This is a genomic window from Providencia sp. wls1916 (assembly GCF_009706585.1).
Classification (GTDB): Bacteria; Pseudomonadota; Gammaproteobacteria; order Enterobacterales; family Enterobacteriaceae; genus Providencia; species Providencia lanzhouensis.
Window position 1 is genome coordinate 57,672 of record NZ_WLUL01000004.1, and the last position, 57,671, is coordinate 115,342.

The window sequence follows — 57,671 nt, forward strand, 5'->3', positions numbered from 1 at the left end:
TTTCGAGTGGGAAACTAAGACTAACAAAACTGAAAACAACAACGATAACAAAAACCGTTTAGCTTACGCTGGTCTGAAATTCAAAGATTTCGGTTCTATCGACTACGGCCGTAACTACGGTGTTATCTATGACACGAACGCATGGACCGACGTTTTCCCATTATGGGGCGGCGACACCATGGCTCAGTCTGATACTTTCATGACTTCACGTAACCGTAACCTAGCTACTTACCGTAACAACAATATGTTCGGTTATGTTGATGGCCTGAGCTTCGCGCTGCAATACCAAGGCAAAAACACTGATTCTAACAAATCAGGTGTTTCTGCACAGGACAAAAATGATGTTTGGTCTAACGGTTACAAAGACAACGGTGACGGTTACGGTTTCGCAACAGCTTACGACTTAGGTTGGGGCGTGACTCTGGGTGGTGGTTACTCTAACTCTGCTCGTACTGAAGCTCAAAAAGCTCTGACTTCTACTGCACGCGGCGAACGCGCTGAAGCATGGAACGTTGGTGCAAAATTTGACGCTAACAACGTATACTTAGCAGCTATGTACGGTCAAACTCTGAACACGACTCACTACGGTTCAGCTCACCGCATCGCTAACAAAACTGAAAACGTTGAATTAGTGGCTCAATACCTGTTCGATTTCGGTCTGAAACCATCTATCGGTTATAACCAATCTAAAGGTAAAGCTTTAGGTTTCACTAGCGATGCTGGTGACAAATACGATAACCAAGATTTAGTTAAATACATCTCTGTAGGTTCTTACTACTACTTCAACAAAAACATGTCTGCAGTTGTTGATTACAAAATCAACCTGCTGAAAGACAACGACTTCACTAACGAAGCTGGTCTGATGACTGACAACGTAGTTGGTTTAGGTTTAGTTTACCAATTCTAATTATCAGTTAACTGATAATCTGAAAACAGTAAATCATGTTTTTGAAAGCAGCGCTCCGGCGCTGCTTTTTTATTGCTCGCATTTTATTCCTCTATCATCGAATCGACTAACCCTCTTATTTGTTAATAATCCCACTAATTAGATTAACTCACTGGTCTATACTCAATTTTTGGTTAAATTTGATGTAATGGCTATCTAGCTCACAAGATCACACCAATTTTTAGTAAAACAATTGGCAAAAACCCTCTTCCAAGTTACTCTGATAGCTCGACATTTTCCGTTGTACCTCTTTTCAGCTAAACCACAGAGTTTTGGAATCGACAATATGTTTGAGAAAATCATTTCTGCCCCAGCTGACCCTATCCTCGGTCTTGCTGATAGTTTCCGTGCTGATCCTCGCGATAACAAAATCAACCTCGGTATCGGTGTCTACAAAGACGAATCAGGTAAAACCCCTGTTCTAGACACCGTCAAAAAAGCAGAGAAATTCCTGCTAGACAACGAGAATACCAAAAACTACCTCGCGATTAGCGGAATGCCGGAGTTTGGTCGTGTCACTCAAACGCTGCTGTTTGGTGCTAACCATGAAATCATCAGCTCACAACGTGCTCGTACGGCGCAAGCGCCAGGTGGTACAGGTGCCCTGCGTATCGCAGCCGATTTCATTGCTAAACAAACTAACGCAAAGCGTGTTTGGATCAGCAACCCAACGTGGCCTAACCATAAGAATATTTTCGAAGCAGCTGGTTTAGAAGTGCTGACTTACAATTACTACGATGCAGCCAACCACGGTATGGACTTTGCTGGCATGCTAAACAGCCTGTCATCTGCGGTTGCTGGTGATGTGATTGTTCTCCATGGCTGCTGCCATAACCCAACTGGTATTGACCCAACGCCAGAGCAATGGACTCAACTGGCTGCTCTGTGTGCTGAAAAAGGGTTATTACCTGTATTCGACTTCGCTTACCAAGGTTTTGCGAAAGGTTTAGATGAAGATGCAGAAGGCTTACGCATTTTCACCAAAAACAACCCAGAAATGATTGTTGCCAGCTCATTCTCGAAAAACTTCGGTCTGTACAATGAGCGTGTGGGTGCATGCACCATCATCGCCAAAGATAGCGATAACGCAGAGCGCGCATTTAGCCAAGCGAAAGCGGTTATTCGTGCTAACTACTCCAACCCACCAGCACACGGTGCGGCGGTGGTTACCACTATCCTGTCTGATGAAACATTAAAAGCTGAGTGGATCCAAGAACTGACCTCAATGCGCGAACGTATTAAACGTATGCGTCAACTGCTGGTTAAAACATTGGAAGAGAAAGGCGCTAAACAAGACTTTAGCTTCATCATCAACCAAAATGGGATGTTCTCCTTCAGTGGGCTAACTAAAGAGCAGGTAGAGCGTCTACGTAGCGAATTTGGTATCTACGCAGTAAGTTCTGGCCGCATCAACGTGGCTGGCTTAACACTGGAAAACATGGTTCCGCTGTGTGATGCTATTGTAAAAGTGCTTTAAGATTCAATTTGGAATCTGATGAATTGCAAAACACCCCTTAATGGGGTGTTTTTTTGTTTTTACATCAATAGGAATTACAGAACGTTAAGAAAATACTCCGTTGTCGACACCGCGCCCCAATGAGGCACTGGCGAATTCTTTTTAGATTGATTTTCCAAATTGCTTTCATGCTCAATCCGCTGCTCTGCAAGCAGTTGAACCAAACGATCAATCTTTAAATCCACATTCGGTTGTGAAAGTTTTGGATGATTATTCATGTGAATCACCTGCATCACATTAGCCATCGAACCTTGGTGATTATTATGGCGTAGTGTGACCGTTCTTCCGCTGTATGACTGATAGGTTGTCTCCACAATAGTAGGAGATACTTCCTGATAACGGATAGCATCTATCTTAAAGTCAATCAGAGCCACTTGATTACGCCCTTCAAAATCATGAATGGCCACATTTCCTTGCCCATGACCACTCACAATGTAGAGATCATCGCCTTTCTCGCCGGAAAGCTTGTCATTGCCAGTTAACGAAATCAGAACATCCCGCCCCATACCTTTTGCCAGTAAAGTATCATCACCTTCCCCACCATACAGAACGTTCTCACCATCAAAGCAAATCAGTTTATCATTCCCATTCCCACCCTTGATCACGCGCCCTTGGGAGGATTCATCAACAATTTCATCATCGCCATCTAACGTATCTATCAAAAAGTGTTCGCTAGGTGTTTTTATTAAGATGGCATCATTTCCTGTGGTTTGTTTCAATGGTTTAGCCATTCCCTTTAATGTTTCAGCTAATTCACTCACTGGCTTCCAGGTTGCTAATCGACCAGACTGTTTAGCTAAATCCTGTTGAGCGGATAAGTAGTCTACTAATGGTGTCATTCCATTTTTTGCCGAAGAGAAATATTCCGCATCTAATTGCTCATAGTGATGCACAGTAACACTAGCGTTGCTGCCATCGGTTGGCGGTTTGATTTTGACGATTTTTCCCGCTTGAGAAACATAAAGGTGATACTGTATTTCCCCTGAGGCATCCTTAATCACTTGTGGTTTAAAGTTAATTAGATGGATGTGGTTATCACCGAGATTGTCTTCTAAATAAACAGTACCAGAATGGTTTCCATCAATAACATAGTGGTCATTCCCCGCCTCCCCCATTAAGGTGTCATTTCCTTGACTTGACAACAATAAGTCATCGCCTTCACCACCACTCAAAAAATTGTCTCCGGCGCCACCATATAACACATTATTACCATCAATAGCTTTGATATTGTCATCCCCTTCACCACCTATCAGTATGTAACTGGCTAGGCTTCTATTGATAATAATGTCATCGCCATCTTTCCCATCAATGATATGCCGCTCAGACAGATAGCCTACTGGTAAAATAATTTCATCGGCACTGTCACTACTCTTAGAAACAGGTTTCAGTGGCATAAGGCTCTGAGTCTGCAAATCTAATGAAAACATATTGCTGTTTCTATCCTGAATCAAAATAACATCGGTCAATTTGTCATCAACATTGACGAAATTAATCGCTAATTGCCGCTGACCGAATTTATCCTTGCTATATAGCGTTAACCCCTCCATTGACAATGCATAACCATTATCGGTAGGCAGAAGTAAGATGACTTTATCATCTGCCGTAAATTGCCCATTAACCGATGCAAAATCAAAGGTGATTGTCGAACGCTCATCTTCCGCATGTACGATTTGATAGGTATCTATTCCGCGGCTGGTATGAATGTAACTTCCAGAACTAATCAGTGATAATAGATTGTTCTTATCATCCCCCTGATACACCAAATTCTCCGCTCGCCCAACTGGCGTAAACCATCCCCAACTTGGAGCTATATGATGGCGATTTTGGTTGATGGTAATGGCGTTTAACGTTTCATCAATTTTGACTGATTTACCATCCGAACTTGTGAGTTGGTCATTTTCTTGAATATAGCTAATATTGAAGAATTGAGTCGGCATCCCTTCATCTAACACTTTGATCTGGCTGGTCATCACAAAACCATCTTTCGTATGTAACCGATAAGTATGGTTGGCTTTTTGTTGACCTTGGCTCACCGTAGTCACGTTATTCAAGACAATCGTTACCGAACTCTCAACATTGCTGTAAGTAAAATCATCCACCTTGGAGCTAGGCAGCGAAATGACGAGATACAAGTTATTATCTTGAAGATAGACCTGTTTTATTTCATTCAGTGAATACGCTAGGCTAACAATGCTTTGAGATTGGCTGGACTCATCAATAACCACTTTTACGTGATACTGTTGATGGTTATGTTGGTAGATTGGGTTAAGCGTCGTTTTTGTTTTGACTGCTTTTAGTTTCCTATCCCAATAACGGTTCGTCAGATAAAGGTTATCCACATCCGTCGTCCAATCAAAACGTCGGATATGGTAACTATCATCGCCCTGACCGCCCACTGCCGTTCCTTGGGTTAAAATCAGTTTATCGTTACCACCTTCCCCAATAAGTAAATCTTTACCCAATCCACCATCAAGAATATTAGCCATATCATTGCCACGTAACTGGTCATTGCTATTTCCTTTGATGAGGATATTCTCGATACTTTGTAAATGGGCAACCGAAATAAATTGATGTGTAAACTGATGTTTATAGTGCAAACTATTTAACGCTAAATTGGCATGGACATCGTAATCTTCAGGTAAGCCATCGACCACGACAGTGTCTTGTCCTTGCTGACCATCTAGGTACTTTGTTGGTTTATTATCATCACGGGAACGAAGTGACGTTAAACTACTGTCCCGAATATAAAACAGGTCGTCTTTATTTCCCCCCGCAAAATATTTCTCCCCAGAAAGAACTTGGAAGGCATTTTTTTGTTCTTGATGGCCGATAAGCAAGTCATTGCCATTCCCTGTATTCCAACTCGTTCCTCGGCTATGCGGGTTCTTAAGATAAAGGCTAATACCTTTTTTATCATTAACTAAATGCTCACTTTCTAGTCGCTCATTTTCTTGCAATATCTGCTGCCCTAATACACCAAACTCCCTTTTTTTTGAATAGAAGCTCAACTGCTCAGGGTTCGATTTATCTAATTGATCTTTTAACGATAATGTAACGTCACCATTTGATATACGATGACGAGTTTGAAATTCATCAAGTAGTGGATTATTGTAGGCGGAATTTAAATAATAGCGTTCGTGGGTTGGCACACTCCCTGTACGCTTTTGGTCTATAACCTCTTTAGCTTTTTTACGCGTGCTAAAATTTTTCCTCAGATTCCATCCGTGATTAGCATAAAATTTTCTTAAATTTCGATACCATGTAGTATCTCTTATCACCTGATTTGCCAAAATAAAATCGACTTCCTCCGCAGTGAACGATGGTGCACCTTTTTGTGTATAACGTAATCCCCAAGTGTGCATACCATGATATTCATTTGCTAGAGTCCCATAAAAATGATTACCGTAGTCGTCAACTAAATAATATCGGGGTTCATTTTCATAAGTGGGTTTCTCTATAACCGTCAAATGATGATCAAAACCGGCTTGTAAAATACCGTTTTTAAACTGTGCAAGATCCATTTGCCACTCTTGTTCTTTAAATGCATTGATATATAACTGGGTACTCATTTCTTGTTGGCTACGTAACGTGGGCTCTAGTCCTAACGCCCCACGAATCCCTTCTTCTAATTCACGATCCCAATCAATATCAATCACTGCTTTAATATTTTCGACAGCACGAACACCGTTATAGATCCAGCCACCAACAAGTAAGATCCCCCCAACGACTAATCCCGCCACAGGGACAGTGGAAGCGCCTACGAGTACAGCAATAACCGTGACACCATTCACCACCGCACTAACAATCGAAAATGACGCATTAACAATTAAATCTTGGCGCTGCTTAGGATCAGTTACACTATCTAACTTAGAAAGATTATCGTAGGCTTGATAAGCATCGATACCCATCCCAACTAAATTGAAAATAACGACAACACCTGCCGCGACCCTTGCCCTAACTAAAGAAGTCGTACCTTTATTTGAAGCAACATTTAACATTAATGGCTGTATTATCATGTCGCCATAATTAAAAAAAGCAGAGCCACAAAGTAAATACAGCTGCTTCTCTAACTCTTTAGCTTGTTCAGCAGTGATATCTGGGTTATCCAATCTATTTAAAATTGAATAAGCCCCAATGAGGCTCTGGATAGCCCCGGCTCCCCCCATGCTTTGCCCAAAGCGATTAGCAATCCGGTGAAATAACGGTAATTGCATACCTACCTGCCGAAGTTTTTTTAATGTAGATGATGAAATAGCCTCTTGTTGAATATCTACATCATTTGCTAAATATTTAAATTGTTTTTTAAGCAGTCCAGACTCATTAAAGTTTGCATCACGTTTCACCAATTGATAAATATCCCCTGAACTTAATTGTTCATAAAATATCTTTATAAACGCAATATCATCTTTATTCCCGTCCATTAACGTAAAATACATCGCCAATTTTTCAGGTGAAAAGCGTATATTCTTATGCAGATTAGGTAATGCCATATCTCCATGAGAAATAGGCTTTCCATCTATTGTCGCGCCGAGATGCTGTAATTTAGAAAAGGCTATTTTTTCTCCATTTAATTCAACCCAACGATTTTGGGTCGAATTAAACTCCGCCTGTTCCATAATTAATGTTCGCTGATTTAACGGTTCAGATAGCGCCTCTTTCAATTCACTATCTTCAAGATTGATAAATTGAAGATCGGCTCTAAAATCGCCATCGCTAGTTAACTGAAATCCTGCCGAAGCTCCCCGAGAAATAGATTGTCCATCAGCAAGTTCTATCGTTTGATTAAAATAGTTTTTTAAATGTTGTTTAAATTGATGCTTTGCTGTCTGAAGAGAGGCATTTTCACTGGTAAATTGGATGCCTTGAGGGTCAAATAAACTAAATTCATAAACACCATTGCGTTTCACGTAAATAACGGTATAGCTGGTCATTTTCCCTTTCAAGAATACAATCCCATTTACCGAGTCAGCCTTAGTGGAAAATAGTGTTGAGATTGATTGATCAGCAATCGTGACCCCACTATTTTTAACTCGCGTATTTATATCCTGCTCATATTGCTGTATTTTATCCAGCAATACCTCTCCAGAGTCCGTTAAAATATCTTGTTGTTTAGCCCATTCAAGTTGTGCTTTTTGCTCTAAGAAATTTCTCGCGGCATAACTGTCTGTCAGATGATATTCAATGGCATATACGGCACCTAACGTTTGGTCGATAGATTGAGCCGGCTTATCTGAGCGAATTATTCCATGATTAATTAAACCGCTATGATATCCCGCCTCCATCTGGTTTTGATAATTCAATAACTGATTATATTGTTTCAAACGTTGAGTTTGGCTATTTTCATAAGCATCTAATGCCTCTGAAAATGAAAGCCCTTTCAGGGACGCGTTTTCCCCATCAAAATGACTATCACTAATCTGGCTAAGCCCCTCTAATTTATCACTAAAAAGCATAAATTTATTATGGTCAGTAACCAAATCTAATATTTTTCCTTTATCAATCCCATCACCTGCAGGAAATAGAGATTTAAGTAACTCAATTGAGTGGTCACTCAGATTATTTAATACCGACAAATCATTTTTAATGGCTAACAGCAACCTTTGCATTTTTATTGCTTGTCGCGGGTGAGACAATTGCAGGTCCGGCTCAGTACTCTCCGATAACCATGAACGTAGCTGAGTTTTATCTTTGTTCAGCGATTGGTTATATTCTGCATTGACGAACGGGTCGTGAAGTGCAATTTTGAATTTTCGTTGGTCAAAATTCCCGTGCTCATTCGTAAAATCGTCTGCTAAATAAGGATGGTCTGTCAAACGGATCGCGTTGAGATCCTGTTCTCCTAGTGCTACTTTTTCAAACAACGCTTGAATTTTTTGCCCTTTTGTTGTGGATGACGCTCCTCGCTCATGAGTAAATTTCGACAACACCTTAGTCTCGAACCCATGCTGTTTTAACGTCGCTTCAAGCTCAGAAGTAAAGCTGCGATGTTCCGCAGCCTCGGTGATCATCCCCTTACTCATGGAGTGATATAGAATATGGTCTGGTGCCGCGAATGGGTATTTTTGTTTAACCGCAACTAGTCCTGAAACCAAGTTTATATTTGATGTACGTAAGGTTTCACCATCACCTATCAGCAGCCAATCCACCTTTTTTTGGCTCTCTACTAATGAGGCAATCGAAGCCTCACCGTATTCAATAGTCCATTTTTTCGCCTCTGCATCCATTTGAAAAATCAGCGTATTATATGGATTTTTCGCTGCCCAACTTTCTGCAAGTTGGCGACCTTTTCCATCACCAGTAAGGCGGATAATGACCGTTAAATTTGAGTCTGTGACAGTCGATGTCGGGCTGGATAGTTTTTGTATACGTGTTTTATCAACCATTTTCCATAATGGGATAGACGTCATTCCTTCTTGATTTAGTTTTTTCGTAAAATCACGATAGAAATTATCGGGTAATTCCCCACCCATTTTTTTTAACTCACCGACAAATAATCGGTAAGCTTCAGGGTTATAAATCACTTTCTTCAAGAGATTGAGATCTAAATTTCGCGTCTCAGGATCCCTAAATGCAGAGAAATGGTCAGGTTCGGTATAGTCGTTTAATTGGCTTATGGATAATTCGCCACGGCGCACTTCATTGATAAAAAACAGTGTGCTCGATTGCCGATTGACACGAATTTGCTGTGTTTCAGGGTGATATTGATAAACAAACTTATAGCCATCGGTACTCGTGGATTCATTAGGATCACCCGTTGGCGCAATAAATTTTGTTCCTAGATAATCATTATTAATATTCCGATTATAAGCCGTTACTGGCATATGCATATTATGTTCGGCAAATAGGCTGACAGCTTTCATCGCAAAGTTTTCATTAACGCCTCCACGACTTAAATTACATCCTAGCATCACCAATTTATCGGGATTATGAGTATTTGATATTTGGCGCTTTAAATACCGCAGGCCATCAACATACTGCTGCGCAGATTTCCCTACATACGTTGTCGGCTGATGCTGGCCGTAATATTTACCGTGTCCCACCGTGATCCAACGTACTTTCCCTGTTTTTAGCCGTTCGACATCCCCTTGCAACACTTTGTATTGCTTGGTTTGTATATCAAATTGCACCACCATTGAATCATCGGGGTGTTTAGAAAATGCGTACGCCGTCGACCATGCAGAGATATCATCCCCTCCAAGCTGAATAATCACATTGTAATCATACTTCGTCGGCTTTACGGAACTGATCATTTCCGTATTTTGTTTTTTAGCCTCTTGATATCGCGACATAGGATCCTGCCACTGATCAATTGAGTCGGTTGTCGGAGATCGCTCCCCGGCGAGGAACTCAGAATGATTCTGCGTCATATGCTGAAGATAAATATCATCAAATCCTGTATCTAATTGAGCGACGGGTTTGCCGAGTTGTCGCTCCATTTCATTATCGTAGTGCTGACGCTGTTGGTGAATTGCCGCAACATCCACATTAAGCTCGAATTGATTGGCTAAGCTTTTTTTCCGCGCCAACTCAGCACGCCCTTCAATAAAGCTGCTTGATATTTTTTTTTGGGGATCAAAATATTGCTTAAGATCCCCTATACTCCATTTTTTATTTAATGGAACACGATAACCTTGGTTGATTAGTAGCTGCTGAAAATTTGATAGTTCTTTTACATTATAAATAATAATGGCGCCAAAGGCGTTCATCGGAAAATAGATGGATATCGCTTCGAAGAAACCTGTTAAGGCATTTCGTATCTTTAATTTTTTAGGTGGGAAAAACGTAATCGGAAAGTTTTCTTTCATGACACTTGCCGGGTTTGCATCATCCGCACCATGGTGAATTAACTCCATACCATCTGTGCGGCCAAGCTCCTTGTTTAGCTTATTTTTGATCTCTTTAATTCTGTTATTAGTGATGCCATTGTCCCTACCTTCATACTTATTATATTCCGCTTCATTGGTATATAACGCTTTCTGACGTGGAGTTAGCTCATCATAATTCACACTGGCTTTCCATTCTGCCCAAGTTGGCATTTCACTCACTTTGACATAGTGTTCCAGCTCTGAAATTGGGAAAATAATACTGAATAAATCATAATCTGCGGTCATGGCTTTCCCCGTTTTAGGGTCACCAACAACATAAAGTGGTTTAATTTCACCATTATCTTGATAATAGACTTGCCAAGTATCCACTCCATCTCGAGTTAATTTTTTCAATATAAAATGGAATTCACTTCCATCAAGAACAGAAGTAACCTGAATATCGCCATTTTTATTTATAGTCGTTGGTGATGAAATGGTTTTATATTGTTGGAGTTCGTTAATACGCTCAGATGTTATTTCCAATATCACCGAAACACCCTTGCCTTCCGCCAGCGAATCTTGGACATAACTATTATATTTTTTGCTTTCTGCCCGTCCTGATGATTTAGCAAATCTCTGTTCGACAGGTATAAATCCTGAGTGAGGTCCCCAATCTGCACTCTTTCCTTTTATCGCCAGCCCTTTACTACTATAGTGACCGGATTGCATCAATGAACTCGATTTCTCATCTACCGGACGAAAGCCAATAATAATATTCTCTCTATCTGCTACTAGTGAAAAAGCTTTTTGGTGCTCAATGGGTATCCCGATATTTTTATTTTTTTCCGGCGTTGATAATGGTTCAAGTTTTAAGTTGATATTCGCGTAATTATGACTACTGGCATGAAGACTTGGTGCGGAAGTTACTACATTTTTTAATTTAATCACATCAAAGTTACTGCTAACGGAATACACTTTGCTTTCGTTTTGAGAAATAACGATATCACCTGATATTTTAGATAACGTTTCCAGATTATCATTTATTCGTGTTTTCAATTCTGCCACATCGAGTATATCAGTGAAGATAAAATATTTTTTCCCATTTAAATCCGCTTTAATTTTAACAAATTCATTCTCTAAGAAAAATTCTTGATATATCAACTTATTTTTTTTATTGTTATCGAGATAAACAGTTTCTTTCCCTTCAGCTAAAAGCAAGCTTTCTGTCAGCTTAATATTCTCAATATTAAGATTTTTTAAAGGTGCTCTTTGAAATTCATTTTTATAAAATGATGAGTAACCGATACCAAAATCACCATTTTCCTTTCTTAAAAAACCGTAATAATCTGCCTGTTTATCAACAAAGTCGATAATAAATGCCTTGAAGCTTGCTTCGTCATAGTATTTAAAAACACCATAATTAGGATCAAAGAAATTGTAATCCCATGATTGCGTTTTCTGATTGTAATTTACTACCAATGCCATGGAATGATTTACAGCCTTAAATTCAAACAATAATATTTCTTGACTTTTATTCGTATGGCTAGAAATTTTATGAATAAATTCACTGAGGTTAATTTCGCTACGATAGCTCTCCCTACCGTTATAATTATGATTATCTAAATCTAATGAAACTCCGTTTTTCCTATTGTTTTCTTTTTGAATTTTATAGTTATCAAAATCAAGACTCTTTAAGATCATCTCTTGAGAAAAATTCGCATCGTTAATATCAAAGTTTTTCGCTATTTCATTTTTCCGGCTAGAAAATCGTTCATGAAACTGTTTGAACCAAGGGTCTTGGGCCAATGGATTATTACGTTTCTCAATCTGGCTAAATTCGATTTCCAACGCATCGTAAAATTGATGTAATTTTATTTTTTGAAGCTCTTTAAGATTATCTGCATACTGTTGCTTATTTTTATTTTTTTCACGATATTTTTTATATGATTCGATACCTTCATCAATCGAATGACTCATATATTCCAGAAAAGACTTCCCTTCAATTGGCGTAACATACCGATACGATAAATTTGCATGAATAACGGATGAATCAGTTTCGATTCTATGAGTATATATCACATCTTTTAAATACTCATTGAATAGTACACTTGCGTGCATTTTTAATGATTTAGCTCTGACTTTATCATAAGCATTTTTATATTCTGTTTTATCATCGATAATATTTATTAATTCATTTAACTTATTAAGATAATCGTTCCCTTGGCCTATTGAACTATAAGATAAGAACTCATTTGAAAACCCATAACAGTAGCCATCTGACATGGAATAATCCACACCATCCCATGTCACCATTTTTTTTAAGTGACTCAACCTACTTTGCGATTTTTCGCCTCTGAAAAAATTCGCGATTTTCCCTTTGTTATCAAACTCTTTTAAATTAATTAATAACGTTTCTTGTGAAAATCTCAACTCAATATTTGGCTTTGGCATTTATACCTCATTGTTAAAATCAATATATTCTTTAAATTAATAAATAAGCAACTGATTACCTATTTATTAAAAAATACCAAAGATAATTAACAGAATAAAACCGAAGAAATATAATTAGGATATAGTTTATTTTTTTATAAATGAGTTTTAAATTTTTATACAAAAAAGCCCCAATTAAGAGGCTTTTATAGGAGGTTTTTATTCAAACATCATTACCAAACCGGTAATTCATCTTGTAAGAAAGGATTAGAAATACGCTCATGCCCTAATGTGGACATAGGACCATGCCCTGGAATAAAGTGATAATCATCACCAAGAGGCAGCAATTTATTTTTAATCGATGCGATAAGGTCTTGATGATTACCACGCGGGAAATCACTGCGCCCGACACCACCTTTAAATAACACATCGCCCATGGAGATGAGTTTGTCAGCATGGTTCACAAAAACAATGTGACCGGGTGTATGGCCAGGGCAATGCAGCACATCAAATTGAATATTTCCACACGTGATGCTATCCCCCTCTTCTAACCAATGATCTGGTGTGAAATCAGGGCAATCACCAATATAAAACATCGCATTTTGCTCAGCGAGATTTTCAATCCAGAAAGCATCCTCTTTCTGCGGACCATAAATCGGTACACCGAAATGTTTTGCAAGGGGGGCTGAGGCGCCAATATGGTCAGAATGACCGTGGGTAAGTAAGATTTTTGCTAATGTTAATCCGCGGCTTTCAATGGCGGCAATCAGCTTTTCAGCCTCACCACCAGGATCAACAATCACTGCATTCATTGAGGTTTCATCCCAGATAACCTGACAGTTTTGCATAAACGGGGTTACTGGGATAATAGTATATTTCATCGAACAATCACTCCATAATCTGTGTCACCTATGCACAGATTACCATGTTCTCACTGGACCTGTATCGATATGAATGAAATTGCTTTTCGGATAATAGCCCACACCGCCAGCACTCATTTTTAATGCCGCTTTACGGATGTTACTTAGCTGCAAGCCTTCAATATGGAAATCCATCGCTTGCCCACGGGTATGGTAGCTTTGTTTAGCCACACCAGAGCTCTTACGACGCAATGCATTATTCGTTTCTAATGAACGGTAACCTGAAATCAGCTGAACTGGCTTATTGGTTCCCATCATCATTTGCAGTAAATAAATTTGGTCAAATAATTTAGGATCAATGGTTTTCACTTTATCGCAGCGATAATCACGGAAAAGGTGATTTAAGCGAGCTAATTCAGATTTATTATAACGGCGACCATCGAAAAATTCGGTCTTTAAAAACTCACCTGTATTTAAGTTTTGAAAACGTAAAATTCTTGGGCGAGGTGTACTCATTGCAGCAAGTACATGATTAGGTAATAGTCCCAGACCGATTGCGGCAGCACCAATTCCCAACCACTTTCTGCGGTTTTGATCAATCATATCCATAGGTGATAACTCAGGTGTTAATTATTCAGTAAATATACATTTCAACTTTATCAGTCTAGCAAAGGATATTTAGCTTTAATGTATAATTATGTAAAGAATTGCGTAAATTAAGGAAAATCCATCACTTTTATGCAAAAAGGTGAGCGAAATCACTTATAACATGCCGATTAAGACGACTTTAATTCCTTACTGCGTATGATATGTAAACACAATGCATTCAATATATAAATATATTAAAACGGAATTGTTAGGAAGATTTAGGAATTAATGCAGGAAATAGCATCGAGGAGCCTAAGCCCCTCGAGTAATAGTCACTATTTTAAAATTACTTTGATTGCAGGCAGATATTTTTCTGCATTACCAATACTGCCATCATATTGATAAATATCAGCCCGGTATTGCGGTTGGTCATCTTTATCAACCCACGCAGTTTGATAGTAAAGGTACACAGGAATACGGTCAGGAATATTCACATAACGTGTTGAACCTTCTTTTAATGCCCCATCAATGCGAGTCTGAGCCCAACCTGCGTCACCTAATAATATCGTCGCTAGCTCACTAGCCTTATTTACACGAACACAGCCTGAACTAATTGCTCTGGCATTTTTATTAAACAAACTATGGTTCGGTGTATCATGCAAATAAATCGCATCTGAGCTTGGCATATTAAACTTATAACGCCCTAAAGAGTTACTTGAGCCTGGTGCTTGACGAATGCGATAAGGGAAATTCGCTGGAGTAATATTTTCCCAGTCGATTGTATAAGGGTCGATTTCATAAGCATCTTGCCCCCAACCTGAATAAACCGTATAGCCTTTGCGGCTAAAGTAGCTTGGATCCATTTTACCTTTCGGCGCAATATCCTTGCGCGCCAAACTGGTTGGCACACTCCAAGGTGGGTTAATCACCACATTATTCAGTGCGCTGCTCATAATTGGCGTTTTACGATCTGCACGCCCAACAATCACTTTCGAATCCAAAATGATGTCGTTATTCAGATAAAAATCCAATGTGTACGCAGGAATATTCACCAAGATTCCTGTACCACTACTTTCCGGCACAATCCGTAAACGCTGAATATTCAGTGCCATCAGCCCCGCTTTTTGTTTTGGCTGCATATTGAGCCAAACACGCGTGCCTTTACCAATCACACCGTCAGCTTCTAAACCATATTGAAGCTGAAATTTTTTCACTGCATCCACTAAGTCATCACTATACACACGGGCATTGGCGGTGACTTTATTGATCTCTTCTGGCGGTGCGGATGCATCAACGGCTTCACCAACCGCAGAGGCTTCCAATAATCCATCTCGCACTAAAATCTCACGGAGCGTAATGACATCATCACTGGCTTGACCCGGTTTTAATGCCTTTGTACTTGTAATTTCTAACGTATCTTCCGGCAATGCGAGCTGTTTTAGCATCTCTTTGCGCATCGGCTGATACATCGCGTGTTTCGGTGCTTGAGCCTTCACCCACTCACCCAGGCGATGTTCAGATTCAGCCTCTAACCACGGTTTCATTTGTGCTGCAGTTGGTGCGATAATTTTATAAGGACGGCTGGTGTATAACCAATATTGTCCCGTTGACTCAACAGAAGAAAGATATTGTAAATACCCCAACATAGCGTCGGATAAAATAGCATCACGCCCCATTTCGCTCAGCTGGCTATTTTCCAATGAAACTAACCATTCGCTAAATTGAGGTTGGAAACCCGCTAAGGCAAGCTCCGCTAATTGCTGTTGAAACTAGCTAATTGCCGTTTCATCTTGCCATAACAATTGCATTTGCCTGTCTGCATAAATTTTTGCCAACTGGTCCGCAAACACCAATTTTGTTTCTACAGGCAAAGATGCGTTAAGCTTTTCCAAGCTCTCTTTTGCCGTGACTTTACTCACCTCTTCAGCAACAACTGATTGAGGTTGTTGAATTTCCATACTGTTTTGCTGCGTATTTTCTGCTGCGGAAAATGCAGGGAACTGCATCGCCATCAGCCCACATAATACTGAGATCTGCAGAGCTTTCACTCTTCTCTTTGCCATACATCCACCTTAAAGTTACTACATGGATAACATTATTTTTTTATTATAGTGACACTATTTGATTATATTTAACTCTGAGAAGAATGTTATAGGAATTGACTAATTTTGTCTTTATTGATGAAAAAAGTTATTGAGGTAGGCTATCTGAAATGAGCACTATTTATAAAAACAGCATGAGAAATAGAATTGTTTGCATTTTCCACCAAAACTAAACGATATAACATATCAAATATTGACGTCTTTTATTCTCTCAATAGAATTAATTTAATATAAGTTATATTAAATCGCTGGAATATATCATCAATAAATAAACACTATTTTGTTAGTTAAAGGCGAATAATCACCTTTAACTAACTTTTTATCGAATATTAATATTCGGAATTGATAACAACTTCCTCACCAAAGCGACCTGCTTTTGGCAACGGTTGGTAAGAGGAGTTTGAAGCGCGGAGAATACGAATCCCACGAATATCTAACTCATGAGCCGCAGCAATATCCGCATCAGCATCACCATAATAGATAGTTAATTTATGGTCACGCATCCAGCTTACTTTATTATTTTTACCGGGTTCATCACCAGCGAAAATGACTGAATTCATTTTATCTGCAGGAATTCTTAAGCCTTCTTGCACATATTGAGTCACAGTTTCAGTTTTAGTCTGTGTACGACCTGTAATAAAGTAAACTTTATCACCGCGTTCCAAGTGCATTTTAACTAAATCGATGCCCACTTGTTTTGGCATACTGAATTTATCCCACTCATTATTCATTTTTTCCCAGAATTGAGGGTTTTTCAGGTAGCTAAAATCATTTGGGGAGAATTCAAGTTTTCCACGGTAAAAACCTGGGCTTGAGAATAAAACGGTGTCATCAATATCAAAACCCACCGCCATTGGTGCTTTACCTTCTAAACTCTGTTTAATTTGCTCAACAGAGACCCAATGAACCGGTTGTTGTGCCGCTAATTCCGCAACTGTCACTCCAGTACTGACTGTTTCTGGCATTGGAATTTTGGCTTGAGATGTTGCCGTAAAACTCAGCGCTAATACAATTGCACTTAGCGTTAGTGTGATTTTCTTCATGTTCGATCCTTATAATAGTTTTATTTCGTGATTAACTACTCACGGACTGCAATGATAAAAGTTTTCATTACATAAAAATGAGATTCAAATCTCATTGCGGTCATCTATTAATGATTTAAAGGGAAATGAAGATAATAAAAATAAAGAAATTAAAAATGCAAAGATAATAAAAAACCGACACAGTTTCCTATGTCGGTTTTATTATCTACAAAAAATCAATTATTGAGGTAATGCTTGTGGAGCCGGATTATCCTGACCAAAACCTTTTAACCCAACAACGTGAACGTGTTCCGTATTACCAGTCACTTTACGCACCAGTTTATAGGTGGTTCCTTTCTCTGGGCTAATGTTTTCCGGCGCAGCGATAATAAGCTGCATTTCCAGTCTGTCACATAACTCAAATAACGTGGCGATAGACTTCGCATCCAAACGCGCCGCTTCATCCAAGAACAGTAAGCGACATGGAATGATATCTTTCGCACGCAGTCGGCGGGCTTCTTCTTCCCAGCTCTGGACGACCATTACTAAGATAGACATCCCCGTACCGATCGCTTCACCCGTTGATAACGCCCCACTTTCTGCTTTTAACCAACCATCAGAGCCGCGGTTAACTTCAACTTCTAACTCTAAGTAGTTACGGTAATCTAACAGCTCTTCACCAATGGTTTGCGGCAGGCGTTGCCCCATATCCATCTGTGGGTTCAGGCGTTGATACAGTTTCGCCATCGCTTCAGAGAAGGTTAAACGTTGGCTAGTAAACAGGTCTTGGTGCAATTCGCTCTCTTCGGATAGCACGCTCAACAATAAGGCATGGCTTTCACGAATATTCACATTCAATCTAACCCCTTTAACCTGACCAAATGCCACCGCTTGTAGGCCTTGGTTCAGCATACGAATACGGTTTTGCTCACGCTGGATAGTTTTACGAATGATATTCGCCACACTCTTCGAGCTAATTGCCAGTTTTTGCTCACGGGCAGTTAACTCTTCGGTCAGACGCGCTAACTCAATTTCCATCTGTTCAATCGCATCGATTGGGTCATCAGTACGAATAATATCTTGGCGAATGCGCTCACGCAGATGTTGGTACACTGCGATAAAGAACTGAATTTTACGCTCAGGATGTTTAGGATCTTCAGACATGCGCAACACATCACGCAGATGTTCGTTATCCGCCACCGCTAAACGCAGCGCTCCTAACGCTTTATCCGACATCGAACGTAAACTATCACCATCGGTATAAGCCAATTCGCGACGATGCAGACGACGCTCAACGCCATTATCTTTCACCAAGCGCATCACCGCACACCAGCCCGCTTTCGCCATCACGACTTGCTCACGGATTTGGTAATAATCTTTTTCCAGCTTACGCAGACGTTTTTGCAGGTTATCCATTTCCGCTTCACATAACGTCAGTTGTTTTTCTAACTGGTTGATGCGGCTACGGTTTGCCATAACAGATTGATGTAATTCATCACGGCGAATGCTGGCACGCTCTTGTGCATCTGGGTCCGCTTTCACGCCCATTTCTTGCATTTCTGCTTCAAGTTCTTTCAACATTTCTTGCTTGGTGTCGAATGAACTGCGTAGCGATGCCAAAACTTGATGATATTGCGTGCTTTGTGCTTGTTGCTGGCGTAATAGCTCACGGGCACGAGTTCTATCGGCTTCCGCATGCTCTAAACGCTGGCGCAATTTTTCATTCAAGTCCGCATTTTCGTTGACCATCCCCGTCGAATCACTGTAGCTAAAGTGCGCGCGACGCTGTGCCACTTCCACCAAGGCAAAGGCTTGTTGCTTCGCATTTTGCTGGGTATGTTTCGCCAATTCATAATCTTTACGCAGTTGATCATGTTGCTCAGGATCACTGAGTAATACCGTCACAATCGGCTCTAACTTCGCCAGATTGTTACCGTGCTTATTGATGAAATGTGCCGCGTCTTCAGCTTCTGAAAGCTCCTCTCGGATCTCTTCAACACGATCCACCAGCGTTTCATCCATCAACAAATTCACTTGCGGCAATAAACGGTTTAATGCCAGTAGGTTTTCTTTGCCTTGAGCGAACTGTTGGCGTTGTTGCTGGGTCTGTTCTTCAAATTGGTTCAGTCCACGCTCTAATTCAGTACGTTTTTGATTTAATGTACGAATTTCAGCTTCAGGATCCGCTTCAAACGCCACTGAAATATGCTGACCGATAAAACGGCTAAATGCTTGGTGAGCACGCTGAATTTTTTGCACGTCAAACGACAAGGTCGCATAACGCTCAGCCAATTCATCACGCTCAGCACTCAGTGACTCTAAATGACTTTCACGGGCAGCACGACCAAATAGCGGTAACTCTGGGTAGCGAGAATAGCGCCATTGACGCTCCGATGAACGGACTAATACAGCATTTTCAAACTCTTGGGCATCAAAAACGCTGTCATCAAATGAAGATGGATCCCCTTCGATAAAGTACACATCATCAGGGCAATCTTGTAAATTTTCTAGCTGCTCGCGAACCACAGCCAAATCTTGTACCACAATACCGTGACGCGCTGGGCCGTACAATGCAGAGAAATACGCCGCATCTTCAATGGTAATATCATCGTAGATTTCAGATAACAGTACGCCATTAAAGCGCTCTGCCAGTGCCAGCATGCGACCATCTTCGGCACCACTTGGCTGGCTTAAACGTTCGATTTGCTTATCAAGGTCACGGCGCTGCGCTGCAACTTCATCACGTTCAACCGTAATTTCCCTTTCTTGCTCAAGAAGTTGCTGCATAAATTCAGTCACTTCAGTGCTATTTTCGAAAGTTTCACCCGATTGTTCATTGAGTTGAGTCAGTGCTTCTTGCGCCATAATCCACGCAGGCGCTTTAGCGGAAAGCTGGCTGATACGCTGGCGAATTTGCTCCAACTCTTGGCGCATTTGCATGCGTTTTTCGCCGCTCTCATTAACACCAGTACTTAACTCTTCTTGCAGAATTTCTAACTCTGCCATCAAGGTATCAAGCTCATCCGGCTCAACACTTTGGCCATAACGTTTACAGAATTCGCTCAGTAATTTTTCTGCATTACGCTGGCTGTCTAAACGCTGTTGCAGTTCAGATAATTGCATACGCAGCGGCTGAACACGCTCTGCTAAATGTTGTTGCGATGACCAGTCGCGCAGTAATGAACGCGCTTGCGTGTATGCATCCCCACGGCTCACATCACCTAACATGGTTTTCACCAGTTGATACGCTTGCTCAAACTGGCTATGCGCCGCATCCGCAACGCTCATTTTTTGTTCTAATGCGAGTAAGGCTTCTGTGGCTTGCTGCTCTTTGGCTTCAAAGGTTTCCAGCCATTCATCGATGTTTTCAATGGTAAGATCAGGTAGCTGGCAGAGTTCGCGAGCACGGTTTAAGGCATGAAGTGCTTGTTGATATTGAATCGCACGAGTTTGCTGTACATCAAGCGCTTGCTGGTAATCTGCCAGCTGGTTTTTCAGCTCATCCACTTCAATTTCAGCCGCTTGAGCACGGGCATCAAGTTCTTCGTGTTTCTCTGTGGCTTCTGCGACGACTTCGCCCTGTTCTTCAAGACGATAAGTGAGCTCTTCAATATCAGCTTGGTAGCGGTCAATTTTTTCTTGATGACGTAACGCCGCTTGCACCAGATTTAAGTGGTCACTTGCCGCTTGGTAGTCCGCTTCGATTTCCGTTGATGCTTCGTTTTGTTCATTTAATTCACGCGCCATTTCCACACTACGAACTTGCTCAACGCGTAGTTGTTTACGGTTGCTATACAGTTCGTTTCGGGCAGCTAAAGCAGCATCTAGGTGAATTCGACGCTCATTTGAGTGGCGCATATAGTCCGCAGATACATAGTCTGTGGCTTCGCTGATCAAATGTTTGAATAAATCACGGTCAGATTGTGTTACGCGGATGGCTTCCAGTGTTAAACGGTTTTCACGTAATGCCGCTTCCATATCTTGGAATGCTTTACGTACACCGCTGTTTTCCGGTAATAAATAATCACGTAATGAACGAGTGATTGCACTGGAAATCCCGCCATATAAGGAAGCTTCAATCAAACGGTAATATTTACTACGATCGCCCGCTGAACGCAGGCGTTTTGGCAGTACACCCAATTCAAATAATACTGAGTGGTAGTCCGTGATCGAATTAAATTGCTTAAATTGGATGCCTTCTTGTTTTTCTACGCGCTCTTTCAGGTCATTCAACGGAATAACCTTAGCTTGGCGCCCTTCAAACACTTCCGTTAATACTTCCGTTGGCACAGTGGCTAATGGCACGCCTTGGATCATAAACGGTTTGATATCGACTTTTTTATCGCGTCCTGCTACTTGCTGTAAGCGAACACCGACCATAACTCGTTGATGTTTAGAGTTTAACACATCCAGTACGGCATAACAGACACCAGGACGCAGCTTTCCGTGTAGACCTTTATCACGGGAACCCGAGGTGGCTCCTGCTTCTGTGGTATTACGGAAATGCAGTAATGTTAAGTCAGGGATCATGGCGGTAATAAAGGCCGCCATGGTGGTGGATTTACCCGCACCATTTCCCCCAGACAGGGTGGTAACTAATTCATCAAGGTCAAAAGTACGAGCAAAAAAGCCGTTCCAGTTCACCAGCGTCAGTGAGCGAAATTTTCCGCGTTCAATCATTCTTGTTCATCCTCTTCACTGTCAGCCAGATCTTGACTCTCATCCGTTTCGTCTTCATCACTGTCTCTTAGCGACAATTCCCCTTCAAGAGAGACCGCTTCACCATCACGGATCATGCGTAATTGTGCTTCTTGAGGATTATCGCCACTACGTACATCCGCTCCAAAGCGGAATACAGACTCATTAATAATAAATTTGCTGGAGTCATTTTGCAGGAAATAGACCATACCTAAACGGCGTAAACGGTTTAAGGAGGTTCTCAGTTTTTCCTGTAATTTTTGTTTATCAAGGTCTGAACCTGTGGAGCGTTGGTTAACAAATTTCAGTAATTTGCTTTCGTCGGCCAGCGACAATAATTCTTCAAACAGCTCTTGAGAGGTAAAGACCCCTTGGTTGGTTAGACGCTCAGGACTCAAATAGAGGTAGCACAGAATTTTACCCACCATCATGTCCAGTTCAGACAAAACAGAACGGGGAATTAAAGTGCTTGAGCGAGGACGCAAATAGAAAAAGCCTTCTGGCGCCCGGATCAGTTCAACATTATAACGAGCATAAAATTGCTCTAACGATTCCTGAAAATCCATTAAAAATGCATGATTATCAAGATCATCAATACTAATATGGCGACCAGCACGCAGTTGGCTGTCCAGCTCAGGAAAAATAGGGTTAGCTAGTGCTTGAGCCAGTTTAACTGGCATAAATTGTTCAATATTTGTCGATGACATGTGCCTGTACCTTGGCTCCGTGATCATTAATAGCGCGCCATTCTGCCGGTAATCCCGCCAGATCAGCCTCTGCGATACCTAGTTTTACAGCCTGATCGATAATAATACGCGCAACATCAAAATGGCGTTTCTGCGGGTATTGCGTCAGATAACTCTGTAATACGTGACTGACATCCAGCGGTTTGTTATCCGTTTTATAGAACGCAAGTTGCGCTTCGATTAACGCCGCTAATTGGTCATTAAGTTCACTGAACTCTTCAAATTCCAGATCAGGTGGGAGTTCCCCCATCACTTCTTGATCATGAAGTGCCAGCTCCTCATCACGCATATCAAAAAGCCTATCCGCATTGGCATAGGTGAGTGCCCAAGGGCTATCGAGGTACTGCTGTACAGATTGACGTAAACGTTGAGAAAATATACGGTTTTTATCCATATCAATCGCTGTACGGATAAATTTGTGAACATGTCGGTCGTAACCAATCCATAAATCAATGGATTGCTGCCCCCAGCTCACAATACGGTCTAGCTTGTTTTGCAAATCAAAGATTAGTCGGTCGACCATTTCCGAGAACTGCGGCGCATTCATATTCGCTTCTTGAATACGCAGTAAGTTTGCCTGTAGCTTATCGCCAGCTGCTTCTAACGTGTCTTGCAATTCTCTTAATGTACCGGACGTTTCAGAAAGTAGCTGTTCACAGTTGGCAATCGCTGCCTGCCAGTCTTGGTTTAAAAGTGCAGCAATATCATCTTTAACGCTGTTTTGTTGCTCGTCCATAATTCGCTGTGACAGGTCAATACTGTCAAAAATTTCAGCGACTGAATATTTTAATGGCGCAAAAACATGGCGGTGCCAATAAAATTCATCACCACCTTCTTCGGCTGATTCCGCTGCACGTTGTAGCTCTCCCGCGACAATCGATAACTGCATCGACAATCTTAATGTCGAAAATTCGCGTTGACGAATATAGTAATCACTAATGCCAATGCCGAGTGGCGTTAGGCGATAAATCGCATTTCCTTCGACAATGTCGCTGGCAAAGCGGTTAAATATTTTTTGGCGAACCATGTCGTTGATGGCGTTGTTCGCTCTGACAGCCAGTGATTCGGTGGTTTGTTCGAAGCCTTTGCACACTTCTCGAAACGCATCCACCAGCTCCCCTTCACTCATTTCACCGTTCACCCGCTCACTGTTAAGTACTGCGACGGCCAGCAAAAATGCTAGGCGCTCTGCGGGTAGGGAAATCGCAAAATCATTTTTTCGTGCCCAAGACACGAGTTCAGGGACGGTCTGGGAAAAATCACTCATAAATCGTCCTTTTGGGTTTGTTTGCGTGCCATGACATGAATATATCGCCCCATGCTAATATAGGGTTCTTCACGACAATATTGTTGCTCAAGCGCCAATAACGCTGGAAAGTCTTTTTGTTGTAATTGTCTACTTTGCAAATAATCATGGAACACTCTGACGCCACTTTTGCCTAAAATATCCATACCACAACCAATAAGCCACTCATCAACCTGTTGAGGAAAAAGCGGGTTCTGTGGCGATAATGAACGTTTGCGACGACGCTGGATATGAGGAGTTGCGAGATGAAAATTACCTAAAATTGCATTACGCATCACCAAGCCATTTGCATTATAGAACATGACAGAAAATATACCTTCCGGCCTGATAATCTCTGCCAGTTGCTCTAATGCATATTTCTGGTCGCTAATCCATTCAAGTACCGCATGAAACAAGACAAAATCAACTGGTTCATCAAGGTGTTGAGCAATATCTTGAACAGCGCAGTGAACAAAGCTGATATTCTCGCTAATTCCTTGTTCATCAGCAAGCACCGATGCCCGTTCTAACATTTCTTCGGATAAATCGCAAAGAATAACCTGATGACCCATTGCAGCTAATTGACGAGAAAAATGACCTTCTCCGCCGCCCGCATCTAATATACGTAATGTTTGACCTTGAAAATGCGTTTCCAGTAACTGGGTCAGATCTTGCCAAACTACCGCTTCGCGAATTTTTCCTTTTGTCGTTCCATAAATATTTTTTGCAAATTTATCGACAATATCATCAAAGTTGCGGTCTGCCATCTGCGTTCCAATTACCTATCATGAGTTATTTACAGCATATCAAAACCAAGAATTATAACAGATAATCTAGCTGTTTTTGCATAGTACTTTATTTTGTATCCGATTTATTTTACATGGCATTTTATTGCTGATGCAGCTACATTTGACCCTATTCGCTTACATTATCTTCATAACAGGCTTTCTATGTTATTTCTGCTTAAAAAATACCTTGGTTCACTATTAATGCCTCTGCCCTTATTATTGATTATTGGGGGAATTGGACTGATTTTATTATGGTTTACCCGCTGGCAAAAAAGTGGAAAATCCTTGGTGACATTAAGCCTTGTTATCATCTCGCTATTAGGGCTACAACCCATTTCTGATCGGCTACTGGCGCCCGTTGAAGGCCCTTATGATAAACGTTATGAGCTTATCACCACGAATCCACCTAAAGAGATAAAATATATTGTGGTTTTGGGCGGCGGGTTTACCTATAACCCAGACTGGAGTCCTAGCTCGAATTTGCTCAGTAACAGCTTGCCTCGAGTCACTGAAGGGGTACGTCTTTATCTGCAGCATCCCGGCAGCAAATTGATTTTTACTGGCGGTAAAGCCAGTAGCCCAATCAGTAGCGCCGAAGTCGCATCCATGGTTGCTCAATCTTTAGGAGTTCCAGCGACAGATACAATCCCGCTAACCGAACCGAAAGATACGCAAGAAGAAGCCTATGAAGTGGAAAAAATTATTGGTAAGCAGCCGTTCTTGTTAGTGACTTCAGCGAACCATTTACCCCGTGCGTTGAAGATGTTTACGAGTCGTGGAATGCAGCCTTATCCAGCCCCAGCCAATCAATTGGTGATCACCAGCGATTTGAATCCTTGGGAGCGCTACATTCCTTCCGCATTTTATTTTAGCCACAGTGAACGAGCATGGTATGAGCTCATTGGTTCAATTTGGTGGCACTTAAAACCCGATAATACCCAGCCACTCGAAGATAATCAGGCGGAGTAAATACAAAGGGGAAACTTATTCAGTTTCCCCTTGTTTTATCAGACCATTATTCACACTAGAAATTATGGCTGAAATTCTTGTCTTACCAATTCGAGATCTTCTGGTGTATCCACCCCTGCGCCCGGTGCCTTTTCAGCAACCGCCACATGAATTTTCTCACCATACCAAAGCACGCGAAGCTGCTCTAGCATCTCGATTTTCTCTAATGGGCTAGCATCCCACGCGATATAACGACGAATAAAGCCAGCGCGATAAGCGTAGATACCAATGTGGCGCAAGAAAGTATCACCGATGGTCTCTTTACTCTTTGCAAATTGGTCTCTATCCCACGGAATTGTCGCTCGAGAAAAATAAAGCGCGTAACCGTCTTTATCCATCACAACCTTCACCGCATTCGGATTAAAGGCTTCTTGCGCACAATGAATAGGGACAGCGAGTGTTCCCATATTTGCCTGACTACCTTGCAAATTATGAGCGACTTGGCGAATAATTTCTGGTGGGATCAGCGGTTCATCACCCTGCACATTGACAATAATTTCGTCATCGGAAAAGCCGTAAGTGTCAATCACTTCAGCCAAACGTTCCGTGCCAGATTGATGATCGGGATTGGTCATACAAGCTTCCCCACCAGCTGCGATGACCGCTGCAGCGACATCGGGGTGGTCAGTTGCAATAATGACTCGACTGGCGCCTGATTTAATCGCTTGCTCCATGACACGAACAACCATCGGTTTACCGTGAATATCTGCTAAAGGCTTACCCGGTAATCGTGTTGAAGCGTAACGCGCAGGAATAATGACGGTAAACATAGGATTACAGTCCTTCGTCTAAAGCAACTTTACGCGCTTCGTTCTCAAGTAAAACGGGGATACCATCACGAACAGGAAAAGCGAGATGATCAAATTTGCAGATTAATTCGAGGTTTTCTTTGTTGTAACTTAGTTTGCCGTGACAGGATGGGCAAGCAACAATTTCAAGTAAACGGTGATCCATGTTTTCTCCCAAATGGATTTAAACTCACTTGGCGTCAGGATATCACATGCAGGTATCACCGTTAACTCTATTCTTGCTTATTAAGATCTCCTGCTAAGAGTGAGAGGATAGTGCAGGAGAAATATTTCTGTTAAGAATTCAATTAGTAAGCGATAACGTCTCTTGCCGTTATGCCATCTGAATTACGAGTAACAGAGAACTCGACGTTTTGACCTTCAGATAAAGATTTTATTTTTTTATTCGCAATTGACTTGGTTGTTACGAAAATATCATCGCCACCATTACGAGGTGAAATAAAGCCGTAACCTTCTTTTGCGTCAAACCATTTAACTTGGCCCATATGTAATTGAAAATTCATATTAAAACTCCTTCTTGTTCCGAGAACAATTTTTATATTTGTATCATTACTCTCTACACGTTATTCCATTTATTTTGCTGAACTATTTATTTCGATCAGTTCATTCTGACCTATCTATTCAATTCAATCTATTAACAATAATTAAGAGTAATTAACTTAACCAATTTATGCATCAAATGTTTATGCATATCTTATAACGACCCAAGTGTAGGTTTCAGGCACCACACATTTACCGTGAACTTAACAGTCTATTTTGACATTATGATGACAACACGAAATAGTAGAGTAAGTAGTGTCTTGCGAGGATAAGTGACTAACTCAAGAACGGGTCGTAAAATTAAAGCTAGCAAATAATCCACTTATTAATGTATTGCAACTTGGTACATAATAAGTAGATCTGCATCACATTGCAGGTATTATTATCTGAAATTAATCCTAAAAGCAAGCTGTTTTATTTCAGATAAGTGATTTTATTTCACTTAAGATTCGTTTTTCGCCTATTTCATCAAAATGCGCTTTCACAGGAAGATACCACCAATTGGTCTGTGCGAAGGAATGGCATTTAACAGCATCCTTTTCAGTCATCAGTAAATTTTGATTTGTTTCAGCTAAAGGAGCAAGTTGCTGCTGGCTATAAGCTTGATGATCAGAAAACGCATGAGTATTAATGAGTGTTAATCCCTTGCTTTCTAAAGAAGAGAAAAAACGAGGTGGATGACCTATTCCAGCCATCGCAACCACATTGTTAAGCTCAGTGATCGAGATTTTTTCGCCTGTAACGAGGTTCACTGCCATATCCCCTTCTAGGGACATCAGTGTTTCATTCGAGTTAGGAACACCGCCATTTACAATCATGGCGTTCACTGTCTTTAATCGCCCTGCACGTTCACGCATTGGTCCCGCGGGTAACCACCAGCCATTACCAAAACGACGCTGCCCATCAATGACAACGATTTCATAGTCACGTTGCAATGCATAATGCTGTAAACCGTCGTCTGTAACAATAATATCTAATTGAAAATTATCGAGTAATGCTTTAATGGCATCACTACGTTTTGGAGCCACCGCAACAGGCGCATGAGTACGATGATAAATCAAAACTGGCTCATCACCTGCGGCTGCCGTCGTTGTCGTTTGGTCTAACACTAGTGGATAATGGTCAGATTGACCTCCATATCCACGAGAAACAACCCCAACACGAACATCTTGTTTCATGAGCGATTCAACTAGCCAAATAACCACAGGGGTTTTTCCATTTCCCCCTGCCGTTAAATTTCCCACGACCACAACAGGTACAGGGGCTTTCCATGAGCGAAATAATCCGGTTTTATAGCCAATATGACGTACTAACGTTATCACTCCATACAGAAATGATAATGGAAGCAACAAAATATAAAGCCATGATTTACCGGACCAAATTCGCTCAATCATTCTTAAATTGGATCCTATGTAATTGCGCGTATGCCCCATTTTTCGCTAATAGCGTTGAGTGGTCACCACGTTCAATGATATGACCATCTTGTACAACCAAGATTTGATCCGCATTTTCAATAGTGGATAAACGGTGAGCAATGACTAATGAAGTTCTATTCTTCTGTAATTCATCTAATGCAGCTTGAATTGCACGCTCTGATTCAGTATCCAGAGCGGATGTTGCTTCATCTAGAATCAAAATTGGTGCATCACGTAATAATGCACGAGCAATTGCAATACGCTGGCGTTGACCACCGGAAAGCATCACACCATTTTCACCAATCATCGTATCTAAGCCATTATCCAGCTTTTGGATAAAGTCCATGGCATAAGCCATTTCAGCGGCTTTTTCAATTTCTGCTCGGCTATATCGCCCATCTGTCGCATAGGCAATATTATTCGCAACAGTATCGTTGAATAAATATACATGCTGGGAAACCAGAGCCACTTGGCTACGCAATGACTCTAAGGTGTAATCACGAATATCATGCCCATCAATACGGATACTGCCCTTATCGATATCATAGAAGCGAGTAATTAAGTTAGCGATGGTCGATTTACCTGAACCCGAGCGTCCCACTAAAGCAACGGATTTGCCTGCAGGTAGCGTAAAAGAAACATCCTCTAGTGCAGGGTGCTCTTTGGTTTGATAAGTAAACGTGACTGAGTCGAACTCAATATCACCTTTCACTTGAGTCAGAACTTTCGTTCCTTCATCTTTTTCTTTTTCAGTATCTAAAATCGCAAATAACGTTTGGCAAGCTGCCATTCCACGCTGGAATTGCGCATTAACGTTAGTTAGAGACTTAAGTGGGCGCATTAACGCAAACATGGACGAGAAAACAACACCTATCGTACCTGGTGATAATTGCTCTTTAATTTCAGGGAAGCTTGCTGCGTACAAAACAAACGCTAATGCAAAAGAGGCAATCATCTGAACAATAGGGTCAGAAATAGCTGAGGCGCTAACCATCTTCATATTTTGACGGCGCATATTATTGCTGACTTTATCAAAACGTTCAGTTTCGACTTTCTGCCCACCAAAAATGAGGACTTCTTTATGCCCTTTAAGCATCTGCTCAGCGCTAGTCGTCACATGTCCCATACCCGTTTGCATGTTTTTGCTAATTTTACGAAAACGCTTAGAAACTACTCGGATGGTGATAGAGACGACAGGGGCAATAGCAATCAAAATCAACGACAATTGCCAGCTGTTATAAAACATAATACCAAATAACGCGATGATATAAGTTCCTTCGCGAATAATGGTAATGAGGGCACCGGAAGCCGAAGATGCAACCTGCTCTGAATCATAGGTAATACGCGATAATAAAGTCCCTGTGGATTGCTGGTCAAAATAGCTCACCGGCATTCCCATCATATGACCAAATAATTTGCGGCGCATACTCATCACTACTTTTCCTGACACCCAAGAAACGCAGTATGTAGAGACGAAACTTGAAGATCCACGCACGATCATCAAGCCCAAAATTGCCAACGGTAACCACTTCAATGTGTTGTTATCCGCTTTACCAAAACCGTCATCTAATAATGGTTTCAATAAAGAAATCATAAACGCATCACCTGCGGCGTTGATGATAAGAGCAATTGCTGCAACAACTAATCCAATTTTAAAAGGCGCAATGGTTGGCCATAGGCGCTTAAATGTTTGCTTTGTCGATAGGTCTTGATCATTCATGCTTTTATTACCAGACTTAATGTAAGCGCACTATTCTACAAGGGAAATTGGCGATCACCAAACCACAGATGATACCAACGTGGATTAATTTCTTTTCTGTAACGCAAAATTTCCATTTTTTCTTTTTTAAAACATATTGTTACCTGCCCCTCCTCCGCCGTATTTAGCCACTGAATATTCTTTTTAGCATAGCGCAAATAGACTTTATCTGATGGAATTTTCCATGGGCTATATCTCGCAGAGGAAACTAATGCCAACGTTGGCTGTACTTTTCGTATAAATAACGGTGTAGAAGATGTATTACTCCCATGATGAGGAACAAATAAAATATCCGCTTTGAGCTGCCCATCATTTTGTAATACTAACTTTTTTTCACCTTGTTTTTCCAAATCACCCGTAAGCAATAGTCGCCGATGCCCATCACTAACCTGAATGACACAAGAGTCATTATTGTGTGATATCTCAGCTAATTTCTCGGGCCACAATACTTCGAACCTTAACATTCCCCATTGCCAACGTTGTCCTTGATAACAAGGAAGATGATTGAGCTGACCAAAACTGCTACGTAGATTTAACCATGGATATGCTTCAATTAAATCGGAGATACCACCAGTATGATCAAGGTGATTATGACTTAAGATTACGTTAATAGGCGTGATTTGATGATGCTTTAAGAAAGGGATAATTTGCCGTTTAGCGTTGCTTCCATCACGCCAGCGGTTTCCCGTATCATATAAAACCCCTTGTTGATTTTGCACCATAACCACAGCAAGCCCATGCCCAATATCCAACATGGTTAAGCACCAGTCATGCTCTTCGTGCTGGCTTTGGCTCTTAGTGAAAAATAATAAAAAACCAATGCAACTTAATAAACCAAGGTAATTTTTATACCAACCAAATAATATAATAAAAGCAAATACCCAACAAAAAAACACGGTGTAAATAGACATTGTGTTAATTTCAATCCAAAACCCGCTTAAATATGTCAGCGGCCTTAGCCCAAACTCAAGGATATTATCTATTAATCCGAAAGCAACATTATGCCAAGCGCTAAGAGGCAACAATAGCGTGCTAAAAATAACGGGTACTACTCCCCAAGTAATAAGAGGAACAAACCATAAGTTTGCAAATAAGCTCATGACATTAATGCCGTTAAACAGCAATACTTGAATAGGTATTAGTAAAATCAATAAACCAATTTGCAGATGAATTAGTGGCACTATTTTTCCCATGATTGGATGACAACTCAACGTAGACGAAATGGGAAAAACACGAAACCAATACAGAATAGCTAATACAGCAAAGCTTGATAACCAAAAGCTATCGGAAAGGATGGCAAGCGGATCAAACAATAAAATCCCAGCAATACTCCATAACGCCCATTGCCACGGAAAACAGAAAAATGGCTGCTTACGAACATAAATCCAAAGTAACAATGCAAATACAGCGCGAGTTGCTGGAATCGCAAAATTCGACAACCAAGCATAGAGTAAGGCAAATATAACGCCTGAAAATAATGGTAAATTCTCACCTATCCATTTAACGGGTAGAAAAAATTGCAATAAGCGAGCGCATAAGTAACCAATTAAATAGGCGATTCCAATATGCAATCCAGAGATTGCGATCAAGTGTGTCAATCCTGTTGATTGCAATAATTGTATATGTTCGACAGAAAGCCGTCCTCTTTCCCCAAACATTAACGCATAAATAATTCCATGATTTTGTCGTGTCGAAAGTATTTCACGGAACTGGTCAATAATTTTTTGCCGTAGAGAACATTGCTGACCAACTTGTACAGCTTGTTTGACTTTTAGTGTACCGATGACTCGTTGAGCAATGAAATGCCTTTGCAGATCAAATCCGCCCTCATTCAGAGAAGCATGAACTGGATTTAGCTTGCCAACAACCCTCCATTGCTGCCCTGCACATACTTTTTCATGATTATTTTGTTTTAAATTCAATGAAGCATAGAGCGGAGGAAAAATTCGTATTCCATCGACTCTGTCTATTCTCGCTCTCTTTTTAGCATCATCCTGATTGAGTGGGATGCTAACAATCGTAATATCCCATTGCCGATGAGCACTACTTAGAAAGTCGATTTTCTTTCGCACTTCAACACCATGCCAGCAAGCCCAAAGGAACCCCGCGCCCATTAATGCCAAAAATCGAATGCGCTTATTGCGCCAAATAATAACCAAAGTGACTAGCAGAATAATGCCGACCACTAAATAGTGACTAGAACTAGGAATATTTTGCAAGAAAAGTAGCGGTAACGTACCGATAATCAGTGCAATAGAGGCTTCTGTATAAGAGAGCGTATTTTGGTAATACTGGCTATAGTTTCCCATTGACCTTAAACCTACCTACGATTATTCCTGTGCAGATAAGTTAAAGGCATCCTCAGGGATTCAATAACCCTGTAAGTAAAAATTTAAAGCGTGATTCCAAAATGATGTGTAATGCAAAAGAATTAAAAAATTGAGCTGCGAAGCGCTTCGCAAAAATAGCCACAAATGATGGATTAATTAAGGTATTCGAGAAAAATATAGGGAAAATTGAAAGGGTAGATTGTAGAAATAAAAAAAAACAGCGCTATATCAATATAGGCGCTGTTTTATAGTAATAATTAAGATTTACAGTCGATTATTGGCCGTAAATATTTACACGGTCGCGTAACTCTTTACCTGGTTTAAAGTGGGGAACATATTTACCTTCCAGTTCCACTTTATCACCTGTTTTTGGGTTACGGCCAACACGTGGAGCACGGTAGTGAAGAGAAAAACTGCCGAATCCACGGACTTCAATACGCTCGCCTTCAGCTAACGTATCAGCCATATGCTCAAGTATTTCCTTTACAGCTTCCTCAACGGTTTTCGCTGAAAGATGAGACTGCTGGCTAGCCAGTCTTTCAATTAATTCAGACTTGGTCATAGTACCTCCCTAAACTACCGATACAAAGGGGTAACCGAAGTTACCCCCACTTAATTATTCGCCTTTAGCTGCTTTGAAAGCTTCAGCCATTGCATTGTTGCCAAATGCAGTATCTTCTTGCTTGTTCACAGCTGCGACAGCGTCTTTCTCATCAGCTTCGTCTTTAGCGCGAACAGACAGGTTGATTACACGGTTTTTACGGTCAACACCAGTGTATTTAGCTTCAACATCATCACCAACGTTCAGAACCAGAGTTGCATCTTCAACACGGTCACGTGAAGCTTCTGATGCACGCAGGTAACCTTCAACGCCCAGAGTCAGCTCTACAGTTGCACCTTTAGCATCAACTGCGATTACTTTACCAGTAACGATTGCGCCTTTCTTGGTTGCTGCCAGGTAGTTGTTGAATGGATCTTCAGCTAACTGTTTAACGCCCAGAGAGATACGCTCACGCTCTGCGTCGACTTGCAGAACAACAGCTGCGATTTCGTCGCCTTTTTTGTAGTCACGAACTGCTTCTTCGCCTGCAACGTTCCAGGAGATGTCAGACAGGTGAACCAGGCCATCGATGCCGCCGTCCAGACCAATGAAGATACCAAAGTCAGTGATTGACTTGATCTTACCTTCAACACGGTCGCCTTTGTTGTGAGTCTCAGCGAATTGCTGCCATGGGTTAGATTTGCATTGTTTCAGGCCTAAGGAGATACGACGACGTTCTTCATCGATATCCAGAACCATAACTTCAACAACATCACCAACGTTAACAACTTTAGATGGGTGGATGTTTTTGTTAGTCCAATCCATTTCTGAAACGTGAACCAGACCTTCAACGCCTTCTTCGATTTCTACGAAGCAACCGTAGTCAGTCAAGTTAGTAACGCGACCAGTCAGTTTAGTACCTTCTGGGTAACGTTTAGCGATTGCGACCCAAGGATCTTCGCCCAGTTGTTTCAGACCCAGAGAAACACGAGTGCGCTCACGGTCGAATTTCAGAACTTTAACATTGATTTCATCACCAACGTTGACGATTTCGCTTGGGTGCTTAACACGTTTCCAAGCCATGTCAGTGATGTGCAGCAGGCCGTCAACACCGCCCAGATCAACGAATGCACCGTAGTCAGTAAGGTTCTTAACGATACCTTTAACTTCCATGCCTTCTTGCAGGTTTTCCAGCAGTTGATCGCGCTCAGCGCTGCTTTCAGATTCAATTACAGCACGACGAGAAACAACAACGTTGTTGCGTTTCTGATCCAGCTTGATTACTTTGAACTCAAGCTCTTTGCCTTCCAAGTGCGTAGTATCACGAACTGGGCGTACATCTACCAGTGAACCTGGTAAGAAAGCACGAATGCCGTTCAGTTCTACAGTGAAACCACCTTTAACTTTACCGTTGATAACACCAGTTACAGTTTCAGCTTCTTCGTAAGCTTTTTCCAGCATCAGCCATGCTTCATGACGTTTAGCTTTCTCACGAGACAGAATAGTTTCACCGAAACCATCTTCTACTGCATCCAGAGCTACATCGATTTCGTCGCCAACTTGGATTTCCAGCTCACCCTGAGCATTTTTGAACTGTTCTACTGGGATAGCAGATTCTGATTTAAGACCTGCGTCTACCAGGACTACGTCTTTATCGATAGCAACTACTGTACCGCGTACAATAGAACCAGGACGAGTTTCAATATTCTGCAGGGATTCTTCAAAGAGTTGAGCAAAAGATTCAGTCATATTAATGATCTTCAAGTGTCTTATATTAACGTCCATCTAGCATCCCGCCAAATGGGGTTGTTTCACATACCCCACAACATTCCTTGTCGCAAGGTTTTAACCATGCTAGAAAATAACCAGCATGGAGGTAATTGCGTATATTATCTAATTATAAGCTAAAATAAAGCCTATTATCACGATAATTGTAGAATTTTTTTCGCGTAGGTGCGTGCTTTTTCAATAACTTCCTCAATAGACATACTTGTGGAATCCAGCACTAACGCATCTTTAGCGGCAATAAGAGGAGCAACCGGACGGTTACGATCCCGATAATCGCGCTCTTGAATTTCGGTCAAAAGTCGCTCAAAGTTAACATCAAACCCTTTCTCCTGCAACTGCTTCATCCGGCGATGAGCTCGCTCCTCGGCGGAGGCATCCAGAAAAATTTTCACTGGCGCATCAGGAAAAACCACCGTACCCATATCACGACCATCAGCGATTAAACCGGGCATCATTCTAAATGCTCGTTGGCGTCTTAACAGTGCTTCTCGCACACGTGGGAACGTGGCTGTTTGAGATGCGGTGTTCCCGACGGTTTCTTGCCTAATTTCATTAGACACATCTTCACCTTCGAGAATAACTTTTAAACGATTTTCTTCAGGTACAAAACGCACATCTAAATTTGCAGCTAAAGGCACTAAAGCATCTTCAGATTGAATATCGACGTGGTGATGCAGAGCCGCTAACGCTAATACGCGGTAAATCGCACCAGAGTCTAATAATTGCCATCCAAATTCATTTGCTAATGCTTGGCAAAGAGTACCTTTACCCGCTCCGCTTGGTCCATCAACGGTGATTACAGGGGCGATAGCCACCATAAAAAATCTCCTTTCCTGCAAATAGCTTCAGCTACCCGCAATTAAAATCTGTGGGAGTATTATACCTACTCATCGATATTGTGAAATACGCAGGTGAGTTTGTTACAAATAAAAATAGATGAAGGTAAGGAAAATGAAAGGAAAAAATTGGTTGATAACACATTGATGTTAATCAACCAATCCAATTCAGTTAGTGACTTAATCGTGCGAGTTGCTGGAAATAATCAGGGAAAGTTTTTGCTGTACAACCCGGATCTAGAATCGTCACAGGGGTATCGGAAAGCGCTACCAATGAAAAGCACATTGCAATACGATGGTCATTATAGGTTTCGATTTCAGCGTGTTTTATCTGGGCTGGTGGTACGACACGGATAAAATCATGCCCTTCTTCTACTTCCGCGCCCACTTTACGCAGTTCGGTCGCCATTGCATATAAGCGATCTGTTTCTTTTACTCGCCAGTTATAAATATTACGAATAACTGTCTCGCCCTTTGCAAATAGAGCGACCGTTCCGATAGTCATCGCTGCATCTGGAATAGCGTTCATATCCATATCAATGCCGTTCAGAGTGCCACGCTCACATTCAACGTAATCATCCCCCCAGCGGATAATTGCGCCCATTTTTTCCAAAACGTTAGCGAACTTAGTATCACCCTGTAAGCTATTACGGCCGATCCCAGTGACTCGGACTACGCCGCCTTTAATCGCTGCTGCGGCTAGGAAATAGGAAGCGGAAGACGCATCCCCCTCGACAAGGTACTCACCCGGGGATACATACTGCTGCTGACCTTTAATCACAAATTTTTGGTATTGATGATTTTCAACATCCACACCAAAGGTTTTCATTAATGCCAGCGTAATGTCGATATACGGCTTGGAAACCAAATCACCCGCAATAGTAATTACCGTGCCCTGAGAAGCTAAAGGCGCTGCCATTAGTAATGCGGTTAAAAATTGGCTAGAAACTGAGCCATCTACGGAAATATTCCCACCGATAAAGCCGCCGTTTAAGCGCATCGGAGGGTAATTTTCTTGTTCAAGATAATCAATATCAGCACCGCCTTCTCTTAAGGCATCAACTAAGTGACCGATTGGGCGCTCTTTCATTCTAGGCTCGCCTGTCAGCACAATATTATTTGCGCATAATGACAGTGCTGCTGTTAATGGACGCATCGCGGTGCCCGCATTACCTAAAAAGATCTCAAGCTCACCTTGATGAGATAAACAGCCATTTATCCCTTCAACTTGGCAACGAGTTTTATCTTCAGATAATTGATATTTAACACCTAGTAGGCTTAATGCATTCAGCATATGGCGAATATCATCACTGTCTAATAAGTTAGTCAGTACCGTGGTGCCTTTTGCCATGGCGGCTAATAGAAGTGCGCGGTTGGAGACACTTTTTGACCCCGGCAGATTAATGGTGCCATTAATTGAAGAAATTGGTTGTAATGTCAGGGATTGCATGAAAAGTGATTTCTCCGATGTGATTTGCTACTTTTTTATCGTTATTTAAATTAATAAGCCGACTCGTTCTTCCTGAGCAAATCGGCTTGACTACTAGTACATCATAAATTAGGCATGATGGCGTTCAAAATCAGCCATAAAGTCAACTAACGCCTGAACACCCGCCAGCGGCATTGCATTATAAATAGATGCGCGCATTCCGCCTGAAACCTTGTGGCCTTTTAGTGATAATAACCCTTGGTTTTTAGCATCTTCGATAAATGTTGCATCCAATGCAGGATTTTGCATTTGGAATGGTACGTTCATCCAAGAGCGGTTTTCTACCGCGACGCGGTTAATATAGAATTCACTGTCATCAATTGCGCTATACAGTAACTGTGATTTTTCATAGTTACGCTTTGCAATTTCCTGCAATCCGCCTTGCTCTTTTAACCATTTGAAAACCATACCCGCTAAATACCAAGCAAAAGTTGGCGGAGTATTGAACATGGATTCATATTGCGCAAGTACCGTGTAATCGAAAACAGATGGCGTTTGAGGTGAAGCTTTGCCTAGTAGGTCTTCACGAATGATAACCAGCGTTAAACCTGCTGGACCAATATTTTTCTGTGCACCGGCATAAATCACACCATAGCGACTTACATCGATAGGTTTAGATAAAATCGCAGATGAATAGTCAGCAACAATAATTTTGTCCGCAGGGAAATCAGGCTCTTCATGGATAGCTAAGCCACCAATGGTTTCATTCGGGCAATAATGAACATAGGCTGCATCTTTGCTTAATGGCCATTCGCTCATTGGTTTGATGCTGACAACACCATTATTTTCTTGAACGACATCAATAACATTCGGTGTGCAATATTTTTGAGCTTCTTTGGCTGCCGATTCAGACCAATAGCCACTGACAATGTAGTCAGCTGTCGTTTTATCTCCTAACAGGTTCATTGGCAGCGTGGCAAAGTGAGCACGAGCACCACCATGACAGAATAAAACTTTATAGTTATCAGGGATATTTAATAAATCGCGTAAATCTTGTTCTGCTTCTTTCGCAACTTCAATAAAATCCTTCCCGCGATGGCTCACTTCCATCACAGAAACCCCTAAACCTTTCCAGTTACAAAATTCTTGCTCTGCACGGCGCATGACTTCAATGGGTAACATTGCCGGCCCTGCGCTAAAATTATAAACCTGACTCATTGACCTTACCTACCTTCAATATTGTTAGTTAACATCACTCAGATACCTAAAGTTGTATCATTCCGTGCCACTAGCTGCAACGGTTATTACGTATCGATGACAAAAACAAAAGGTCAAATTTGAAGGGTAAAAAAAGAAAACAATTTTGTTAATAGCGTCACAGAATCAGCTACCGCAATTTTATGAAGTAATGTGTGCTAAAAAGGGGATAAAATCTCGAATCTGATTTATTTTGTAGTCGGGGATTTAATGATGAAAAGCGGGCGATTACCACCCGCTTTAAAGACAATAATTAGCTAATGACTTTACTGACGATTTCAATCGCTTCTTTCTCAATCAAGTGAAGATGTTCTTCACCACGGAAGCTTTCACAGTAAATTTTGTAGGCTTCTTCAGTACCTGATGGGCGAGCGGCAAACCAACCATAGTCAGTCATGATTTTTAACCCACCAATTGATGCACCGTTGCCCGGAGCCGCCGTTAAACGCTGAGTAATTTTATCACCCGCAAGTGTGTCTGCTGATACCATTTCTGGCGACAATTTGCTTAACTTAGCTTTCTGCTCGTGGGTCGCTTTCGCTTGGATACGACTGTAGATTGGTGCCCCAAATTTTTCAGCGAGTTTATTATAACGCTGCTGAGGGTTTTCCCCTGTTACTGCTGTAATTTCTGCAGCAAGCAGACATAAAATAATTCCGTCTTTATCCGTCGACCATGGCGTGCCATCAAATTTTAAAAATGAAGCACCAGCACTCTCTTCACCACCAAAACCAAGGCTGCCGTTAAATAAACCATCCACAAACCATTTAAAACCGACAGGCACTTCAATGAGTTCACGGCCAATATCATTAACAACACGGTCAATCATGGCGCTGGAAACTAACGTTTTACCTACAGCAACTTCTTTGCCCCATTGAGGGCGGTGCTGGAATAGATAATCAATAGCAACAGCAAGATAGTGGTTAGGATTCATTAACCCGCTTGGGGTAACAATACCGTGGCGATCATAATCCGGATCGTTCGCAAATGCTAAATCAAACTTTTCCTTCATGCCCAGCAAGCCTGCCATCGCCCAACGAGATGAACAGTCCATGCGGATCACACCATCGTGGTCTAATGGCATAAAGCGGAATGTTTGGTCTAGCTGGTCATTAACAATTTCAATATCTAATTGATAATACTCTGCAATTTTTTTCCAGTATTCAATACCGGAACCACCCAGAGGGTCGACACCGATTTTTAATCCTGATTTTTGGATAGCTTGCATATCCACAACTTCGCCGAGCGCACGAACATATGGCATCACCAGATCTTGTTCTGTTACAAAACCACTCGCCATTGCATCAGCAAAATCTAAGCACTTCACGCCATCAAGATCGGCTGCAAGTAACTGATTAGCATTCTGCTCAATAACCGATGTTAAATCTGTATCTGCAGGACCACCGTTAGCTGGATTGTATTTAATTCCGCCATCTTCTGGTGGATTATGGGATGGTGTAATTACGATGCCATCGGCAACATCTTGATGTGCATTGTTATAGCTTAAAATTGCGTGGGAGATAGCCGGAGTTGGGGTAAAACCGTTATCTTCTTGAACAATAACATGAACTTGGTTAGCTGCTAATACTTCAATCACCGACATAAAAGCCGCTTCTGACAAAGCATGGGTATCTTTACCCACATAACAAGGTCCTGTTACTCCTTGCTGCTTACGCAGATCCGCTATCGCTTGAGCGATTGCCAGAATGTGATTTTCATTAAAGTTGTTACGCAGCGAACTACCACGGTGCCCAGAAGTCCCAAACTTGACGGCCTGAGAAGACACATCGGGATCTGGCTGTTGGGTATAATATTGAGCCGTTAACTGAGCAACGTTAATCAAATCACTTTGAAATGGAAGCTGCCCTGCTCGTTCATGAATTGCCACTTGTTATCTCCCAAAGCACTGATGCTTAGCGTGAAACACCAGTGACTTCACAATGTTTAGATGACTATCAAGGTTAGATAGCATTACTAAGATTAGATAGTATTTACCAAAGTTAAATCGTATTGCCGACTTTTTCGATGACATTCGCTGGGAAGTTCATCTCTTGCATAATCGCATCAATCATACTGCGCTTGCGATTAGTGTTGGTATTGGTGATAACCCAATACGGCGTGCCCGGTATATGGCGAGGTTTTGATTGCTTGCCCGCAGCCAGTAGTGTTTGCTCATCACCAGCAAAATAAACACGGGTACGACCATGCATGGATTCTGTTGCGCTCTCAAAGCTTTTCGCATCTAAGCTATATAGCGTTGAAAGAATTAGCATAAAGCGATCAATTGCCTTATTTTTTTCTGCATAAGCATCAGATAATAATAATTCTCTGATAACTCTCACAGGGTTTTGAGCAACCACCTTGGTATTCATCACCGGCACATCTTGTGACGCTAACGGTGCTACACTCACTTCTTTTGCGGGTACTGGCTGCTGCGCGGATTTGAAATTTAGCATACGGCGTAAAATATCCGATGCACTTTCACCGATATGCTGTGTGTGACTTGCAATATAGCGGTAAAGCTCTTCATCAACTTCTATCGTTTTCATTTTTTCCCAGTACTTTCTTAATCTAAAATTCGCGCCAGATTATAAGCCAGATTTAAAAAAAACAAAACAATTAAAATTTCAATAACTTAAAACAAACAACGAGTTAAGTTTCATGGGATTTCAGTAGGTTACCTTGTTATGATTATACAGATTTGGTTTTTTGGCATCACCATGCCATGATAAGTCTTCAATCTGACAAACAACATCAATCGTAGTCCAAATATGACCGAATTACTCAATTATACAATCCATAAACCTGAAAATCCGATCACCGTCACCCCCGTCGTTTTGATCCATGGACTCTTTGGTGACCTGAATAATTTAGGTGTTTTAGGTCGTGACTTACAAAACTATTTCGATACTATTCAAATCGATGTACGCAATCATGGTGACTCATTTCGTTCTGACGAAATGGAATACCAACAAATGGCCGAAGATGTGATTTCACTCGTAAAATCCCTTGGTTACGACAATGCCATTCTTATTGGACATTCTATGGGTGGAAAAATTGCCATGGCTGCCAGTGAAATAGCACCTGATTTCATCGAAAAAATTGTGGCCATCGATATCGCACCTGTCGCTTACAACGTTCGCCGCCATGACGAAATTATTGCAGCGCTAGAAGCAACAACTCAAGCGCACGCTAAAACCCGTCAAGAGGCTAGCGGCATTATGCGCAAATTCATTCCCGAAGAAGGTGTCATTCAATTCTTACTAAAATCCTTTAAACAAGGTGAGTGGAAATTCAACCTTTCGGCAATCAAAGCTAACTATGAAAAGATCATCGGGTGGAAAACGGTGCCTGCATGGGATAAACCCGTGTTACTTATCCCCGGCGGAAACTCACCCTATGTTCAAGCCGAGTACCGCGACAGCATTGCAGCTCAGTTTCCTCAAGCCAAAGCTTGGGTGGTTGCTGATGCTGGGCACTGGGTTCATGCCGAAAAGCCGGAGCATGTACTACGAGCGATTCACCGATTTTTAGCTATTCACGACTAATCTATCCGCCTTGACTCCCACAATCCTGATATTGAATATTCAAATCTTCAATATCAGGATAAAAGACATCCACTAAATATATTCATATTCAAATAATAAGACGAACTTCAATACACTTGTAATTATGATGACTGTATTATCTACCTTGACTAAATAATTATATTTTTCAAATCGATATATACACAGACATTATTAAATATACAGGATGATGAATATACACAATGGAAAGTGTCAAAACACAATCAACATTATATTTTATTAGCGTTATTGCAAAACTTTCTGGCGAAATTGATTATGATGATTTCAAACAGAAAACAGAGAATATAAATCAAATTCAAGATTATATTAAAACAATAAAAGATAATTATCAGATTAAATGCAAGAACAAGCATCAGCGCGATAAAAGTATCACAAAACTACCATCCCCTACCATTCTTTATGATAACAATGGTCATGCTTTTCTGTTAGCTAATCATAATCAAGAACAAGTACTCATTCAGCGTTTTGGTCATCCTGCGCCTGAAATATGGAGCCATGAAGAGCTACAGAAAAATTGGAATGGGAATTGGCTTCACGTCAAAGTTAAACAAGGAAAATTCGATATTTCATGGTTCCAAACGGAATTTATGAAGTACCGTACAATCATCACTTGGGTATTAGTTTTCTCTTTTATTTTACAAATATTAGCGCTAGCCGCCCCCATTGTGATGCAGGTTATTATGGATAAGGTACTTATTCATAATAGTTTATCAACCTTGGATGTTTTAATTTTCGGTTTAATCGTCGCGGCGATTATTGAAGTCATCTTAAAAGGGCTGCGAGAATATATTTATAATCATACCGTCAATCGAATTGATATGACGTTAGGATTAAAGTTAGTTAATCACTTATTGCACCTGCCTATTTCATTTTTTAAAAATCGACAAATTGGTGCCATTGTTACTCGAGTTAAAGAATTGGAAACTATTCGCGAATTCTTAACCAGTAGCTTTTTCACTCTGTGTGTCGATGTTCTGTTCTTGTTCGTTTTCATCTATGTAATGAACTTGCTTTCCAGCACCCTCACCTTACTTTTCCTCTGTTCTATTCCCTGTTATTTATTGGTTGCTTGGTGGCTCACACCGAAAATTGAAGCCGCAGCGCAGCAACAGTTTGCCAATATTGCAGTGAATACCTCATTCTTGACAGAAAGCGTTAATGGGATTGAAACCGCCAAGAGCTTATCCATTGAACCGAGCTTTACCCGTCGTTGGGATAAACAAACGGCAGATATGAGCCAAACCAATTTTGTGTCTGGGCAAATCAGTTCACGCTCTGAACATATTGTCATGGTCATTGAAAAGGTGACGAGCGCTATCATTTTATGGGTTGGCGCATCTGAAGTTCTTGCACTGCAATTGACTATTGGGCAATTCATTGCCTTTCATATGATGGTCAACCATGCAAACCAACCCCTCGTGAAATTAGTGAAATTATGGGGAGATTATATTCGTACCAAAGTGGCGGTCGAAAAGCTGTCTCAAATCATCAATCTTCCGCAAGAACAGAGCAAAAAAGGAAATGAATCTCGACTCAGTGGCAATATTCAATTGCATAACATTAGCTTCCGTTATCAACCTAATATGCCGACCGTCCTCAATAACTTTAACCTTTCAATAAAAGCCGGGGAAACCATTGGTATTGTAGGCACATCAGGCTCAGGGAAAAGTACTCTCGCTCGGCTAATTTTGCGTTTATACACCCCAGAAAAAGGGGGAATCTATCTTGATGGAACACCAATTACAGCACTTAGCCTTGCTTCCCTAAGGCAGCAAATTGGTATTGTTTTGCAAGAGAATTTTCTATTTCATCAGTCTGTTTTCGACAACATTGCTCAAACTCGCCCTAATGCCTCGATGGATGAGGTTGTGAATGCCGCAAAAATGGCGGGTGCCCACGATTTCATCCTTAAACTACCAATGGGCTATGACACAATCTTAGCCGAAGGCGGTTCCTCTCTTTCTGGAGGGCAGCGCCAACGCATCGCCATTGCCAGAACACTGTTATCGGATCCGAAGATCATTATTTTCGATGAGGCCACCAGCGCCTTAGATGATGAATCCCAAGCTATCATCCAAGAAAATATGCAAGAAATAGCCAAAGGACGTACCGTAATTACTATTGCCCACCGCCTTTCGACGATCCGTAATCACCAGAGAATTATCGTAATGCAGCAAGGGTAAATTGTTGAGCAAGGCAGCCATCAACAATTAATCGAGAACAATCAATTCTATACACATTTATGGACGCTTCAGCAGTCTCTTAAATAATGACACGGATGTTAACCATGAAAAAAAAACCAACGCTCTCTCGCTATAACAGTTTTCTACCTGCACATTTAGCTATTCTAAAAACACCGCCTTCTTATTTGGCATTTACCATAGCCATCAGTATTAGTGTTGGTATTTTTATCGCTATTGCTTGGTCTTATTTTGGCAAATTAGATATTCAAGCGACTACTCAAGGAAAACTCATCGTTTCGGGTCGCACCCAAACCATTCAAGCTTTTGAATTAAGCCGCTTACAGCAAATTCACGTTGAAGATGGGCAACAGATAAAGCAAGGGGATCCACTGCTCAGCGTTAAAGTATTAGGCGTAGACCAAGATATCCTTAGTCAGCACTACCAAAAAAACTTTCACGCCAGTGAAGAAATGATCCACCATGCCCTACTCAACCAGCAATCCATTGAAATTTCTGCTTATTACAGCCAGTTATCAGCTGCTGAGCAAACTCAAGCACAACTCAGCTATCAAACCATTAAAAAAGAGTATGAAACCTTACTCAACGAAATAACCAATGAAATTCAGCTTAATCGCGTTAACTTTCAAGCAAGAGAACGAGAGTTAAAAGACATCAATATCTTAATGAATAATATTAAAAAACGGCTCGATGCGCATACCGCCCTGAGTCAAAAACAGTTAATCAGTCAAAAAGAATTTTTAGAACAGGAGCGTGAATTACTACTCGCAAGAAAAGAAAAAACCACCAAACAATCCGAACTCTCTATATTAAATAGCCAACATCATGCTTTGCTCGAAAAGCAAGATAGGATTAATGCGCAAAAACACCAAGAATGGCATGAGAAATATCAGCAAGCTAAATTCAAATTTGTTTCTCTTGAACAGGAATTGATTAAAAACCAAGAGAGAAATCAGCTTGAAGTTATTCGTGCTCCAGTAGATGGGACCGTGCAACAAATTGCGGTTTATACCCTTGGAGCTGTATTACAACCAGCACAGCAATTGATGGTTATTGTGCCCAATAATCATGTGCAATTAGCTGAAGTCAAAATACTGAATAAAGATATCGGCTTTATTCAAGAAGGTTTAAAAGCGGATGTCAAAATTGACGCCTTCCCTTATACCCGCTATGGGACTATCGAAGGCGAGGTATTGTCCATTTCCCGCGATAGCACGCAAGATGACAATCTAGGTCTCGTCTATTTAGCGCAAATTGGTTTAAGCAGCAAACAGCTATTGGTGGAAGGCGAGCAAATTGAAATGACTCCAGGCTTGTCTATTGTCGCTGAAATAAAAACAGATAAACGACGATTAATTGACTACCTATTAAGCCCAATTAACGAATATACCGCCACAGCCATGAGAGAGAAGTAATCGATGGAACAGCAAAATAACAATGGCTTGGAAGCCTTAATATGGATTGCTAATCATTTTCAAAAAAATGTCACTCAAGAACAATTAATGCATGCCATTGGTATGCAGAATGACTCCCCCACAGATTTTGAAATTAGACAATGTGCACAGATTATTGGTTATGAAACAGAGCTCATTTCTCTCACTCGACAACAGATGCAGGATATTCCATTACCTGCTTTGGTGTTGATTAATCAACGCTGGCATATTATCACCCAAAATTCACCACTCACCGTGATTTCTCCCAAAGGAGACGGTGAGGAATCATGGGATAAATCCACCGAATACAATTACTCCGTCATTTTAATTAAAGAGCAGTTGGAGAAAGAACAAAAAAGAGCGTTTGGCATCAGTTGGTTTATTCCATCTATTATTCGCCAACGTTTTAAACTCAAAAATGTCTTTATTCTTGCCGCAATTGTGCAATTTTTTGCGCTGGTAAGCCCTCTACTATTTCAAAACTTAATCGATAAAGTGCTTGTCGGGCGCAGCTTGCCTAATTTACATGTTATTGCCTTAGGAATATTAGCCATTGCTATTGCAGAACCTGTTTACAGCTTTATTCGTAATAAAGTTTTTAGCCATACAAGTACACAAATTAGTGCTGAACTTTCGGGAAAAATTTATCGTCATTTAATGGCACTGCCGCTTAATTACTTTAAATTAAGACCCACAGGTAAAATCATTGCACGTGTCCGTGAATTAGCCCATATACGCCAATTTTTGACTGGCTCAACACTGATGCTGTTTATTGATTTTATCTTTGTCATCCTTTTTATCGCTGTCTTATTTTCGTATAGCAGCCTGATGACATGGACACTAGTAGGCTCTATGGGGGTCTTTTTTGTTTTGTGGATGATATTAGGTCCAATCATTCGTCAGCAGACGGAAAAATCCTACCAAGCCGATGAAAACGGGCTTACATTTTTAACTGAATCAATAACTGGTATCGAAACCGTAAAAACAACAGCAACTGAAAAATACTTTTTCCAACGTTGGCAAAAATTACTCAGTCAGCAATTGAGTCAAGGTTTCAAAGTTTCCATGCGTAGTGTGGTGGCAACACAGTTAATGACGTTAGTTAGTAAAGTGACTACCGCTATTCTACTCTGGCTTGGCGTTAATGAGGTTTTGGCTGGAAATATCACGCCAGGAGAACTTGTCGCTTTCAATATGTTAAGTGCTCACGTTACTCAGCCTATTCTACGCTTTGCTCAAATTTGGCAAGACTTCCAACATACCATTATTTCTCTGCGTCGCGTTGGTGATATTCTTGATAAACCTATTGAAAATGAACGACAAGGCATTGCCAGCTCAAGCACCATTCAAGGGGAAATTGAGTTTCAAAATATCCGCTTTCGCTATCAACCTGAAACCCCTGAAGTGCTAAGTAACCTGACGTTATCCATCAAAGCCGGGGAATTTATTGGTATCACAGGGCCATCTGGTTCAGGAAAAAGCACCCTCACCAAATTGTTACAGCGGCTATATATTCCTCAACATGGGCAAGTTATTGTGGATGGAATGGATTTAGCGGTGACAGATACTGTCGCGTTACGCCGCCGAATGAGTATCGTCCTTCAAGAAAGCACCCTTTTTGTAGGAACAATTGCAGAAAATATCCGATTAAGTTACCCACAAGCGAGCGAAGAGCAATTAGTCCATGCTGCAAAATTGGCTGGAGCCTATGAGTTTATTATGTCTCTGCCTGAAAACTTTAATTATCATTTATCTGAAAAAGGGTTAAATCTCTCTGGCGGTCAACGTCAGCGTATTGCTCTTGCTCGAGCCTTAATTACTGAACCTGATATTTTAATTCTCGATGAAGCCACCTCTGCGCTGGATTACGAATCAGAATCTGCCATCATGAAAAATATGCCGTTAATCACGCAAGGCAGAACTGTGATTAGCATTGCGCATCGTCTCAATACTATTATGAACGCCGATAAAATTTACGTGATACGAGATGGTGAAGTCGCCGAAGCAGAAACTCATCAGAACCTTCTAAAACTGAATGGCCTTTATGCCAATTTATGGCAACAACAGACGCGTTAACCTGAAGAAAAAAGCATCACTTACTCTTTGGGTGATGCTTTTTTCTTAAAAGTGCTTTTTTTTTAATCTATTAGATGAATTAGCGGGGTATGCACCTATGGTACTAGGGGTTCAGCTAGGGTATCATTGCCCGCTGAATTACTGGCACACCCCTTCCGTTAGCAATAGTAGATATGGCAAAAGAACAAACTGACCGCACCACACTGGATTTGTTCGCAGAAGAACGCAGGCCTGGGCGACCAAAAACTAGCCCGTTGTCGCGAGATGAACAATTACGAATCAATAAGCGAAATCAGCTAAAACGAGACAAAGTCAAAGGGCTACGTCGAGTTGAGCTGAAATTAAATGAAGACGCTGTCGCGGTCTTAAACCAATTAGCTGAAGAGAAAAACATAAGCCGAAGTGAGCTAATTGAAGAAATTTTGATGGCTCAACTTGAGCAGGTTAGTGAGACAACTGATCGCTAGCCGTATCTGGGTAAATCACACAAATTTGACAGACTAACACTGTTTTTTTCGCCAAAATAAGGCGCAAAATTTTACCTATTTTCGTTCTATTTTTAGTTCTAGCAGAATCGGTAATTTATACTCTCTACTAGAAAAACAAGAGGTTAATCACTTTATGGCAGTTATAGGCATTTTCTTCGGAAGTGACACAGGTAACACAGAAAATATTGCCAAAATGATCCAAGAAAGATTAGGCAAAGATGTTGCAGAAGTTCACGATATTGCTAAATGCAGCAAAGAAGATATCGAAGCGTTTGATATCCTACTTCTTGGCATCCCTACGTGGTACTACGGTGAAGCTCAGTGTGATTGGGATGATTTCTTCCCAACATTAGAAGAAATTGATTTTGACGGTAAGCTTGTCGCACTGTTTGGTTGTGGAGACCAAGAAGACTACGCAGAGTATTTCTGTGATGCGATGGGAACTATCCGTGACATCATTGAGCCGCGTGGTGCAGTGATCGTCGGTCATTGGCCAACTGAAGGCTACCACTTTGAAGTTTCTAAAGGTATGGCGGACGATAACCACTTTATCGGTCTTGCTATCGATGAAGATCGTCAACCAGAACTGACTGAAGAGCGTGTTGACGCTTGGGTTAAACAAATCTCTGAAGAGATGTCTCTGGCTGAAATCCTTGGCTAATAATGACATAGATTGTCAATTAAAAGCGGGAACCATTCGATATGATGGATTAATCTTCCTATCTAATGGACTCGCTTTTAAGAACGAATCAAAATAATGAGACAATGCATGGTTTCTATTTTTATTTTCCATGCCTATAATTGTAAATCAGTTTAGAAGACAACTGGATTTTTGTTAAAAACGTCTCATTATTGTTAAATTTATGATTTAAAATACAGGACAAGCCCGCATGACAGACAATAATAAAGCATTGAAAAATGCAGGACTCAAAGTCACTCTTCCAAGATTAAAGATTTTGGAAGTACTTCAGGAGCCTGAGTGCCATCACGTCAGTGCGGAAGATCTCTACAAAAAGCTGATTGATATTGGTGAAGAAATCGGGTTAGCCACTGTTTACCGCGTATTAAACCAATTTGATGATGCTGGTATTGTGACTCGTCACAATTTCGAAGGTGGAAAATCCGTATTTGAATTAACTCAGCAACACCACCATGACCACTTGATCTGTTTAGATTGTGGTAAGGTTATCGAATTCACTGACGAATCAATCGAAAAGCGTCAGCATGACATCGCTGCTCGTCACGGTATCAAACTCTCTAACCACAGTTTATATTTGTACGGTCACTGTGCTGAAGGCGATTGTCGTGAAAATAGTGCTGCGCACGAAGCTAAATAATGACTTAATCAGGCGCGAATAACTAAAAGCGCGCTTTATTTAATGAATCATTTAATGTTAATTATACCCACTTAATGTTTATTAGTGGGTATTTTTATTTGAACATACTTAACATTTCCCTATTTCTGCTCTTTAGCTGAAAATTAGCGACTATTTTTTAAAAATACATAGTTTCATTTCTTCAGATAAAACCAAAATCATCCTCTATTCTTTAATTTGTTATGTGCTATTTTAATTTATACTAATTATCAAATTTGTGTGTAAGAGATTAAGGAATGAAGAAAACATATCTGTTTTTGAACATAAGTTTTTTCTTCTGGTTTCTTACTTTGATAGCGTGGTTTTTTAGATATACCATCGTGGCATCCGTTGCCTTTATATCTTCGATCATTTGTTTAGTTTTATACTTCAATTACAAAAAGGTTAGTCGCATGTTCAATAAAAAACAAAGCAAACCAGAACCCACTCCCACTATCAATAAAGAAGAAATCATGCAGCAAATTGCTGAGGAAAAAATGCAAGTATCGTCACCAATGATCAGCGAAGAAAAAACCAATACTATCATCGCCAAAGATGTTGTATTTGAAGGTAATATTACCTCCAATGAACAGGTTCATATCTATGGCACAGTCATTGGCAACATTGCTGGTAAAAATAATACCGTTAAAATCATGCAAAATGGTCAAGTTACCGGCAATATCACCAGCAATGAGTTGTGGGTAAACGGTAAAGTGGAAGGGGAATGTATTTCAGAAACCATTAGTATTGATACTAATGGTGAAATCTACGGCACGATTCGCTATTCAAATTTATCCATCAAAAAAGGCGGAATTTTTTCTGGTTTAGCAGAAGTCAAATCTGCGGTTAAATCAGAAGGTAATGTTGCCGTATTTAAAGAAAAATCCAAACAAGGAAAACCAGAAGCTCAAACACCTGACGTGGGTTCTTTATAATTAAATTTGTTAAATAGATGATATAGAATTGCTCGATAATAACTGATTTACCTTATTTATAGGTATTTATTGTCGAGTTATTTTGATTATACAAATTAACTCATCCCCAAAAGAACACGGCTTATACGTAATAAAAATAGAATAAAGGCGACATCTCTGCCGCCTATTATTAAATATTAATATTGTTCAAACATCTCTTGGATTTTTTTCGGATCTTTCGTTTGTGTTAAGGCTAATTGCAGTAACACACGAGATTTTTGTGGATTCAATCTTTCAGATGCCACAAATCCATATTCGTTATCATTCACTTCTGCATTTCGCGTTGTATAGCCTGTCGGTACCCGACTAGAACGCACCACGACAACATCCTCTTTCGCTGCATTAGCTAATGCATCAAAAATAGTTTTATACATATTCCCGTTACCAACACCGGCACTCACTATACCTTTAACACCTTCTTCTCGCAGTGCTTTTACTGGTGCTGAAGATGCATTCGCATAGTTATAGACAATACCCACTTCCGGTAATTTATCTAATTTGCTCACATCAAAAACAGGTTTATCCCCACGCGGCTGAGGCGCTTGATAATAGGTAACCTTACCATCATGAATATAGCCTTCTGCCCCCGCATTCACAGCATCAAAGGCTTGAACTTCTGTTGTGCTCATTTTCATAACATTGCGACCTTGGATCACTTTGTCATTCATCGCCATCAACACGCCACGCTCTCCCGCTGATTTATCAGATGCTAATACGACGGCATTGTATAAGTTCAATGGGCCGTCAGCGCCCAAAGCCGTGGAAGGACGCATTGCCCCCACCATCACAATCGGCTTTTTACAGGCCGTGGTTAAATCAAGGAAAAAGGCCGTTTCCTCCATGGTGTCAGTACCATGGGTAATCACAAAACCATCGGTTTTATTGCAATCTTGATTAATTTTTTTTGCGAGAGTTAACCAAACTTGATCATTCATATCTTGAGAACCGATATTCACCAGCTGCTCACCACTCAGGTTAGCAATTTTTTTAGTCTCCGGTACCGCATTAAGTAAAGAGTCAATTCCTACTTTCCCAGCTTGGTAGCTTGAACCTGTTGCTGATTCTCCACCACCCGCAATGGTTCCGCCCGTTGCCAGCACCATAATATTCGGTTGTGCAAATGCTGATGCGGCAAACAGTGAAACCAGTGTGGCTAACAGCGCTTTATTTCGGTTTTTCATCCTATTTTCCTTTAACTAAAATTAACGAGCATAATATTAAAAATAAACTCACGTTATTATGTGGATTTAATCTGAGAGTTTTGTGATCGACTTTGTCATTTTAGTAAATTTTAATTTTTCGCTATTTTTCTGTCTTGAATAAAAAGCGTGAGCACTAGGCAAAAAGTCCGTATCATAGCGGCTATCTGAAACAAGCCATTTACAAGTGACTGACAATGAGCCAAACATTTATTCCCGGCAAAGATGCCGCACTCGAAGACTCCATTGATGCATTCCAAACCAAACTGAAAAATTTAGGATTCTATATCGAAGAAGCCTCTTGGCTGAATCCGGTTCCAAATGTTTGGTCCGTTCATATTCGTGACAAAGAGTGCCCGCTGTGCTTTACCAACGGTAAAGGCGCAAGTAAAAAAGCGGCTTTAGCCTCTGCTCTCGGTGAATATTTTGAGCGTTTATCCACCAACTATTTCTTCGCAGATTTCTATTTAGGTAAATCCATCGCTGAGGGGGATTTCGTTCATTATCCTAATGAGAAATGGTTCCCGTTAACTGAAGATGATAGTCTGCCAGCAGGTTTGCTGGATGAGCGCTTGGTTGCTTTCTATGATCCTGACAATGCACTCGCAGGAAGCCAGCTGATTGACCTGCAATCAGGTAATGAAGAACGCGGTATTTGCGCCCTGCCATTCACACGCCAATCTGACAACAGCACCGTCTATATTCCAATGAATATCGTCGGCAACTTGTATGTGTCTAATGGAATGTCAGCCGGAAACACAGCAAACGAGGCTCGTGTACAAGGGTTATCCGAAGTGTTTGAGCGCTTTGTTAAAAATAAAATTATTGCCGAAAGTATTAGTTTACCAACGATCCCTACCGATGTGATGGCTCGCTACCCTGGTGTCGTTGCAGCGATTGAAACGTTGGAAAACGAAGGCTTCCCTATCTTCTGTTACGACGCCTCTTTGGGTGGCCAATTTCCAGTCATCTGTGTGGTGCTGTTTAACCCACAGAACGGGACTTGCTTTGCCTCTTTCGGCGCGCACCCTGATTTTGGTGTTGCCTTAGAGCGTACAGTCACAGAATTGCTGCAAGGTCGTGGACTGAAAGATTTGGACGTGTTTAACGCCCCAACCTTTGATGATGAAGAAGTCGGTGAGCACACAAACTTAGAAACCCACTTTATCGATTCTAGCGGTTTAATTAGCTGGGATATGTTTAAAGACGATGCGGATTATCCATTTGCAGATTGGAGCTTTAAAGGCACCACGACAGAAGAATTTGCAACGTTAATGGCAATCTTCAACAAACTTGACGCAGAAGTGTATATCGCAGATTACAGCCATTTAGGTGTGTATGCCTGCCGTATCTTGGTGCCAGGTATGTCAGATATCTATCCTGTAGAAGATTTGCATATTGCCAACAATGCAATGGGTGCTTACCTTCGCGACACCATTATGTCCCTCCCTGATAGTCAGTGGGAAAAAGAAGATTATCTTGCTCTCATTGAACAGTTAGATGATGACGGATTAGATGACTTTACCCGTGTGCGCGAACTATTAGGTTTGGCTGTTGGTAAAGATAATGGCTGGAGCAATCTACGTATTGGCGAATTGAAATCAATGTTAGCCTTAGCGGGTGGAGACCTTGAACAAGCATTGGCTTGGGTTGAATGGACACAAGACTTCAACAGTTCCGTATTCACGCCAGAACGCGCTAACTACTACCGCTGCTTACATACTCTGCTGCTACTTTCCCAAGAAGAAGAAAGAGAGCCAGCTCAATACTATCAAGCTTTTGTCCGTATGTATGGTCAAGAGGCGGTAGATGCGGCGTCAGCAGCAATTGAGGGTGAATCAAGCTTCTACGGATTATGGTCAATTGATGAAGAGCTCAAAGCATTACCTGCTCATCAAGGGCTTTTAGCAGCTTACGAAAAGCTACAAAAAGCGAAGCGTGCTAATGCTTAATTAGAAAACCTCCCACCAAATCCATAGGCTTGGTGGGGGTTTAAGATGATTTGAGATAAAAGCCTCTGGGCTTTTATCTTTACTTAAGCAATATTTAATTTCAATCACATAATAATTATCGAAATTCATTAACAATCATCTGTAACATTTTACTTATCGAGAGCGTTTTGAGCTGTTTTATAAAATTTTTTTATAAAATTTAAAAAATATTTTTCATTTTAAAATCAAATAATTAGATGAAATTTTGACGTTTTTTATACTGTTTCCACCCCGTTCTCTCAACACTTCATGATCCACATCAAATTTATCGTCACACCCGTTTGTTACTATAATTGCGTGCTATAATTAATCAACTTTGTAAGAGAGTGTTAGTATGAAAGCTGACAACCCTTTTAATTTATTATCTCCTGCTGTCATGGCGCAAGTTGCTGATGATGCAGGTGTTTATAAAACGAACAAACACCCAGCTATTACCTACTTGTCAGCATTCACTGCTGGTATCTTTATCTCTATCGCTTTCGTTTTCTATATCACTGCAACGACAGGTGCAGCAAGTGCTCCTTACGGTTTTACTAAACTGATTGGCGGTATCTGCTTCTCCCTTGGACTAATGTTAGTTGTTGTATGCGGTGCTGACTTATTTACATCCACTGTTCTTACCATCGTATCTAAAGCAACAGGCAAAATTACTTGGGGAAAAATGTTCCTCAATTGGTTCAACGTTTATATTGGCAACTTAATTGGCGCACTGTTTTTTGTCGCTATTATTTGGTTTGCAGGCCAATATGCTGCGGCGAATGGGCAATGGGGGTTAAACGTTCTTCAAACGGCTAACTACAAGTTGCACCATACTTTTGTTGAAGCTGTCTTTTTAGGTATTTTAGCTAACTTAATGGTTTGCTTAGCAGTTTGGATGAGCTATGCCGGTCGTAGCCTAACTGACAAGCTGGTAGTATTAGTTCTGCCAATCGCAATGTTTGTTGCTAGTGGCTTTGAACATAGCATTGCAAATATGTTTATGATCCCTCTAGCTATCATGATTAAAGAATTCGCCCCTGTTGAATTTTGGTCAAATATCAACATGGCACCAGAACAATTTTCTAACTTAACAGTTGGAAACTTTATTACCGAAAACTTAATACCAGTAACTATCGGAAATATTATTGGCGGCGCAGTGTTAGTCGGCCTAATTTACTGGTTAATGCATCTACGTAATAGCGAAAAACATTAATCGAAATTGGTTAATATACTCGGTATTACAAGTACACAAAGATTTATTAAGATCCCTCAAAGATCCATTGTTAAAAGGTAAAAGTATCATGTCCGAATTAAATGAAAAATTCGCTTTAGCATGGCAAGGTTTTAGCCAAGGTGACTGGCAGAATAACGTCAACGTCCGTGACTTTATTCAGAAAAACTATACTCCGTATGAAGGTGATGAATCTTTCTTAGCAGGCTCTACTCCAGCGACTGATAAGCTGTGGGAAAAAGTCATGGAAGGGATCAAAATCGAAAACCGCACTCACGCGCCAGTTGATTTTGATACAGACGTTGCATCAACAATCACTTCCCATGATGCAGGTTACATTAGCAAAGACTTAGAAACTATCGTTGGTTTACAAACTGACGCACCTCTGAAACGTGGTCTTATCCCGTTCGGTGGTATCAAAATGGTTGAAGGTTCATGTAAAGCTTACGATCGTACTTTAGATCCTAGCCTGAAAAAAATCTTCACAGAATACCGTAAAACCCATAACCAAGGTGTTTTCGATGTTTATACTCCAGACATCTTAAAATGCCGTAAATCCGGTATCTTAACCGGTTTACCAGATGCTTATGGTCGTGGTCGTATCATCGGTGACTACCGTCGCGTTGCGCTGTACGGTATTGATTTCCTGATGAAAGACAAGTTCAACCAATTCACCTCTCTGCAAGAAAGATTAGAGAAAGGTGAAGACCTGCAAATGACTATCCAACTGCGCGAAGAAATTGCTGAACAGCACCGTGCACTGGGTCAAATCAAAGAGATGGCTGCTAAATATGGCTACGACATCTCCGGTCCTGCAACTAACGCACAAGAAGCTGTTCAATGGACTTACTTCGGTTACTTAGCCGCTGTTAAATCTCAAAACGGTGCAGCGATGTCATTTGGTCGTGTATCTACGTTCTTAGACGTGTACATCCAACGTGACTTAGAAGCAGGTAAAATCACAGAAGAACAAGCGCAAGAACTGATTGACCATTTAGTCATGAAACTGCGTATGGTTCGTTTCTTACGTACTCCTGAATACGATGAGCTGTTCTCTGGTGACCCAATCTGGGCAACAGAATCACTGGCTGGTATGGGTCTTGATGGCCGTACTATGGTGACTAAAAACACTTTCCGTTTCCTGAACACACTGTATACCATGGGCCCATCTCCAGAGCCTAACATGACTATCCTGTGGTCAGAAAAACTGCCAATGAACTTCAAAAAGTTCGCAGCAAAAGTGTCTATCGATACTTCATCTGTACAGTATGAAAACGATGACTTAATGCGTCCTGACTTCAACAATGATGACTACGCAATCGCATGTTGCGTGAGCCCAATGATTGTTGGTAAACAAATGCAGTTCTTCGGTGCTCGTGCAAACTTAGCGAAAACTATGCTGTACACCATCAACGGTGGTGTGGACGAAAAACTGAAAATGCAAGTCGGTCCTAAACATGCTCCAATCATGGACGAAGTTCTTGATTTCGATACCGTGATGGACAAAATGGACCACTTTATGGATTGGTTAGCAACTCAGTACGTCACTGCGCTGAACTGCATCCACTTCATGCACGATAAATACAGCTATGAAGCAGCACTGATGGCACTTCATGACCGTGATGTTTACCGTACAATGGCATGTGGTATCGCAGGTCTATCTGTTGCAGCTGACTCACTGTCTGCTATCAAATACGCAAAAGTTAAACCAATTCGTGACGAAGATGGTATTGCTATCGACTTCGAAATCGAAGGTGAATACCCACAATTTGGTAACAACGACCCACGTGTTGATGACATCGCTTGTGACTTAGTAGAACGTTTCATGAAGAAAATCCAGAAGCTGCCTACTTACCGTAACGCGGTTCCAACTCAGTCAGTTTTGACCATCACTTCTAACGTTGTGTATGGTAAGAAAACAGGTAACACCCCTGATGGTCGTCGTGCTGGCGCTCCATTCGGACCAGGCGCTAACCCAATGCACGGTCGTGACCAAAAAGGTGCGGTTGCATCACTGACTTCAGTGGCTAAACTGCCGTTTGCTTACGCGAAAGATGGTATTTCTTATACCTTCTCTATCGTTCCAAATGCATTAGGTAAAGACGACGAAGTGCGTAAAACTAACTTAGCGGGTCTGATGGATGGTTACTTCCACCATGAATCCTCTATCGAGGGTGGTCAGCACTTAAACGTGAACGTTATGAACCGCGAAATGCTGTTAGACGCAATGGAAAACCCAGAGAAATATCCGCAGCTGACTATCCGTGTATCAGGATATGCAGTGCGCTTTAACTCTCTGACTAAAGAACAGCAGCAAGACGTTATTACTCGTACTTTCACCAGTACTCTGTAAGACTTTGCTAAGATTCTATAACGTAAAATAAATAAAAGGCCCCTCCCATTGGGGCCTTTCTATCTTAGTCAAAGATAACAAATTATAATTCTACATTCTGTGAGTTCCTGCTATGTCAACAACGCAAAAGACTATTCCAACGACTGAAATTTCGACCACCTCGCCACCTGCGACGTTTGGGCGAATTCACTCCTTCGAATCCTGTGGTACCGTCGACGGACCAGGGATCCGCTTTATTGTCTTCTTTCAAGGCTGCCTAATGCGCTGCCTGTATTGCCATAATCGTGATACATGGGATACCCATAC

The 57,671-nt window shown here is 41.0% G+C and carries 36 protein-coding genes and 2 pseudogenes (2 of these 38 cut by a window edge); 15 read left to right on the plus strand and 23 right to left on the minus strand.

Translation table 11 applies throughout. The features are described from left to right. Positions 1-907, plus strand: the 3' portion of a protein-coding gene (gene ompC / locus GKR61_RS01775; RefSeq protein WP_272537398.1) for a porin OmpC. It extends 233 nt beyond the left edge of the window; the window shows 907 of its 1,140 coding nt (coding positions 234-1,140); its start codon lies off the left edge, out of view; its stop codon occupies positions 905-907. Between the two features lie 325 nt (positions 908-1,232). Next, positions 1,233-2,423: an amino acid aminotransferase gene (locus GKR61_RS01780; RefSeq protein ID WP_108478899.1), complete on the plus strand. Its 1,191-nt coding sequence runs from the start codon at positions 1,233-1,235 to the stop codon at positions 2,421-2,423. A 74-nt stretch (positions 2,424-2,497) separates the two neighbouring features. On the opposite strand, the gene GKR61_RS01785 is transcribed toward GKR61_RS01780, so the two are convergent. The 9 genes and pseudogenes from GKR61_RS01785 to cmoM all read right to left on the minus strand — a co-directional run bounded on the left by GKR61_RS01785 (position 2,498) and on the right by cmoM (position 24,765). Next, complete coding sequence (locus GKR61_RS01785) at positions 2,498-12,718, minus strand: anthrax toxin-like adenylyl cyclase domain-containing protein (protein ID WP_154639496.1); 10,221 nt, start codon at positions 12,716-12,718, stop codon at positions 2,498-2,500. A 212-nt stretch (positions 12,719-12,930) separates the two neighbouring features. Beyond that, on the minus strand, positions 12,931-13,578 hold the full coding sequence (locus GKR61_RS01790) for an MBL fold metallo-hydrolase (RefSeq protein WP_154639497.1): 648 nt from the start codon (positions 13,576-13,578) through the stop codon (positions 12,931-12,933). 39 nt (positions 13,579-13,617) lie between these two features. Next, positions 13,618-14,166, minus strand: coding sequence for a YcbK family protein (locus GKR61_RS01795; protein ID WP_036951733.1), 549 nt, complete (start codon positions 14,164-14,166; stop codon positions 13,618-13,620). Positions 14,167-14,480: 314 nt separating this feature from the next. Continuing rightward, positions 14,481-16,208: pseudogene (gene ldtD, locus GKR61_RS01800) on the minus strand (L,D-transpeptidase). Positions 16,209-16,576: 368 nt separating this feature from the next. After that, positions 16,577-17,290, minus strand: a complete 714-nt coding sequence (gene aphA / locus GKR61_RS01805; RefSeq protein WP_036951738.1) for an acid phosphatase AphA — start codon at positions 17,288-17,290, stop codon at positions 16,577-16,579. 219 nt (positions 17,291-17,509) lie between these two features. Then, positions 17,510-21,949: a chromosome partition protein MukB gene (gene mukB, locus GKR61_RS01810; RefSeq protein WP_154639498.1), complete on the minus strand. Its 4,440-nt coding sequence runs from the start codon at positions 21,947-21,949 to the stop codon at positions 17,510-17,512. Continuing rightward, the gene (mukE, locus tag GKR61_RS01815) at positions 21,946-22,674 is read right to left on the minus strand and encodes a chromosome partition protein MukE (RefSeq protein WP_036951742.1); all 729 of its coding nucleotides are present in this window, start codon (positions 22,672-22,674) and stop codon (positions 21,946-21,948) included. Before mukE ends, mukB begins: the two co-directional genes overlap by 4 nt. Next, the gene (gene mukF / locus GKR61_RS01820) at positions 22,655-23,980 is read right to left on the minus strand and encodes a chromosome partition protein MukF (RefSeq protein ID WP_036951744.1); all 1,326 of its coding nucleotides are present in this window, start codon (positions 23,978-23,980) and stop codon (positions 22,655-22,657) included. Before mukF ends, mukE begins: the two co-directional genes overlap by 20 nt. After that, on the minus strand, positions 23,977-24,765 hold the full coding sequence (cmoM, locus tag GKR61_RS01825; protein ID WP_108478905.1) for a tRNA uridine 5-oxyacetic acid(34) methyltransferase CmoM: 789 nt from the start codon (positions 24,763-24,765) through the stop codon (positions 23,977-23,979). Before cmoM ends, mukF begins: the two co-directional genes overlap by 4 nt. A 183-nt stretch (positions 24,766-24,948) precedes the next feature. On the opposite strand from cmoM, the gene elyC reads away from it, so the two are divergent. Beyond that, positions 24,949-25,755: an envelope biogenesis factor ElyC gene (gene elyC / locus GKR61_RS01830; protein WP_036951750.1), complete on the plus strand. Its 807-nt coding sequence runs from the start codon at positions 24,949-24,951 to the stop codon at positions 25,753-25,755. Positions 25,756-25,817: 62 nt separating this feature from the next. Here elyC and kdsB read toward each other — a convergent pair whose 3' ends face one another. The 13 genes from kdsB to seqA all read right to left on the minus strand — a co-directional run bounded on the left by kdsB (position 25,818) and on the right by seqA (position 41,047). Further along, the gene (gene kdsB, locus GKR61_RS01835; RefSeq protein ID WP_036951753.1) at positions 25,818-26,564 is read right to left on the minus strand and encodes a 3-deoxy-manno-octulosonate cytidylyltransferase; all 747 of its coding nucleotides are present in this window, start codon (positions 26,562-26,564) and stop codon (positions 25,818-25,820) included. A gap of 4 nt (positions 26,565-26,568) precedes the next feature. Further along, the gene (locus GKR61_RS01840; RefSeq protein WP_036951756.1) at positions 26,569-26,748 is read right to left on the minus strand and encodes a Trm112 family protein; all 180 of its coding nucleotides are present in this window, start codon (positions 26,746-26,748) and stop codon (positions 26,569-26,571) included. Positions 26,749-26,890: 142 nt separating this feature from the next. Then, positions 26,891-27,106, minus strand: coding sequence for a cold-shock protein (locus tag GKR61_RS01845; protein WP_036951758.1), 216 nt, complete (start codon positions 27,104-27,106; stop codon positions 26,891-26,893). Between the two features lie 456 nt (positions 27,107-27,562). Further along, positions 27,563-28,537, minus strand: coding sequence for a tetraacyldisaccharide 4'-kinase (gene lpxK / locus GKR61_RS01850; protein ID WP_154600326.1), 975 nt, complete (start codon positions 28,535-28,537; stop codon positions 27,563-27,565). Next, a complete protein-coding gene (msbA, locus tag GKR61_RS01855; protein ID WP_036951762.1) occupies positions 28,530-30,278 on the minus strand; it encodes a lipid A ABC transporter ATP-binding protein/permease MsbA in 1,749 nt (582 codons plus the stop codon). The genes lpxK and msbA overlap by 8 nt, the downstream gene beginning before the upstream one ends. Before the next feature lie 35 nt (positions 30,279-30,313). Then, complete coding sequence (locus tag GKR61_RS01860; protein WP_154639499.1) at positions 30,314-32,626, minus strand: DNA internalization-related competence protein ComEC/Rec2; 2,313 nt, start codon at positions 32,624-32,626, stop codon at positions 30,314-30,316. A gap of 295 nt (positions 32,627-32,921) precedes the next feature. Further along, positions 32,922-33,209 (minus strand): integration host factor subunit beta, encoded by a 288-nt coding sequence (gene ihfB / locus GKR61_RS01865; protein ID WP_006657810.1) that lies wholly within the window; start codon positions 33,207-33,209, stop codon positions 32,922-32,924. A gap of 54 nt (positions 33,210-33,263) precedes the next feature. After that, on the minus strand, positions 33,264-34,937 hold the full coding sequence (gene rpsA / locus GKR61_RS01870; protein WP_006662163.1) for a 30S ribosomal protein S1: 1,674 nt from the start codon (positions 34,935-34,937) through the stop codon (positions 33,264-33,266). Positions 34,938-35,110: 173 nt separating this feature from the next. Then, a complete protein-coding gene (gene cmk / locus GKR61_RS01875) occupies positions 35,111-35,794 on the minus strand; it encodes a (d)CMP kinase (RefSeq protein ID WP_036951769.1) in 684 nt (227 codons plus the stop codon). A 190-nt stretch (positions 35,795-35,984) separates the two neighbouring features. Further along, complete coding sequence (gene aroA / locus GKR61_RS01880) at positions 35,985-37,262, minus strand: 3-phosphoshikimate 1-carboxyvinyltransferase (protein ID WP_154639500.1); 1,278 nt, start codon at positions 37,260-37,262, stop codon at positions 35,985-35,987. Positions 37,263-37,370: 108 nt separating this feature from the next. Further along, on the minus strand, positions 37,371-38,459 hold the full coding sequence (serC, locus tag GKR61_RS01885; RefSeq protein WP_154600327.1) for a 3-phosphoserine/phosphohydroxythreonine transaminase: 1,089 nt from the start codon (positions 38,457-38,459) through the stop codon (positions 37,371-37,373). A 292-nt stretch (positions 38,460-38,751) separates the two neighbouring features. After that, positions 38,752-40,386: a phosphoglucomutase (alpha-D-glucose-1,6-bisphosphate-dependent) gene (gene pgm / locus GKR61_RS01890; RefSeq protein WP_108478911.1), complete on the minus strand. Its 1,635-nt coding sequence runs from the start codon at positions 40,384-40,386 to the stop codon at positions 38,752-38,754. A gap of 112 nt (positions 40,387-40,498) precedes the next feature. After that, a complete protein-coding gene (seqA, locus tag GKR61_RS01895) occupies positions 40,499-41,047 on the minus strand; it encodes a replication initiation negative regulator SeqA (protein WP_036951779.1) in 549 nt (182 codons plus the stop codon). Positions 41,048-41,269: 222 nt separating this feature from the next. Between seqA and ybfF the strand changes: the two genes are divergently transcribed. The 8 genes and pseudogenes from ybfF to GKR61_RS01935 all read left to right on the plus strand — a co-directional run bounded on the left by ybfF (position 41,270) and on the right by GKR61_RS01935 (position 50,573). Next, on the plus strand, positions 41,270-42,046 hold the full coding sequence (gene ybfF, locus GKR61_RS01900; protein WP_036951782.1) for an esterase: 777 nt from the start codon (positions 41,270-41,272) through the stop codon (positions 42,044-42,046). Between the two features lie 221 nt (positions 42,047-42,267). After that, positions 42,268-44,355: pseudogene (locus GKR61_RS01905) on the plus strand (peptidase domain-containing ABC transporter). A 17-nt stretch (positions 44,356-44,372) separates the two neighbouring features. Further along, positions 44,373-45,701: an HlyD family type I secretion periplasmic adaptor subunit gene (locus GKR61_RS01910; RefSeq protein ID WP_230083106.1), complete on the plus strand. Its 1,329-nt coding sequence runs from the start codon at positions 44,373-44,375 to the stop codon at positions 45,699-45,701. Between the two features lie 3 nt (positions 45,702-45,704). Beyond that, positions 45,705-47,795, plus strand: a complete 2,091-nt coding sequence (locus GKR61_RS01915; protein WP_036951790.1) for a type I secretion system permease/ATPase — start codon at positions 45,705-45,707, stop codon at positions 47,793-47,795. 173 nt (positions 47,796-47,968) lie between these two features. Beyond that, the gene (gene ybfE / locus GKR61_RS01920) at positions 47,969-48,262 is read left to right on the plus strand and encodes a LexA regulated protein (RefSeq protein WP_154639502.1); all 294 of its coding nucleotides are present in this window, start codon (positions 47,969-47,971) and stop codon (positions 48,260-48,262) included. Between the two features lie 154 nt (positions 48,263-48,416). Then, on the plus strand, positions 48,417-48,944 hold the full coding sequence (gene fldA, locus GKR61_RS01925) for a flavodoxin FldA (RefSeq protein WP_036951795.1): 528 nt from the start codon (positions 48,417-48,419) through the stop codon (positions 48,942-48,944). Between the two features lie 229 nt (positions 48,945-49,173). Continuing rightward, on the plus strand, positions 49,174-49,620 hold the full coding sequence (gene fur, locus GKR61_RS01930; RefSeq protein WP_036951797.1) for a ferric iron uptake transcriptional regulator: 447 nt from the start codon (positions 49,174-49,176) through the stop codon (positions 49,618-49,620). A 431-nt stretch (positions 49,621-50,051) separates the two neighbouring features. Next, a complete protein-coding gene (locus tag GKR61_RS01935; protein ID WP_230082503.1) occupies positions 50,052-50,573 on the plus strand; it encodes a bactofilin family protein in 522 nt (173 codons plus the stop codon). Positions 50,574-50,749: 176 nt separating this feature from the next. Here the strand turns inward: GKR61_RS01935 and ansB are convergent, their stop codons facing one another. Continuing rightward, positions 50,750-51,793 (minus strand): L-asparaginase 2, encoded by a 1,044-nt coding sequence (gene ansB, locus GKR61_RS01940; RefSeq protein ID WP_036951803.1) that lies wholly within the window; start codon positions 51,791-51,793, stop codon positions 50,750-50,752. Positions 51,794-52,008: 215 nt separating this feature from the next. Between ansB and ycaO the strand changes: the two genes are divergently transcribed. From ycaO to pflA, 4 genes are all read left to right on the plus strand, one after another. Then, positions 52,009-53,763 (plus strand): 30S ribosomal protein S12 methylthiotransferase accessory factor YcaO, encoded by a 1,755-nt coding sequence (gene ycaO / locus GKR61_RS01945; RefSeq protein ID WP_154599934.1) that lies wholly within the window; start codon positions 52,009-52,011, stop codon positions 53,761-53,763. A 373-nt stretch (positions 53,764-54,136) separates the two neighbouring features. Then, on the plus strand, positions 54,137-54,994 hold the full coding sequence (focA, locus tag GKR61_RS01950) for a formate transporter FocA (RefSeq protein WP_036951809.1): 858 nt from the start codon (positions 54,137-54,139) through the stop codon (positions 54,992-54,994). 88 nt (positions 54,995-55,082) lie between these two features. Continuing rightward, on the plus strand, positions 55,083-57,365 hold the full coding sequence (pflB, locus tag GKR61_RS01955; protein WP_036951811.1) for a formate C-acetyltransferase: 2,283 nt from the start codon (positions 55,083-55,085) through the stop codon (positions 57,363-57,365). Positions 57,366-57,477: 112 nt separating this feature from the next. Beyond that, positions 57,478-57,671: the 5' end (the start) of a pyruvate formate lyase 1-activating protein gene (pflA, locus tag GKR61_RS01960; RefSeq protein WP_154599933.1), read on the plus strand. The gene runs 601 nt beyond the window's last position; the window shows 194 of its 795 coding nt (coding positions 1-194); its start codon is at positions 57,478-57,480; its stop codon lies beyond the right edge, outside the window.

What these genes read in the sequence shown, in the direction of transcription:
- GKR61_RS01780 (WP_108478899.1), top strand. Translation starts at nt 1,233, where the DNA reads ATGTTTGAGAAAATCATTTCTGCCCCAGCTGACCCTATCCTCGGTCTT.
- GKR61_RS01785 (WP_154639496.1), bottom strand. Translation starts at nt 12,718, where the DNA reads ATGCCAAAGCCAAATATTGAGTTGAGATTTTCACAAGAAACGTTATTA.
- GKR61_RS01790 (WP_154639497.1), bottom strand. Translation starts at nt 13,578, where the DNA reads ATGAAATATACTATTATCCCAGTAACCCCGTTTATGCAAAACTGTCAG.
- GKR61_RS01795 (WP_036951733.1), bottom strand. Translation starts at nt 14,166, where the DNA reads ATGGATATGATTGATCAAAACCGCAGAAAGTGGTTGGGAATTGGTGCT.
- aphA (WP_036951738.1), bottom strand. Translation starts at nt 17,290, where the DNA reads ATGAAGAAAATCACACTAACGCTAAGTGCAATTGTATTAGCGCTGAGT.
- mukB (WP_154639498.1), bottom strand. Translation starts at nt 21,949, where the DNA reads ATGATTGAACGCGGAAAATTTCGCTCACTGACGCTGGTGAACTGGAAC.
- mukE (WP_036951742.1), bottom strand. Translation starts at nt 22,674, where the DNA reads ATGTCATCGACAAATATTGAACAATTTATGCCAGTTAAACTGGCTCAA.
- mukF (WP_036951744.1), bottom strand. Translation starts at nt 23,980, where the DNA reads ATGAGTGATTTTTCCCAGACCGTCCCTGAACTCGTGTCTTGGGCACGA.
- cmoM (WP_108478905.1), bottom strand. Translation starts at nt 24,765, where the DNA reads ATGGCAGACCGCAACTTTGATGATATTGTCGATAAATTTGCAAAAAAT.
- elyC (WP_036951750.1), top strand. Translation starts at nt 24,949, where the DNA reads ATGTTATTTCTGCTTAAAAAATACCTTGGTTCACTATTAATGCCTCTG.
- kdsB (WP_036951753.1), bottom strand. Translation starts at nt 26,564, where the DNA reads ATGTTTACCGTCATTATTCCTGCGCGTTACGCTTCAACACGATTACCG.
- GKR61_RS01840 (WP_036951756.1), bottom strand. Translation starts at nt 26,748, where the DNA reads ATGGATCACCGTTTACTTGAAATTGTTGCTTGCCCATCCTGTCACGGC.
- GKR61_RS01845 (WP_036951758.1), bottom strand. Translation starts at nt 27,106, where the DNA reads ATGAATTTTCAATTACATATGGGCCAAGTTAAATGGTTTGACGCAAAA.
- lpxK (WP_154600326.1), bottom strand. Translation starts at nt 28,537, where the DNA reads ATGATTGAGCGAATTTGGTCCGGTAAATCATGGCTTTATATTTTGTTG.
- msbA (WP_036951762.1), bottom strand. Translation starts at nt 30,278, where the DNA reads ATGAATGATCAAGACCTATCGACAAAGCAAACATTTAAGCGCCTATGG.
- GKR61_RS01860 (WP_154639499.1), bottom strand. Translation starts at nt 32,626, where the DNA reads ATGGGAAACTATAGCCAGTATTACCAAAATACGCTCTCTTATACAGAA.
- ihfB (WP_006657810.1), bottom strand. Translation starts at nt 33,209, where the DNA reads ATGACCAAGTCTGAATTAATTGAAAGACTGGCTAGCCAGCAGTCTCAT.
- rpsA (WP_006662163.1), bottom strand. Translation starts at nt 34,937, where the DNA reads ATGACTGAATCTTTTGCTCAACTCTTTGAAGAATCCCTGCAGAATATT.
- cmk (WP_036951769.1), bottom strand. Translation starts at nt 35,794, where the DNA reads ATGGTGGCTATCGCCCCTGTAATCACCGTTGATGGACCAAGCGGAGCG.
- aroA (WP_154639500.1), bottom strand. Translation starts at nt 37,262, where the DNA reads ATGCAATCCCTGACATTACAACCAATTTCTTCAATTAATGGCACCATT.
- serC (WP_154600327.1), bottom strand. Translation starts at nt 38,459, where the DNA reads ATGAGTCAGGTTTATAATTTTAGCGCAGGGCCGGCAATGTTACCCATT.
- seqA (WP_036951779.1), bottom strand. Translation starts at nt 41,047, where the DNA reads ATGAAAACGATAGAAGTTGATGAAGAGCTTTACCGCTATATTGCAAGT.
- ybfF (WP_036951782.1), top strand. Translation starts at nt 41,270, where the DNA reads ATGACCGAATTACTCAATTATACAATCCATAAACCTGAAAATCCGATC.
- GKR61_RS01910 (WP_230083106.1), top strand. Translation starts at nt 44,373, where the DNA reads ATGAAAAAAAAACCAACGCTCTCTCGCTATAACAGTTTTCTACCTGCA.
- GKR61_RS01915 (WP_036951790.1), top strand. Translation starts at nt 45,705, where the DNA reads ATGGAACAGCAAAATAACAATGGCTTGGAAGCCTTAATATGGATTGCT.
- ybfE (WP_154639502.1), top strand. Translation starts at nt 47,969, where the DNA reads ATGGCAAAAGAACAAACTGACCGCACCACACTGGATTTGTTCGCAGAA.
- fldA (WP_036951795.1), top strand. Translation starts at nt 48,417, where the DNA reads ATGGCAGTTATAGGCATTTTCTTCGGAAGTGACACAGGTAACACAGAA.
- fur (WP_036951797.1), top strand. Translation starts at nt 49,174, where the DNA reads ATGACAGACAATAATAAAGCATTGAAAAATGCAGGACTCAAAGTCACT.
- GKR61_RS01935 (WP_230082503.1), top strand. Translation starts at nt 50,052, where the DNA reads ATGTTCAATAAAAAACAAAGCAAACCAGAACCCACTCCCACTATCAAT.
- ansB (WP_036951803.1), bottom strand. Translation starts at nt 51,793, where the DNA reads ATGAAAAACCGAAATAAAGCGCTGTTAGCCACACTGGTTTCACTGTTT.
- ycaO (WP_154599934.1), top strand. Translation starts at nt 52,009, where the DNA reads ATGAGCCAAACATTTATTCCCGGCAAAGATGCCGCACTCGAAGACTCC.
- focA (WP_036951809.1), top strand. Translation starts at nt 54,137, where the DNA reads ATGAAAGCTGACAACCCTTTTAATTTATTATCTCCTGCTGTCATGGCG.
- pflB (WP_036951811.1), top strand. Translation starts at nt 55,083, where the DNA reads ATGTCCGAATTAAATGAAAAATTCGCTTTAGCATGGCAAGGTTTTAGC.